A 55,005-nucleotide genomic window follows, 5' to 3' on the forward strand; every position below is an offset into this window, starting at 1 on the left:
GTCGCGCGTCCAGCTCCCCTCTCGCCGTATCCGTCGCCTCCGGTCACGTCAACCCTTATCACGACCAGGCCCCTAGTTGAGGTATGAGCTTCTTCCGCTGGCTCGGCCGGACGGTCGGCCGACTCACCACCGGCGGGTCGTCCGACGGCGTGGCCGAACGCGGCGGCCTCTCCAGCGCGCTCAAGACCGGCGTCGTCGCCGCCGTCCTCGTCGGACTCGCCCTCCTCGTGGTCCCCATCACGCCCGTGACAGTCGTCGGTCTCGCGGTGCTGGCGCTCGCCATCTCGGCGGTGTACAGCGCCGTCGAAATCGTCGAGGCGTACGAGACGCGTGCGCTCACCGTCTTCGGCGAGTACCGCGGCCTCCTCGGCCCCGGTCTGAACTTCGTCCCGCCGTTCGTCTCGCGGACGTACGCGTTCGACATGCGGACCCAGACGTTCGACGTGCCCTCCCAGGAGGCCATCACGGAGGACAACTCGCCCGTCACGGCCGACGCCGTCGTCTACATCAGGGTGATGGACGCCGAGCGCGCCTTCCTCGAAGTCGACGACTACCGGCGGGCCGTCTCGCTGCTCGCACAGACGACGCTCCGCGCGGCGCTCGGCGACATGGAACTCGACCAGACGCTGTCGCGGCGCGACCAGATCAACGACCGCATCCGGCGGGAGCTGGACGAACCGACCGACCGGTGGGGTATCCGCGTCGAGTCGGTGGAGGTGCGCGAGGTGACGCCGAGCGCCGACGTCGTCAACGCGATGGAGGAACAGACCTCCGCCGAGCGGCACCGCCGCGCCATGATCCTGGAGGCGCAGGGCGAACGCCGGAGCGCCATCGAACGCGCGCAGGGTGAGAAGCAGGCGGCCATCGTCGAAGCGCAGGGTGAGAAGCAGGCGGCCGTCCTCGAAGCGCAGGGCGACGCCATCGCCACCGTTCTCCGGGCGCGGGCGGCCGAGTCGATGGGCGAGCGCGCCATCGTCGACAAGGGGATGGAGACGCTGGCGCGAATCGGCCAGTCGCCGTCGACGACGTACGTCCTCCCGCAGGAACTCACCTCGCTCCTAGGCCGGTACGGGCGGCAGTTGACCGGCAGCGACGTCCAAGCGTCGGCGGGGCTCGACAGTCTGGAGTTCGACGCCGAGACGCGCGAACTGCTGGACCTCGACAGCGTCGACGAACTCGTCGAGATGGCGTCGGACGTGACCAACGGGGAACCGGCCGACGCCGAGGTCGAGTTCGAGTACGACACCGGCGAGGGTGACGAGGCGGAGATGGAGTTCGAGTACGACGCGGCGAACGACTGACACTGTCGGCTGTGACCGTCCAGCGATATTCGGCATCCTCGGGTGTCGACACGCTTCGCAGATACACAGCCGACAGGAGGAGCGGAGGACGGCCGGGCACAAGGCATATTCCGGACACGATAGCACGGACCAGTAGCCATGCCCTCCACCCCCCGACGCGCGGTCCTCGGTCTCCTCGCGGGGGTCGTCAGCGGTGCAGGCTGTGCGGGTCGCGACCCGTCCGGACCAGCCACAGAGACCGAGCGCCGGACGTCAAGGCGGTCGACGCATTCGACGACCGGTGCACGGACGCCTGACGAGCCGACTCTCACCGCCCCCCGGCCGTCGACCGTCGACGCCGACTGGCCGTCGCACGCGTTCGACGCCGAAAACACCGCCCAGTCGCCGGAGACGGTCGGCCCGACTGTCCGGCCCCGTGTCCAGTGGGTGGGCCGGGCACCCGCCGGGGCCGCGTCACCGGTCGTCGCCGTCGCGCTCGGGCACCGGGGTACGGTCACGGCGTTCGACGCAGCCGACGGGAGCGAACGGTGGCAGGTCGACCTCGCGGAGAACCCACAGACGCCGGCGGTCGTCGACGGGACCCACTACGTCCTCACGTACAGTCTCGACCGGCTGAACGAACTGGTCGCGCTCGCGGCGGACTGACCGGGGCAGCCGTCGCGGCCCTCGCGGCGAGTCACCGGCTGACTGAAGTTTATATTGACTCGCCGACTAGTGGTGCACATGGAGGTGCGTGACGCCGTCGAAGCGGACGCCGAGGCCCTGGCGGCAATCGTCGACGCGCCGGCCGACGTGATGCGCAACGTTGTCCACGACCGGACGGTCCGCGTCGCGGTCCGACAGAGCGACCCCGGACCGAACGCCGACGTCGACGTCGGCGGTGCCGTGGACGTCGCCGCCGAGGGAGGCGAACCGGGAGACGACACAGGAGACGCGACGGCGGAGAACGTCCTCGGGTTCGTCAGTTTCGACGCGCGCGAGGACACCGTCTACGTGACACAGTTCGGGGGGACCTCCGAGGCCTGCGAGCGACTCATCGGCGAGCCGATTCGCTTCGCCACGAACGAACGGATGAGCGTCGAACTCCTCGTCGAGGCAACCGACGAGGAGCTCACGGCCGTCGCCGAGAGCGCCGGATTCGACGCGGAGGGACGCGGTCCGAGTTTCGGCGGACAGCGGACGATAAAGTACCGGCTCGACTCGAAACGGTCCGGGTGACGCCGTCGTTCGCCCGCCTCACGTGAACTTCCTGAGCGTCAGGTTCAGCGTGTCGAGGTCGACGATGGGGGCAAAACCGACGTCCGGGTCGATGTTGACCGACTTCTGGAACGCGGTCTGTGCCTGCCAGCAGCCCGAGTTGACGGCGAGGACGTTGTGGTACTTCCCGTACCCGAGTTTGTGGACGTGGCCCGTGTGGAAGATGTCGGGGACGGAGTCGATGGTGAGGTAGTCGCTCTTCTCGGGCGCGAGGCGCATCCGGCCACCGAACTGTGGGGCGACGTGGCGCTTCTTCAACAGCTGGTACATCGCCAGGTGAGGCTCGTCGTAGCTCGCCTTCTCCTCGGGGAGTTCGGCGATGACCTCGTCGAGCGAGACGCCGTGGTACATCAGGACGGAGACGCCCTCGATGGTGACGGTGGAGGGGTTGCCCGTGATGTGAGCGTCGTGAGCGGACATGATATCCCGGAGGTTCTCGTCGAACGCCGGCTGCGGTTCGGCGAGGCGGACGGCGTCGTGGTTGCCCGGAATCATCACAATCTCCACGTCGCCGGGCACCTCCTTGAGGTGCTCCGCGAACTGTTCGTACTGTTCGTAGATGTCGACGATGCTCAGTTCCTCGTCCTGGTTCGGGTAGACGCCGACCCCCTCGACCATGTCGCCGGCGATGAGGAGGTACTCGACGTGGTCGGCCTCCTCGGTGTGGAGCCAGTCGGCGAACGCGGACCACGCGTCGGCGACGAACTCCTGGCTCCCGACGTGGACGTCGGAGATGAGCGCTGCCTGGACGTGCCGGTCGGCCGTCGACGGGCGGTAGGTGCGCGGCACGTCGGGGAAGTAGAGTTCGTCGACGAACAGGATGCCGGCGTCGTCGGCGAGCGTCCCCGACACCGCGATACACTCGTCTTTGAGGAGTTCCTCCACCGAGGAGGCGATGTCCTTGTCCTTCATCACGAGGCACGGGAACACCCCGGTCGTGTCCTCGAGTTCGACGAGCCAGTGGCCCGACGCCGTCGACCGGATGTCGTTGACGAGTCCGATCATCTCCGCGTCGCTCCGCCCCGGCATGTCCTGAATCGCCGTCGCCGGGCGGTGGTTGACCCGCCCGCGGAGCTGTTTCGAGAGTTTCTCGTACCGGTCTCTGAAGACGGCGACGAAGTCGTCGTACTCGCCGGTTCCGGTCGACCGGCCCGTGATGTCGCCGTCGACGGTGACGGACTGCCGCGTGGTGTCTCTCGACCCCCGTCCAGTCGACCCCTCTGTTTCGACTGGAGTCTCGCTCGTAGACTGGATGACGGCATCGGGTTCTCCACCCGAAACAGAGGGGTCTGCGGCGACCGCTTCGGTGGCACGGACGTCGTCGACACCCGGGGGGTCGGGTGCGGGCGTCGTCTCGGCGTCGAGGGTAGCACGGACGTGGTCGGTCGTGATCCGGAGTGCGCCGTCGGGCGCCCCCTCGACGGCCCGTTCGAGTGCCCGCACAGGGTCGTCCGCGCTCGCGATGAGCGTGACCGCTTCCCGTTCGGCGTTGTAGCCGTGTCGGGCGAGTTCGCGGACGATGCGTGTCGTCGTCTCCAGCGGCACACCTGCAGGTAGTGAGGCCGCGAGAAAAGGGTGCCGGACCACGTGAGTCCCCGGGGCGGCGTCGGAGTGACGGCGACGGCGCTCGACGGCCCCACGTCGGAGCCACCTCCCGGGGCGAAGACGGGACACACTGTCGACCCAGAAGGTTGAAATCCGGGGCGGAGGTAGGGGAGGTGATGACCGCCGATGAGGGCCGCCGGTCCTCGCGAGACGACGAACCTCCGGTGGACGACGCGGTCGCCACCAGCCCCTCCACCCCGTCTCCCGACGCCTCCGACGAGTCCACGACACGGTCCGGGAGTCGGGACAGTCAGGACGGCGTCGGCGACGGGAACGGTCCGGACGGCGCGACCGACACACGCGACAGTCGCCCCCCGGACCCGGTCCCCGACTCTGGAAGCGACGAGTCGTTCGCCCGTCGGTTGTGGTCGGCACAGTCCGGGCCGCTGTTCTTCCTCCGCGAGGTGGGAACCAGCGTCGGCGCCGTGGTCCTCGTCGGCCTGATTCTGTTCGGTGTCAGCGGGGTATGGCCGCCGATGGTCGCCGTCGAGTCGGGGAGCATGGAGCCACACATGCACAAGGGTGACCTCGTGTTCATCACCGAACCGGGGCGCTTCACGCCCGACGCGGCGTACGAACGGACGGGCGTCGTGACGGCGGAGACGGGGACCGACGTCGGCTACCGGACGTTCGGCGGGCCGGGGTCGGTCGTCGTCTACGACGACCCAGGGCGGGGCGGTCCCCCCATCATCCATCGCGCGGAGTTCTACGTCGAAGAGGGCGAGAACTGGTACGACCGCGCAGACCCCGAGTACGTCTCCGCCGACAGCTGTTCCGAACTCCGCAACTGCCCCGCGCCGCACGCCGGATTCATCACGAAAGGCGACGCGAACGGCCGGTACGACCAGGTGTCGGGCATCGCTGAACCGGTGAAACCGTCGTGGATCACCGGTATCGCGCGGGTCCGCATCCCGTATCTCGGCTGGGTCCGACTGGGCCTCTCGGACGTCGTCCAGACGGGACCGTACGGGACGCTGTCGGAGGTCCGTCTCGTCGACGAGACACAGCGACCAACGAGAGGATGGACGGACGAGAGCGGGACGCGAGCCACGACCGATGCCGTTCGTCCCTATCCCGAAGCGGACACGGTGACGGTTCGGGCGGGCCTGACTGGCGTCCACCTCCCGACGCCGGTTGCGACCTGAGACGAGTCGTCTGCGGAGCCACGCGGTCCGGTTCCAACGAGGGCCAGCAGACTGGACGGGTGGTCGTTCCGGCTCTCGTCCGAGGACGCCCGTCGGTTCGAGTGGAACGACTGCGTCGGGTGTATCTCCTGCGTCGGGTGTATCTACTGTATCCAGTGAAGGCGGTGTTTCGTGTGGAGCGACTCCGTCGGGCACACCACCGTTTCACCTGGAGCCGGTCGGTGGCCCGGGGCGGGTAGGGACGAGGAGAGACGAGAGCGCCCTGCGGTCAGTTGTCGAACCGGGCCTGGACGAACGGCTGAGCGTTCTCGATGTCGCTGAGGCGGGAGTCCGAGAGCAGGACGGCCTCGGTCTCCTCGATGGGGACGGAGATGGAGATTTCCTTCGTGCGGCCGTACCGTCCCTTCGAGACGACGACGGCGTTCGCGATGCCGAGCATGTCGAGTTCGGAGATGAGGTCGGTGACGCGTCGCTGAGTGAGGACGTCGGCGTCGATCTCCTCGCAGAGGCGTTTGTAGATGTTGAACACCTCGCCGGTGTTGATGTTGCGGACGCCGTTCTTCTCCAGGAGAATGGTGGCGAAGAGGACGATTTTCGACTGCGTCGGGAGGGTCCGGACGACTTCGACGACGCGGTCGAGTTCGATCTTGTCCTGCGCCTGGCGGACGTGGCGCTCCTCGACCGTGTCCGCCTGGCCGCGCTCGGCGAGTTCGCCGGCCGTCCGGAGGAGGTCGAGCGCGCGTCGGGCATCGCCGTGTTCCTGGGCCGCGAACGCGGCACAGAGCGGGATGACGTCGTCGGTCAGCGCACCGGACTTGAACGCGACGTCGGCGCGATGCTGGAGGATGTCCCGTAACTGGGTGGCGTCGTACGGCGGGAAGACGATCTCTTCCTCCCCGAGCGACGACTTCACGCGCGGGTCGAGGAAGTCGGTGAACTTCAGGTCGTTCGAGATGCCCATGATGGAGATACGGGAGTTGGTGAGTTCGGAGTTCATCCGCGAGAGGTTGTAGAGGGTGTCGTCACCCGACTTCTCGACGAGTTTGTCGATTTCGTCGAGCATGATGACGACGACCCGTTCGTGGTAGTCGACGGCGTCGAAGAACGTCGAGTAGACGCGGTCGGTCGGCCACCCGGTCATGGGGACCGTCTCCATCTCCTCGCGGTCGGCTTCGAGGCTCTCGATGCGCGCTTCGACCGCGTCGAGCGAGTCGAACTCCGTCCCCGCGAGCGCGTCGACGCTGTCGGCCGCGCGCGTCTCGAGGTCACGTAGGTGTTCGAGTCGGCTCTCGATGACGGCCTCGTTCTTCTCGATGAACTTGTTCGCGAGCTGGGCGAGCACGCGGTACTGGGTGTCGGTCACCTCGCAGTTGATGTACTCGACCTCGCAGGGGACGTCGTACTTCTGTGACGTGGACTCGAGTTCCTGCGAGACGTACTTCGCACTGGCAGTCTTCCCCGTCCCGGTCTTCCCGTAGATGAGGATGTTCGACGGCGTCTCCCCGCGGAGCGCGGAGACGAGGATGGTCGCCATCTGGTTGATCTGTTCGGTCCGGTGGGGGAGTTCGTGCGGAGTGTACGACGGTCGGAGGACCTCCTTGTTCTCGAATATCGGCTCGCCGGAGAGCAGGTCGTCGAACAGGCCCGTACTCTCGGTCGACTCCTCGAGGACCACCTCGTCGAAGTCGAGGCCCGCCGTCGACCGGGACGCGGCTTCGGACGTCTCTGTCAGGTCGTCGACGGAGTCCGGAATGGTCTCGTTCGTCTCGCCGACGTTCCCGTCGGTGTCTGTTCCCGCAGGTCGAGCCTGATCGTTCCTCCCGTGTGTGTCATCCTCGTTGTCACCCATTTCGAACCCCACCATTTCAACTGGAGAACCGGCCTCACGCCAGCGTATCGCGTGATACACGGCGCGTACGGGCGTGTCCCGTCGTACCGGCTGTGAGAGGCGTCCAGATGATGCAGACGAAACAGATGAAGAGGAGGTATAAAAAGATTGTCTCTCGCCAGCCACGTTTCACCTCGAATCGACACCGGTTGCGGCGTGAAACGCCGAATTTCGCGTCGCTCCGGCTGTCTCGCTGTCGACCTGAAACGAGGGGTCGAGGTGGGAGTAGAGTCGGCGACGGACGGGGACGCCGCGCCTGGAGTACGTGGTCTCGAGGGTGGCGACAGGGCGGGAACCCCCTCCCGTCGAACTCGAGAGCGAGTGTTCCCTGTCGCGACGAGACTACCGTCACTCATCTGGACCCGAAACGGTGGGTGCCGTGGAACGATACGAGTCGGAGCGGGGTGCGGGGGTGAAGCGAAGGGGAGGTTCGGTGGGCAGTGACTCGTCGACGCGAGCGTGACAGCTGGGAGAGCCCCGAACGACGCCGGTCCGGTTCCGTCCTCGTCGTGTCTAGAAACTACCACGAACCCCCCCACCCCTTCGTTTCGGGTGGAACGGTACAGCGGAGGGGGTGGGGGGAGGGGGTCTCTCTAGTCAGAAAGAACTAAGTCCTAGACGCTTAAACTATGTCCGCACTGCAGCATAATCGCATATTTTCATACCGTTCGTCTAGGTATCTAGTAAGGAACGACGACGACTGGCACCCTCACCTCCCACCGTCGGGGACAGTTCCAGTCGAAACGAAGGGGTGGGGGGCGTATTCGCCCGTCGCGACGCCCGGTAACTCCCCCCTCCCCTCAGCCGTCGTCCGCCGAGAGCATCGTCCGGTCCACCTGGGCTCTTCCGTCGCCTCCGCTGTCGACGCTCTCCCGTCGTCCGCTCAGAGAGCGCCGACGGTCGGTTCCACCGGAAGTGAAGGGGTCGAGTACGACGGCGGCCGGAGCACAGTTTCCCGGAACGGCGGCCGCTGGATGCCCCGGGGAGAGCTCTGTACCCCGTCGACGACCGATTGGCGTTCCCCCGACGTCCAGTCGACGTTCCCCCGCCGACCGGTCGATGCTCCGCCGACGACCGGTCGGCGTTTCTCTCACTGGTCGGCGACGCTCCTCCCATCGGTCGGTCGGCGTTCGCTCCCTCGGCTGACCCCGACGACCGTCTGTCGGGCGCTGACGCCCCTCGAATCGTGGGAATCGATGACGTGCGTCTGACGCAGACTTAAGTGGAGTCGAATGTGTTGTAACCGCATACGCCCCTCTGCGGGAACGGAGAGGGTGCTGGAGGCCAGGATGGGACTGTTCACAGACCTCAGAGACAGCATATCGCGAGTCGTCGACCGACTGTTCGTCGACGCCGAACCCAAGCGAATCGGTATCTACGGCCCGCCGAACGCCGGGAAGACGACTCTCGCGAATCGAATCGCCCGCGACTGGACCGGTGACGCCGTCGGCCCCGAGAGCCACATCCCCCACGAGACGCGACGTGCCAGACGGAAGGAGAACGTCGAAATCGAGCGGAACGGGAAGACGGTCACCATCGACATCGTCGACACGCCGGGGGTGACGACCAAAGTCGACTACAAGGAGTTCATCGAACACGACATGGAGAAGGAAGACGCCGTCCGTCGCTCCCGAGAGGCGACCGAGGGCGTCGCCGAGGCCATGCACTGGCTCCGGGAGGACGTCGACGGCGTCATCTACGTGCTCGACTCGACGCAGGACCCGTTCACGCAGGTGAACACGATGCTCATCGGCATCATCGAGAGCCAGAACCTCCCGGTCCTCATCTTCGCGAACAAGATCGACCTCGAGGAGTCGAACGTCCAGCGCATCGCGAACGCCTACCCACAGCACGAGACGGTGCCCCTGTCGGCACTCGAAGGAGACAACATGGACGAAGTGTACGAGAAGATTGCGGAGTACTTCGGGTGAGCCACCATGGTTGAAGCAACCCCCGAACCGGAATCGCCCGATGGTGTCCAGATCGACCTCATCAGCGGCGCCCGGATGGAGAAGCTCCGGTCGATGGAGAAGATCCGGCTCATCCTCGACGGCGTCCGCGAGGGAAACATCGTCATCCTCGAAGAGGGACTCTCGCCCGACGAGGAGTCGAAGCTCATCGAGGTGACGATGACGGAGATCAGCCCCGACGAGTTCAACGGCATCGAAATCGAGACCTACCCCACCACGGGCGGAAGCAGTGGTGGCCTCTTCGGGAAGCTCATCGGTCGCGACTCGCCGAAGAAACTCACCGTCATCGGACCGGCCAACCAGATCAAGACGCTCCACAAGGACGAGGACTTCATCAGCGCGCTCGTCTCGCGGAAGTAACTCTCGATGCCCCACCAGTGTACCACCTGCGGGCGGACGTTCGCCGACGGCTCGAAGGAGATGCTCTCGGGCTGTCCCGACTGCGGCGGCAACAAGTTCCAGTTCAAACCCGCCTCGCCCCGCGCCCGCGACGCCGGGTCGGCCGAGTCGACCGAGTCGACCGAGTCGACGCCGAACGCTGACGGCGTCCCCGACTCCGAGTCGCCAGCCGACGCCGGACAGCCGACTGCGACGGACGTGCCCTCGACCGACGCTGGTGACAGCTCGGACCATACCTCTCCGTCGCCGACGGCGACGGACCCGCCCCGTTCGACGTCGACGCCCGGAACCGAGGCGTCCTCCCCGGACCCGTCTTCGTCGACGGCCGACACGTCTCCGGAGTCGGCCACCCCGACTGCGTCTCCCGCGGCCGAAACCGACGACGAGGACGACGCGGAGGTCGAACGTCGGACGGACGATTCCCGGCCCGGGGCCGAAGACCACGCGCAGGCGAGCGCCCGGACGGACATGGTCACCCCCGACGAACTCGCCGACGCCGCCTCCGACTCCCGCCCGGCGCCCGAGACGGCGGAGGGCCGCGTCATCGAACCGCAGAGCCAGGAACGTCCCGGACTCGAAGAACTCCGCGAGGAACTCAACAGCCAGTTCGAGAGTATCAAAATCGTCAGCCCGGGCCAGTACGAACTCAATCTGATGGAACTGTACGACCGCCAGGAGTACATCATCTCCCTGCAAGAGGACGGCCGGTACGTCATCGAGGTCCCCGGGTCGTGGGGCGACCGCGACGGCGACTGAACGTCCGACCCACTTCTCTCCGTCCGTCTGTCGGTAGTCGCCGTGTCCCGTTCGTCCCGTGGTGCCGTGACCGCTCGCACCCCTCTCGGCGGACCGACCGCACCCCTTCCGGTGGGCCGCTCGCACCCCTCTCGGCGGACCGACCGCACCCCTTCCGGTGGGCCGCTCGCACCCCTTCCGGTGGAACCGCCGAACCCCTTCGCTTCGACTGGAACCCCTTCGACGCACGCTCGCAGCGACCGCCCACGACCGCCACACGGTACTCCGTCGTTCGCGTCGGTTCAGCTGTCGCGTGGGGGTGATAGACGTTCACGTTCCACTGGAAACGAAGGGGTCTCCAGGGTCGGTTTCCGTCTCGCCCGTGTGCGGGCAGTCGGCACGAGTGCAGCGCCGCAGAGAGGCCGACACGCCCACGCAGTCGCGGCCGGAATTGAAGCCTTTAAGCGAACGGGCCCAGACCGTGAGACCATGAGCCAAGCGACGAAGATCGTACTCGGGACAGTCGGCCTCGCGGTCGTGTTGGTGCTGCTTCTCATCGGCGTCGCCGCCTTCGGATAAGCCGATGGCTACGTTCGAGCGCCGGTCGCTCACAGGAGAGGTCGCGGCCGTCCGCGAGGCGTACGCGCCCGACTCGCTCGTCCTCGACGTCGGCCGTGACTTCGAGACGCTCCCGCCCGCTGTCGCCGAAGACCTGGGACTGCTCGCCGACTCGCTCGCCCCGGCGAGCTATCCGTCCGAGTGGCTCCCCGACGACGTGCCCGAGACGCTCGCGCACTACGCCAGTTCGGACTTCACTATCGGGCTACCCAGCGACGGGACGGTCGTGTGGACGCGACAGACTGTCCCGCCGACGGTCCTCGTGAAGTTCCGCGCCCGGGGGACGCCCGACGAGTTCCTCCAGTTCCTCCTCGCGGAGGCGTTCGTCGAACTCTCCCTCGACGTCCCGGAGAGCTTCCTCCCCTTCTTCGGCGAGCGGTACGTCGCGCTGGACGCGGCCGTCGGGTCGGGGCCGGCGGACGTCTTCCAGGTCGCTGCGGCGCTGTACGACGCGTGGGTCGGCCTGCAGACCCGCGAGGTCTTCGCCGGGTGGGGCGACGACTACCCCGACCTGTACGACTCGTGGCGTGACGCCGGCGACCGACTGGCCGGCAGACTCGACGACCTCCCGGCCGAAGTCGCGCGTGGGAAGACATCCTTCGCGGCCGCGACGGAGTACGCCTGTTCGGCGGTGAAACACGACCTGGACCCCCCGGCCCCGTTCGCCGCGCTCGACACGCAGGCGTATCGCGACCACGAGGCGGAGTACGCGGTTCGGTGGGCCGAGAAGACGTTCGCGCAGTTGCGCGACGACGCCTGAGTCCCGTCTGCTACTCGTAGCTAACGTCTCCGTCGACGTTGAGGTCGATGACGCCGTAGAACAGCTCGCGGAACCGGTCCAGCGTCTCATCGTCGTGGACCTCTTTCGAGAGGTGGAAGAGGCCGACCGCGTCGTGTTCTTTCAGCAGGTCGAGCAACTCCTCCGTCGCCGCGTACGCCTCGTCGACGTCGGCGTAGTACGCCATCTCCGTGACGGAGTCGACGCTCACGCGGAGTTTCCCGTCGTGGGTCTCCAGGAAGTTGCGGACCTGTTCGACGATGCCCGCGAGGTCGTCCGGCGAGCGGACGTAGTGGATGTTCTCGGTCCGGCGCCGCGAGTAGCCGCGCTCGACCGAGATGGAGTCGAGGATGACCGCCCGCGACTCGTCGACGTCGTAGTACTCCAGTTTCTGCTCGACCTCTCTGGCCGTCGTCCGCGTCGAGACGACGAGGAAGTGGTCGGTGTCGGTCTTGAGGAAGTCGGTGTCGATGCGGTCGGTCTCGCCGATGCTCGGATGGAGGAGGAGCAGTCCCGTCCCGCCCGGGATACTGTCGGGCGTGTTCTCGATGGCGAGGGTGTAATCCATACGCGATTGACCGACTGAACCGACTTAAGACTGCGGGATGGCGAGGGGATGTCGGACGGCTACGATATCTCGGAGGGACGTCAGAACAGCGTGTCGGCCGTCGCCGCTCCGATGACGCTGAAGACGGCGCCGACGCTCGTCGCCTTCAGCGTGACACCGAGGACGGCCGTGCTCAGCGTCATCCCCAGGACGTCGACTGCGCCCGGGTCGCCCTGTGCGATGTCGGCGAGGAACGTCCCCGGGGCGTCGAACGCGAGCGCGAGGATGAACACAGAGAAGTACGACACGAGGATGAGCGAGACGAACCGTGCGGGAACCCCGGCGATGTCCACCTCCCGGTCGGGGTCGCGGTTGTCGGCCTTGTACAGCGTCCCGTACCCGATGGCGAGGACGATGACGAACGTCAACAGCCCCTGCACCGTGGACATGCTCCGCGCGAGTACCCACACCTCCTCGGTGACGACGAACGGCCCCGCGAGGAGGAACCCGCCGACGACCTGCTGGGCCGTGTCCGCGAGCGCGAAGCGCCGGTTCTTCCCGACCATACGACTCCATGAGCGTCAGCGGGTAAAGCCGACACGGAAGGGGGACCTGCCCCACGAGTCGTGCTCGTCGGTGACGTGACCGACTCCGGCGGGGACGGCGTGTGTGCTCGTCGTCGGAGACCGGGGAGAGCGTCGTGACGCCACCGGGAACGTCGTCGTGGACGCCCGGCGAGCACGTCGAACGCCACCGACTCCGAACCGGTTTTGCCTCCCCGGCGTCTGCACCCGACATGAGCGTTCGCGACGAGTTCGACGCCTGGGCCACGGACGGCCGGGACCGCGGGATGGAACAGCGCCACTGGCACACCGCGAAGCACGTCCTCTCGCGGATGCCGGTCGAATCGGGCGACGCCGTCCTCGACCTCGGCTCCGGCAGCGGGTACGCCGCCCGCGCGCTCCGCGAGGCCGGCGGCGCGGGCCGGGCGGTCGGACTCGACGGGGCGCCCGCGATGGTCGAGAACGCCCGGTCGTACACCGACGACCCGATGGTCGAGTTCGTCGTCGGCGACTTCGACGCCCTCCCCTTCGCCGACGACAGCTTCGACCACTGCTTCTCGATGGAGGCGTTCTACTACGCGCCGGACCCGCAGCACACCCTCGAGGAACTGCGCCGGGTGCTCCGCCCGGGCGGGACGTTCTACTGTGCGGTCAACTACTACGAGGAGAACGTTCACTCCCACGAGTGGCAGGAGCGCATCTCGGTTCCCATGACGCGCTGGTCCGCCCCCGAGTACAGGCTGGCGTTCCGCGAGGCCGGTCTGTACGTCGCCGAACAGGACAACGTCCCTGACCGGGAGACGGAGATCCCGGCCGCCGACGAGTTCCCCACCGAGGGGTTCGAGACGCGCGAGGCGATGGTCGAACGCTACCGCGAACTCGGGACGCTCCTCACCGTAGGCGTCGTCCCCTGACGGCTTCTTTTCGGTAGGCGTCGTCCCCTGACGGTCTCTTCTCGAGGGGCATCCCCCCTGGGCACTCCTCACCGTTCGCTTCGCTCGCTGCGTTCCCCGTCGACGCTCACCAGGTGTGCGTCCGCGGCCGCGAACGCCAGCGTGACGCGCCCGTCGAGGGCCTCGTCCGTCCGCGCGGTCAGTTCCGTCCCCTCCCAGTCGAGCCACACTCGCGTCGTCTCGCCGAGGAACTCCGACCGGACTACCTCCGTGCGGAGGCGGTTCGGTTCGTCGGCTCCCTCGGCGGCTCCGTCGGTGAGGGTGCGTAACCGCTCCGGACGGACGGCGAACGTGACTCCCACTCCGGCCGTCGGCCGGTCGGCGTGGGCGCCGTCGACGGCGACGTCGAGTACCGTCCCGCCCACGTCGACGGCGAGTCGGTCCCCATCGCGGCCGACGACTCGGCCCTCGAAGAGGTTGTTGTCGCCGACGAACGACGCGACGAACGCGCTCTGCGGACGGTCGTAGACCTCCCGTGGCGTCCCGACCTGTTCGACTCGCCCGCCGTTCATCACGGCCACCCGGTCGGAGACGGCGAGCGCCTCCTCCTGGTCGTGGGTGACGTACAGCGTCGTCACCCCGAGTTCGCGCTGGATGTCCTTCACCTGTCCGCGGAGTCGCTCGCGCAACCCCGCGTCGAGCGCGCTCATCGGTTCGTCGAGCAGGAGGACTCGCGGCCCCGGAGCGAGTGCCCGAGCGAGTGCGACCCGTTGCTGTTGTCCGCCGGACAGCGCCGCCGGGTCGCGCTCCTCGAAGCCGGCGAGGTCGACGAGCGAGAGCAACTCCTGCACTCGTTCGCGTCTCGAGACGCCTCCCGGTGGGTCGGAAAAGCGGAGGCCGTACGCGACGTTCTCGGCGACGCTCATGTGCGGGAAGAGCGCGTAGCTCTGGAAGACGACGCCAATCCCCCGCTCCTCGGGTGGGACCCCGCTCACGTCGCGGCCGTCGAACCGTATCTCCCCCTCGGTTGGCGACTCGAACCCCGCGACGAGGCGGAGGGTCGTGGTCTTCCCACAGCCGGAAGGGCCCACGAGCGTGAAGAACTCCCCGTCGGCGATGGCGAGTGAGACGTCGTCGAGCGCCGTCGCCTCGCCGTACCGCTTCGTGACGCCCGAGAGGTCGAGTTCGGTCATATCGGCGGCCTCACGTGTCGGTTCCGACGGGTTCGCGGCACCCGAAGCGTCGCTCCCGGCGATACCGAACGGGCCCCTCCCCGCTCGTCCGTGGGGCGTGTGCCCTCTCCCCGCTCCTCCGCGAAACCCCTTCGTTTCAGGTGGAACCCGTCGGTCACGAACCTGTCCTCCCCCACACGAACCCTGCACTCTCGCGTGCTCGCGTCACGGTTCCCATCTCGGTCCGGTGGGACTCGTTCGTCCGCCGGGAATAAAACGGCGGCTTCGTCACGATTCCCACCTCGGAGACGAGACTCGTCCGCCGCCGACAGAACGGCGTCGTCGTCACGATTCCCACCTCGGAGACGAGACTCGTTCGCTCTCGCGCGATAGAACGCGCTCGCGTCACGACTCCCATCTCCCCCCAAACCGGTCGATGACCACGAAACTCGCCGCGGTGACGAGGAGGAGGACCGACCCCATCGCCGTCGCCGGCCCCAGTCGCCGGCCGAGGTAGCGCTCGACGGCGACGGGCATCGTGTAGCTTCCCGACCCCGAGGCGAGGATGACCGTCGAGTCGAACTCGCCGACGCTGATGGCGAATGCGAACGCCGCGCCGGCGACGACACCCGTCGCGACCAGCGGGAGTTCGACGTCCCACAGCGCCCGCGCCCGGGAGGCTCCGAGGCTCCGCGCGGACTCGACGAGTCGGGGGTTCAACCGGGCCAGGAGCGGCGAGACGTTCCGGGTGACGAACGGGTAGGCGGCGACAGCGTGGGCCGCGACGATGGCGACGGTTCCGGTGACGACGAGTTCCCGCCCGAGGACGTCCACGCCGAACACCAGTCCCCGGAGGAGGCCCAGGCCGACCACGATGCCGGACACCGCCAGCGGACCCATCGCCAGCGTGTCGACGACGCGTCCCTTCCACCCCGACCGGGCCGAGAGCAGACTCACGACGATACCCATCGGGAGCGCGACGAGGACGGTGACGACCCCGAACAGGAGGGAGTTGCGGATGGCGGGGAGCGGTTTCACCTGGAACGACGCGCCCGTCGCCTGCCGTTCGGCGAGGAACTGGTAGTGGGCGAGCGTGAACCCCTCCGAGGTGGAGACGCTCGCGAGGAGCATGCTCGCGATGGGACCGACGAACACCACGACGACAACGAGGCCGTACGCGAGAAGTGCCAGCCTGTTCCCGAGCGTCCGCACGTCCGTCGAATCGGGGACCAGCGACTGCCGGGGGAGGGGGTTCGCGCCCTCGCCCTGTCCCGAGATTCCCCCCTCGTACCGGAGGTACGCGTAGGTGAGGCCGAGCGAGATGGCAGTCTCGACAGTCGCCAGCGCGGCCGCCTCGGCGTACTCGAGATCGGAGACGAGTTTGAATATCCACACCTCGACCGTCGCCAGTTGGAACCCTCCGAGCGCGAGGACGATGGGGAAGGAGGCGAAGGTGAAGACGAACGTCAGCGTCGCGCCAACGGCCACCGCCGGGAGGAGTTGCGGGAGGACGACGTCGCGGAACGCACGCGTGGGGGAGGCACCGAGGCTTCGCGCCGTCTCGACGGTCCGGGCGTCGACGCCCTCCCACGCGGCGGTGACCACTCGCGTCACGAGCGGTGCGTTGTAGAACGCGTGGGCGACGACGACGGCTTCGAGGGTGAAGAGCAGTTCGACGGGGCCGAGACCCACCGCCCCGAGGACGGCGTTGAGCGTCCCCTGCCGTCCGAACATCGCGACGAACCCGATGGCGACCATGATGGAGGGGAGGACGAACGGGAGGATGGTTACCGAGCGGAGCGTCCGTCGGCCGGGGAACTCGAACTGTGCGAGCACCCACGCGCCGGGGAGGCCGAGGGCGACGCTGGCGAGCGTCGAGAGGAACGCCTGGTAGGCGGTGAAGCCGATGATGTCCACCAGGTAGAAGTCGGAGGTCAGAACCTCGCGGAGCGGGTCGAACGTCACCGCCCCACCGACGACGACGCTCTCGACGAACACCGTCGCCACCGGGTAGTAGAAGACCACGAGGAGGACAGTGCCCGTCACCGCCGCGGCTGCCGGGAGGACGACCCGGTCCCACCCGAGGCGTCGAGCGAGTCGCCCGACTCGACGAGCGACCCGTCCGAGGGCCCGACGTGGCGTGTTCACTGCCCGGCCGTCGTCGTCGCCGTCACCGTCACTTGCTGGCGAACGCTCTGGCCCACGCGTCGGTCCACTCACCGAGCGAACCCTTCAGTTCGTCGTACGTGAAGGTGACGGCCTCCGGTGGCTCGTGGGCGTACTCCGCGAATTCCGCGGGGAGTTCCGCGGTAGTAGTTGCCGGGAACTGGACATTCCGCACTGCGATTTCCGCCTGAACCTCCGGCGTGAGCACGAAGTCCATGAACTCGTTCACCCGCTCCGTCCGGTCGCTTCCGGCGAACCGCGCCATCCCCTCGGGGTTCGCGTAGCCCTGGTCGTTCAGGAACCTGATCTGGTGTTCGGCCATCGGTTCGTCGTACCGGTTGGCGTACACCTGGTCCGTCGAGTACGACACCACCATCGGTGCCTCCCCGTTCGAGTAGGCGTTGTACGCGTCCTCCCAGTTGCCGAGGACCCGGACGTCGTTCTCCTTCAGACCCTCCCAGTAGTCGAGGTAGCCCTCTTCGCCCTTCGCCGCGACGGTGTGGAGGAGGAACGCCTGCCCCGTCGCGCTCGATGTGGGGTTCTGGACGATGAGTTCGCCCGCGTGCTCCGACTCTAAGAGCCCGTCGAACGTCTCCGGTGCGGTGGTCTCTTCCTCGTTCCAGACGAGACAGATGTAGCCGGTGTCGTACGGCACGGCCCGCCCCTTCGGGTCGAACTCCAGCGACGACTTCACCTCCTCCCGTCGCGAGAGCGCCCCCTCCTCGACGGGGGCGAAGAGCGGCTCGGAGAGCTTCTCGTCGATGCGGATGAGCATGTTCGTGTCGAGGCCGACGTAGGCGTCGGCGTCGATCACCGCCCCGCCCAGTTGCCGCTCGATGAAGTAGTTCAGCCCGTTCTCGGGCGTCTCCCAGGTGAGTGTGGCGTCGAACTCCGACTCGTACTGCTCTTTCAGCCACGGCCCCGGCGAGGAACTCGGCGCGTCGACGAACGAACTGTACGTCGCGACCACCAGTTCCGCGGGCGCCGACGAACCGACCGTCGTCCCGTTCGCCGCCGTCGGCGTGTCGGTCGAGGCGTCTGTCGACCCGCCGCTCTGGTCGGTCCCGCCACCGAGACAGCCCGCGACGAGTGCCGCCGTCCCGCTCGCGCCTGCGGTTCGCAGGAACGTTCGTCGTCTCATAACTGAGTAATCACACCGAGTAGTCTTAACCTCCGCGACACGGTCATCACGGGTACGGCTACTCCGAGAGCCGGGTGAGACGGATTTAACTCCGTCACGCGTGGAGGACGCACGTGGCGCTTCCACGACGGTACGTGCTCGGCGGTCTCCTGGTCGTCCTGGGTGTCGTCGCCGCCGCGCTGCTCTCCGACGTCATCGGGACGGTGTTCTTCGCTGTCACCGTCGCCTACCTGCTGGTCCCGGTGCGCGAGGAACTGGTCGGTCACGGCATCGACGACCGCCTGGCTACCGTCGTGGTCACGTTCGCCGCGCTCGTCGGCGTCCTCGCCGTCGTCGCGCCGCTCGTTCTCCTCACTGCGAGCCGACTCACCGAGACGCTCGCGCTGCTGTCGACGCTCCCCGCGACGTACGAAGTCGCGTTTCTCGGTCGTGCGTTCACCGTTCAGGTCGCCGACCTCCGCGCGTCGATGGTCGGTATCGTCCGCGACGTCGGTCGGCAACTCCTCGTCTCACTACCCGTCCTCCTGGTGAAGTTTACGCTGTTCGTCTTCCTCGTCTACTCGCTCCTCCAGCGGAGCGAGGCAGTCGCCCAGTCGCTGCTCGCCGTCGTCCCGCCGACATACCGCCGGGTGGCGAAGGCGCTCAACCGTCGTGCGCGGAACACCCTGTTCGGCATCTATATCCTCCAGGCCGCGACGGCTCTCGGGACGTTCTTCATCGCCCTGCCAGTGTTCTTCTTCCTCGGGTACGACTCGGTCGTCGCGCTGTCGACCGTCGCGGCTGTCCTCCAGTTCATCCCCATCGTCGGGCCGAGCGTCCTCCTCCTGGTCGTCGCGGTCATCCACGTCGCGGCCGGACAGCTCCCCCAGGCGCTCTTGCTCCTCGCTGTCGGCGGGTTCTTCATCGCCTGGCTCCCCGACATCCTCATCCGCCCGCGCCTCTCGAAGCGCGCGGCGGACCTCTCGGGCGGCGTCTACTTCATCGGCTTCGTCGGCGGCCTCCTCTCGATGGGTGCGATTGGTATCATCGCCGGGCCGCTCGTCGTCGCACTCGTCGTCGAGGCGGCGAGCATCCTCTCGGCCGAACTCAACGATGTGCCGGTCGAGGACGCGCAGGAGTGACCGGTCGACGAGCGCGAGCGCGACCGGTCGGGGACGCGCGGGAGCGACGCTCCGGACGACTCAGGCCGACTCCAGCGGCGCGCCCCGCGCCTCCCACTCCGTCAGCGACCCCTCGTAGAACATGACGTCCTCGTAGCCGAGGTGTCGGAGCACGACGTACGTGTGGCTGATGCGTCGAGCGGTGTTGCAGTACAGGAGGACTCGGCGTTCGGGGGTGACGCCGTGGTCGGCGAGGATGGCTTCCAGTTCCGCGTCGGGCTTCAGCCCTCGCGAGTCGTCGTCGACGAGTTCGCGCCAGTCGAGTTGGACCGCGCCGGGGAGGTGGCCCGCCTCCCACTCGTGCGGTTCGCGCGTGTCGAGCACCGCGACGTCGTCGTCCTTGAGCGCGGCCTGAACGGTCTCGAAGTCGACGAACGGCGAGTCGTCGGCTCCCCTCGCGACGTACTCGGTGGCCTCCCTCTCGCGCTCTCCGCGTTCGACCTCGTGGTCCCGGCTCCAGGCACTGAAGTCCCCGTCGAGGAGGTGGACGTCCTCGTGGCCGTAGGCGAGCGCGGTGACGAGAAAACGTGCCGCGAAGACGCCGTGGGTGTCGTCGTAGACGACGAGGATGTCGTCGGACGCGACGCCCGCCTCGCTCAGCACCTGTTCCCACGCGTCGACTCCGGGGAGCATCCCTTCCGTGGGGTCGCCACCGCGTTCGACGGCGTGTTCTTCGGCCCGAAAGGTGTCGAAGGGGACGTTCACCGCCCCGGGGACGTGGCCGATGCCGTCGAACTCCCAGGTGTCGCGGACGTCGACGACCCGCACCTCGTCCAGATGGTCGGCCAACCACTCGGTGGAGACCACGATGTCTGTCATGCGTGGGGCTAATCGGTCACGGCCCTTAGCAGTCGTGACTACGCCCGCCCCGCCCGGGTGTCAGAGATATCGGCAACTATCGCTGGTAGCGACGCCGGTCGCTCCGGCCGCTCTCCCGTCGTACTGTCGTGGTTCTGGTACAGCCCCGGGGGACGGCGGTGTCCGCCGAGAGAACCCGTCAGATTTGCCTCTTCGGCGGATGGCTGGCCGTCTCTGCCGTTGGTGTGGCAGTTATGGGGCTGGCTTTCGTACACGTACGCGATGTCAGACACAGAGTACGCGAAGGACGTCCTCGTCTCCGCCGACTGGGTAGCGAACCACCTCGAGGACTTCCAGAGCGACGACCCCGAGTACCGACTCGTCGAAGTCGACGTCGACACCGAAGCGTACGACGAGGCGCACGCCCCCGGCGCCATCGGCTTCAACTGGGAGACGCAACTGCAGGACCAGACGACCCGTGACATCCTCTCAAAGGAGGACTTCGCCGACCTCCTCGGCAGTCACGGCATCTCCGACGAGTCGACCGTGGTGCTGTACGGCGACAACTCCAACTGGTTCGCCGCCTACACCTACTGGCAGTTCAAGTACTACGGCCACGACGACGTCCGCCTGCTCGACGGCGGCCGCGACTACTGGCTCGACAACGACTACCCGACGACGGACGAAGTCCCTGACTTCCCGGCCGTCGAGTACACCGCCCGTGGCCCGTTCGAGGACATCCGCGCCTACCGCGACGACGTCGAGACGGCCATCGACCGCGGCATCCCGCTGGTCGACGTCCGCTCGCCCGAGGAGTTCTCCGGCGAGATTCTCGCCCCCCCGGGACTGCAGGAGACCGCCCAGCGCGGTGGCCACATCCCCGGCGCGAGGAACATCTCGTGGGCCGCCGTGACGAACGACGACGGGACGTTCAAGAGCCGCGACGAACTCGAAGCGCTCTACGAGGAGGAAGGCATCACGGGTGACAACTCGGTCGTCGCCTACTGCCGTATCGGCGAGCGGTCCTCGGTCGCCTGGTTCGCGCTCCACGAACTGCTCGGCTACGACTCGGCCGTCAACTACGACGGGTCGTGGACCGAGTGGGGTAACCTCGTCGGCGCGCCCATCGAGAAGGGCGACTGAGTCGCGCTCCGTCGCTCACTCGACCAATCTGCCCGCCACCGACCAACCTGGCCGTTACCGACTACCCCTCCGCAATCAATCGATTCTTCGCGACCAGTATCGTTCAGTTAATCCTGATTTTCCCTCGGTACTCCACGTCTGTCTGACTGTAATGAATACCATACTTAAATTTATACAAGATGTTCTTCTCGTCGGTAATGTACCGCACACGCTCCGTCCTACCACAGATTCCCACCGGTCGCTCTCTCGGGTGCGACCGATGAGCACCGGTCGCGGCCAGCTGTCGACGACCATCACCGCCGCGCTCGCGCTGAGTATCGTCCTCAGCGCCCTCCTCGCCGGGGTGGTCACACAGACCGGGACGACGACCGACTTCAACCTGAACGAGAACTCGAACGACGAGGTGCCGACCCCGGAGCCGGGTGACCAGCGGGCGATCAGTTTCGCCGCACTCTGCGTCGTCGATGGGGACGTCGACGAGAGCGACGTCGTGGACGTCACGTTCTCGAACCCCAAGCCGGGCGAACCGGGCGAGTTCCTGACCGCGTCGTTCAACACGACCGTCCCGGTCGACTACGTGGTCCTCAAATACTCGACGACCGCCGAGGAGTTCGTCTTCGCCTCCGGTGGCGTGACCAGCGGGTCGGTGACGGTCGGCGAGGGGACCGAGGTCACCCGGCCGGCCAACGACCCGTGCCGACCCGGTGACGCGGGTGTGAAGAAGGAGGTCGACGGCGGCGTGTTCGAGGAGGTCTGAGTCCGTCGCGTGAGACGTGCCGACGGACGCGCTACAGCACCGCGGCCGCCACCTGCGGGGTGACGAACGCCTCGACGAAGCCGGCGACGACGAACACGACGAGCAGGCCGACGACCAGCCGCCACGTCCGTTCCAGTTCGTCGGCGAGCGCCGCGTTCGGGCGCGTCCCCCGCCACACGTCCCACGCGACGTGGCCGAGTCGGAGGCCGACGCCGCCGGCGACGGCGATAGCCGGCAGTTCGACGACGCCGTGCGGACCGACGAACGCGGCGAACACCAGCGGGTCGACGACGCCCGCGACGGCCCCGACGAGCACCCCGTTGAACAGGAGCGTCCCGAGGGTGGGAAGCCCGCCGAACAGTCCGGAGAACCCGGCCGTGGTCGCCACGAACCAGTTGTTGACCGCGATGTTGACGAACGGACCGACCGGGACGAGTCCGAACACCGACCCGGGATCGGCTGGCGGGTCGATTCTGACCTCCGACCCGGCCGTCACCGTCCACCCGCCGGCGACTCCCGCGAGGAGCGTCACCGCCGAGACGACGACGTAGCCCCACCCCTCCCGAAGGAACGTTCCCAGTTCGCGCAGTCCGTCCGTCAGCGCCCCGCGGACGGCCGCCACGACGCCCCCGGTTCCCGCCGGTGACGCGCTCTCCGCCTCCGTTCCCGTCGTCTCCACGTCTGCCTCTCCTGCTCGGTCCGCTCGCTCCGCCCCCGTCTCGGACTCCATCGTCGTCCCCTCGCCGAACACGAACCCGGACTCGTCGGCCGTCCCGGCCGCGACCCGGTCGTCACTCGACCCGGTCTCCCGTCGCGTCGTCGACTCCGTCGCCGCGCCGCGCTGCTCGCCGGCCTCGCTCGTCTCGTCGGCGTCCGTCCAGTCGGCGTACAACGACACCGCGACGGCGTCGAGCAGCGGCGCCACGACGAAGGCGGAGGCGACGGTGACCAGACGACCGACGCCGGCGATTCCGAGGAGGCCCGCCGCGACGCCGAGGGCCACGTAGCTCCCCACGACCACGACGCCGTACACGAGGAACCCGACGGGGTGGGCGAACGGCACGCCGACGCTCCGCCGCACGGCGCTCGCGAGGCCGCGGCCGTCGACGACGACGGCCGGACCGGCGAACGCCAGCAGCACGACGACGGCGACGACGGCGAGGAGGGTGACGAGCGCTCCGACGAGCGTCGCCAGCACGGCGACGGCGGCCCCCTGGTCGAGTGCCGCGGGGTCGGAGACCGACCCGAGGGTCGCCACGCCACCGACGACGGCTGCCAGGAAAGGAACCCCGGCGACGAGGAAGAGCACCCACCGGAGGAGAACGAGTCCCGCGAACGTCTTCCACCGGCGCATTCCCGCGACGCCCGCGGCGAGTGGGTCGTCCTCTCGGAGTGCCGCGTCGACGGCCGACAGCGCCGCCGCTCGCGTCACCCCGCTGGCGAGGACGCTCACGACGACGGCGAGGACCACGGCGAGACCGAGCGGGACGACCACCGACGGCGAGAAGAGCACGTCTGCGAGGCGCTGACCGGCCGCCGCGGGGAGGCCGGTTGGACTGTCCGGCCGGAGCAGTTCGGGGTTCACCGCCGCGAGTTCGTCGAGGAGCGGACCGAGACGGCCCGTCGACGCCAGAGCGACGAACGCGACGGCTAGCCCGACCAGCAGCGGGAGACGCGTCACGTCGGCCGTCGCGGCGGCGAGCGCGTAGTACGGGAGGACGGAACTGGTCCGTCGCCGCAGGATGCGACCGGCGGACCGGAGGGCATCGTCGACTGACACGTCGTCACCGTTCTGGTGCCACCGGCGTATCTCTTCCCCCGCCCGCCCGTCGTCGGACGGGGAGTCTCCCGCCGCCGTCGTTAGGACGTGCTTCATCTCTCCGCAGGCTATCGGTTCCGGCGGCAGGAGCCACGGTCGCTCGGTGGCTGGTCGCCCCGAGCGCGAGCCCCGGTCGTCCCTCGCCGAAGTCCAGCGTTAACGTTCAGGGATCCGTGAGACTGTTGTGTGTAACTATACTGAATCGTGGACAATTCTCCCGCGGAGATGACTATCAGTCCACCCAATCCGCCCCGAGGTGCGTTCGCGTGAGCGACCGCCGCGGGCAGGTCAGTGCGCTCCTCGCGTCGACGCTCCTCGTGAGCGCCTTCGTGGGCGTCGGCGTCGTCGCCGCGTTCACCGACGCGGGCGTGCTCATCGACACGAACCTGAACAGTACCGGGAACGAGGGCGACGCCGTCGCCGGACCGGACTTCCTCGCGGTCTGTCCCGTCTCACTCGACGTCGACCCCGACGAATTCGACCCCGAGTCCGTGCTCCCGCCGGGTGAGCAGCCGCTCGACCGACCGCTCGAACGCTACCTGTTCCCGACCGACCCGCGGGTACTCCCGACCGGCACCGTCCAGTGGGTGACCACGTTCCCCGGTGAGTACTTCGTCGTCCTCGGCTCCGGCGACACGCTCGAACAGTTCGCCCTGTTCGACGGTCCCGGTGCCGAGCGTATCGAGGCCGGTGAGGGGACCATCCTCACGGGACTCTCCGCCGAGCAGGCCTGTGGTCCCAACGGTTTCGGCGTGACGTACGACTTCGACTCCGAGACGTACGGTGTGCTCCTCCCGGAGACGCTCCCGCCCGAAATCGTCGAACAACTCCCTGACGGCGTCGACCTCGAAGACCTCGAACTCGACGACTTCGATTCCGTCGAGGAGTTCCTCGAGTACGTCGAGGAACTCGGAATCGTCGCCTGAGCCCCGATACGGCACCGAACGCTCCCCTCTCGACTCCCTCTCTCGCCCCCGACCAGCACTCGCGCCGACTCCCGGTTCGACCGTGCCTGGATTCAGTTCTCTCCGCCCATCCCCGGTTCGCCCGCCGTCCGGTCTCACCGGCGCTGACTGCCAGGCACTCGATTCGGTCCCGTTCCGACACGTCGACGCAGGGTAAGCACTCCCTATCGCGTCGCTGTCGACGTTAGTGACTGACGACTTATTCCCCACCGGGGGGTGTATCCGAGTGATGCAGGACACGTCCGCTTCGATTCCCTCCGGCGCACGCGGACGGGTCGGAGTCGCGCTCTCGCACGTCCGTGCCCGCCCGGTCGTGGTGAGCCTCGCGGCCGTCCTCCTGGTCGCCCTGCTGGCGCGGTCGTACATCTACGGTGCCGTCTTCCGTGACGACGCAGTCGTCCTCCTCGCCAACGACCCGTACTACTACCGCTTCGTCGTCGAACGACACGTCGCGAGCGCCGGCGGCGACGTCGGTTCGCTCCTCCGGTACGAAGAGCGCGACCCGTTCCTCGTCGTCGCGCTCGCGCTGTGTGTCGCCCTCCTCGGCGGTGTCGAGCGCGCCCCGGTCGTCCTCGCGTGGTATCCGGTCGTCGTCGGCGTCGCCACCGTCGCGCTCGTCTACGTGCTCGCCCGCCTCGTCTCGTCGTCGCGGCTCGTCGGGGTGGTCGCCGCCGTCGCGCTGGCACTCACGCCCGCACACGTCGTCAGAACGGCGCTCGGGTTCTCCGACCACCACGCCGCGGACTTCCTCTGGCTCGTCGTCGGCGCGACGCTCCTCCTCCTGCTCTGGCGGACCGCCTCGTCGCGACGACGGTTCGGCCTCGCCGCGGCGCTCGCCGTCGTCCTCGCCGTCCAGGTGTCGTCGTGGGAGGCAGGCGTCATGCTCGTCCTCCCCGCGGCGCTGGCCGTCGTGTTCGGCTCGGCGCTCGACGTCACCGCCGGCCGACACCCCCGGGCGGGACTCGTCGCCGCGGGGTCGTTCGTCGGCGCGGCGCTCCTCGTCGCGGCCGCCTCCGCGCTCCTCGGCTGGCAGACCGCCGGCGTCGTCCTCGCGCTCTCCCTGCTGGCAGTCTGCGTCGCGCTGAGCGTCGTCGCTCTCGCCGCCCTCGCCGCTGTCGACGGCGTCGGCCGCTCCACACGACTGTCGCTCGGTGTGGGTGCAGTCCCCGTCGTCGTCGGACTCGTCGTCGCCGTCGCGGCCGTCGACGAACGGTTCGCCCCCGTCCGGTCGCTCTTCGCCGCTGGAGCCGCCTTCCTCGACGGAACCCGAGGGACCGGAATCGCCGAGACCGTCTCGCTCGTCGGCGGGCCGCTCGGTCCTCTCACGGGTCCGCTCTCGCTGTTCGGCCTGCTGTTGTTCGTCGCGCTCCCGTCGCTCGTGGCCACCTCGGTCGGGGCGCTCCGGCGTCGCCACGTCGAGAGCGCCGTCGTCGTCACGTACGCGTGGTACTTCCTCGCGTCGGCGCTCGTCCAGCGCCGGTTCGCCGGCGAACTCTCGCCGTTCGTCGCTGTCTTCGTGGGGGTGGCGCTCGTCGCACTCGCCCGCCGCGCGGGCGTCCTTCCGACGTCGGGCACCGTCGCCACCACTGATGCCGACGCCGACACTGACACCGACATCGCCGCCACCACTGCCACTGACACTGACGCCAGCGCCGGCGCTCTCGCGGCAGTCTCCCGTGCGGCCCGCCGCTACGGCCCGACGGCCTTCTCGGTCCTCGTGGCTCTCCTCGTCGTCACGAGTTCCGGCGTGCTCGCGGTCAAACTCAACCAGTCGGTCGTCACCGACGCCGAGTACGACGCGGCCACGGCCATCCGCACGTACGCCGTCGACCACGACCTCTCGTACCCCCGGAGCTACGTCCTCAGTCCGCTCGGGACCAATCGGCTGCTCAACTACGAGGTGAACGCCGACAGCGTCCCCGAACTCTCCTACCGCTACGCCGAGGCGCACTACGCGACGTTCGCACACAGCGACTCACCGGAACGACAGTACTGGCGGCACCACGACCGGGTGGGGTTCGTCGTCACGACGGCCGACGGCGGCGCCGCTTCGTCCGCCTCGACCTGGGTTCGGCTCCACCAGCGCCTCGGGAGTCGCGGCGGCGGGGTCGAGGGGACCGGTCACTACCGACTCGTCTACGCCAGCGCGGACGGCTCGGTCCGGGCGTTCGCGCTCGTCCCCGGCGCCGTCGTCGTCGGCCGGGCCGACCCGGGCGCGCGCGTCTCGCTCTCCCTGCCCGTCACCGTCGGCGAGCAGTCGTTCGTCTACGCCCGCGAGACGACGACCACCGACGTGGGCTGGTACGCCATCACCGTCCCGTACCCCGGCACCTACGTCGTCGACGGCCGAGCGGTCACCGTCTCCGAGCGGGACGTCCTCGACGGCCGGTTCGTCCCGTCCGCGGGTCGCTCCTCGGCGAACGCCCACTGGTCGTTCGACGCGGGTCGGGGCGACGTCGCGTTCGACCCCGTCGGCGGCTTCCACGGCCGCGTCCTCGGCCCGGCGTGGACCGACGACGGCCTCTCGTTCGGCGGGACCGGGCGCGTCGTCGTCCCCGCGGGACCGACACCGACCACGGAGACGGGGCTGGCGCTCACAGTCCGCTTCGCGGGCGTCGAGGACCTCGGCCGGGAGTCACCCGAACCCGCCCGGTTCCAGCGCGTCGTCTCCACCGCGCCCGCCAGTCGGTACACGACGACCGCGGGCTACCAGGTCGGCCTCGTCGACGGCCGCATCGTCGGCGCCATCGGCGACGGCGACGGAGCGGCCGACGTCCGCGGACCCGCAGTCGACGACGGCGCGGCCCACACGGTGAGTCTCCTGTGGGACGGCCGGACGGTCCGACTCGTCGTCGACGGCATGGTCGTCGACGAAGCGCCCTACACGGGTGACGTCACTCCGACGGAGACGCTCGTCGTCGGCGGCACCACCGACGACCGGTACCCCTTCCGTGGCGTCGTCACGGACGTCCGGCTCGACCTGGTCCGCGCGAGCACACCGCCCGAGGGCCACGCGCCGTGAGCACCGGAGGCACGACCCGTGTGTCTCGAGAGCCACGACCCGTGTGTCCCGAGAGTCACGAGAGCCGACCCGAACGACCGGGACGCTCGCCCGCTGTCGACGCTTTCTAACGCCACGGCGTCGTACCCCCGCGCATGGACGCACAGGAGTTCACCGAGGCCGTTCGGGACGCCCACGAGACGCCGCTGTCGCGACTGGGTTCCTCGAAGTGGGTGTACGCGCTCACCGGCGGCGAGATGGAAGGCGACGCCGTCGAGGCCGCGTGGGCCGCCGAGGTGAGCGCCGCGCGCGAGACGTTCGAGGCGTGGGTCGACAGCGAGGCGAACGAGACGGCCGCGGACGCGTTCGCCGACGCCGCCGCGTTCGCCGCGGCCCACGGCGGTGACGGCGAGTCGGAGCCGTCGCCCGCGTACGAGGCGCTCGACTCGCTCGACGGGACGGCCGCCCGCGCAGGCGGCTTCCTCGCGTGGACGCTCGTCGCGGAGAAGACGCTCGCACAGATGGTCGGCTTCTTCGTCGGCGACGCGGACCCGTCGACGGCGAACACCTTCCGCGAGCGCAAGAGCGAGGTGCAGGAGCGACAGGAGACGGCCCGGTCCGTCCTCGACGAGGTCTGTACGGACGACGACGCGTGGGCGGACGCCCGCACCGGCGCCGACGACGTCGTCGAGGCGGCGTACGCCGACTACGTGGAGACGCTGGAGTCGATGGGTATCAAGCCGAAGAACGTCTGCTGACCCGGGCGGCACCGCACGCCGACCCCCTTCGTTTCTACTGGAACCGTCGCGGACACACGGGTCCGGTTCCTCGCGGCTCTCGCGAGCCGCCGTCCGTCACTCTCTGCGAGAAATCACCGACGAGAACGGACGAAGCGCGCATTTGATCGCTCCGCTCCCGCTCCGACGGGGTGGGAGTGCATCAGACGTTCCACACGAAATAAAGGGGTTTCCCCGCCGCGGGCGAACACGCAAACCGACGGCCGCCCGGGGCGCCGGGGGCGGCACGCGGGAGGCGACGTCCGTCTCCGACGACCGGCCGACGCCTCAGACGCCCGCGACGCCTTCCCGGTACTCTTTGAGCTTGTCCCGGGCCGCGACGACGTGGTCGTGGAGGGCCCCGTCGGTCTCGCCGGCGATTTCGTACAGCGTGTTCATGTGCCGGTCCAGGCGGCCGTGGTCGGGTCCCTCCTCTCGCGAGGCGAGCGTCGCGACCTGGTTCGAGTGGTCGTACAGTCGCTGCTGTAAGTCGCCCTCGGCCAGTTCGCTCGCCTTCCGTAACTCCTCGCTCGCGGCCTCGAGTGCTGGACGTGACATGGCTGGTCGTACTCCATCGGGGAGCAAAACCGTTGGCCCCGCGGGACGGGTCGCCGGCACCTGTGACGCCGCGGCGACGGCCGAGCGAGCCAAGTGCGTCCGTCCCCTACCGCTCGACGTGACAGACAGCCCGCTCTCCGTGGACCGCCCCGAGGCCGACGTGCCGTTCCGCGTCGACGCGCCGTTCGAGCCTGCGGGCGACCAGCCGGACGCCATCGAGACGCTCGCTCGCGGGTTCGAAGCGGGGATGCAGCGACAGACCCTGCTCGGCGTCACCGGCTCCGGCAAGACCAACACCGTCTCGTGGGTGGTCGAGGAGATACAGAAACCCACGCTCGTCATCGCCCACAACAAGACGCTCGCCGCCCAGCTGTACGAGGAGTTTCGGAACCTGTTCCCGGACAACGCCGTCGAGTACTTCGTCTCGTACTACGACTACTACCAGCCCGAGGCGTACATCGAGCAGACGGACACGTACATCGACAAGGACATGTCGATAAACGAGGAGATAGACCGCCTGCGCCACTCGGCGACGCGGTCACTCCTCACCCGCGACGACGTCATCGTCGTCGCCTCGGTGTCGGCCATCTACGGCCTCGGTGACCCCCGCACGTACGAGGACATGGCGCTCCGACTGGAAGTGGGGGACGAACTCGACCGTGACGACCTGCTCCGACGGCTGGTGGACCTCAACTACGAGCGCAACGACGTCGACTTCCAGCAGGGCACCTTTCGAGTAAGAGGCGACACCGTCGAGGTGTTCCCGATGTACGGCCGTCACGCGGTCCGCGTCGAGTTCTGGGGCGACGAGGTAGACCGCATGGCGAAACTCGACCCCCTCACCGGCGAGGTGGTCTCCGCGGAACCGGCGGTGCTAGTCCACCCCGCAGAGCACTACTCCATCCCCGAACAGACGCTGGAGCAGGCCATCGACGAGATCGAACAACTGATGGACGAACGAGTGCGGTACTTCGAGCGACAGGGTGACCTCGTCGCCGCCCAGCGCATCGAGGAACGGACCACGTTCGACATCGAGATGCTCCAGGAGACGGGCTACTGCTCCGGCATCGAGAACTACTCCGTCCACCTCTCGGACCGCGAGTCGGGCGACCCGCCGTACACCCTGCTGGACTACTTCCCCGACGACTTTCTCACCGTCGTCGACGAGTCCCACCAGACCCTCCCGCAGATCAAGGGGCAGTTCGCGGGCGACAAGTCGCGGAAGGACTCGCTCGTCGAGAACGGCTTCAGGCTCCCGACGGCGTACGACAACCGCCCGCTGACGTTCGAGGAGTTCGAGGAGAAGACGGCCAAGACGCTGTACGTCTCCGCGACGCCCGGCGACTACGAACGCGAGCACTCAGAACAGGTCGCCGAACAGATCGTCCGTCCCACCCACCTGGTCGACCCCGCGGTCGAAATCGCGCCCGCGACGGGACAGGTCGACGACCTCCTGGAGCGGGTGTCGGCGCTCCCGGACGACGAACGGGCGCTCGTCACCACGCTCACGAAACGGATGGCCGAGGACCTCACCGAGTACCTCGAGGAGTCGGGCGTCGACGTCGAGTACATGCACGACGAGACCGACACCCTGGAGCGTCACGAGATCATCCGCTCGCTCAGACTGGGCGAAATCGACGTCCTCGTCGGCATCAACCTCCTCCGCGAGGGCCTGGACATCCCCGAAGTCTCACTGGTTGCCATCCTCGACGCCGACCAGGAGGGCTTCCTCCGCTCGGAGGCGACGCTGATCCAGACGATGGGCCGCGCGGCGAGGAACGTCAACGGGACCGTCGTCCTCTACGCCGACTCCCCGTCGAACGCGATGGAGTCGGCCATCGAGGAGACGCGGCGTCGCCGCGAGATACAACAGGCGTTCAACGAGGAACACGGCTACACGCCCGAGACGATCCAGAAGGCGGTCGGCGAGACGAACCTGCCCGGCTCGAAGACGGACACTGGCGGCGTCTCCCGGGAGACGCCGGCCGACTCCGACGAGGCCCGGGCACAGATCGAGGAGCTCGAAGAACGCATGGACGAGGCCGCGAGCAACCTCGAGTTCGAACTCGCCGCGGACATCCGCGACCGGATCCGGGAGTTGCGACGTGAGTACGACCTGGACCGCGAGGACGACGGCGTCGCACCCGAACTCGACCCGGAGTTCTGACCCGTGCCCGGACGCGACGAGTCACCGCCAGCGTCGTCCTCGTCCTCGTCTCAGTCCTCCTCGACGGCGACACCGATGGTCTTCGCGGCGGGCGGGTTGCTGTGGCGTACCGACGCGGCGGGACGAGACGAGCCCCGACTCGCGGTCGTCCACCGTCCCCGGTACGACGACTGGAGCCTCCCGAAGGGGAAACTCGAACCGGGCGAACTCCTCCCCGAGACTGCGGTGCGAGAGGTCGAAGAGGAGACCGGCTTCGCGGTGCGGCGCGAGGGGTTCGCCGGACGCTACCAGTACGAGGTGGCCGCCGGACCGAAGTCGGTGTTCGTCTGGCGGATGCACGCGGTCGCCGACCGGGGCCGACCGGACGACGAGGTGGACGAACTCGCGTGGCTCCGAGTCGACGAGGCCCTCGACCGCCTGACGTACGCGCTCGAACGGGACCTGCTCCGCCGGGCGACGACCGGGAGTCGCCACTGAGACGCGGACCCTGTGGACCGGGAGCGACCCGCCGTCTTCGGTAGACCTCCCATCCCCTTTCGTGGTTCTAGTTCGCACGCCGTCGGGGAATCTCAAGCTTTTCAAACACCGACTCCATACGAGGCGCCACGATGATTCGAGCTGCCACGAGCGGAGGCACTAGCGCTCACCGTCACTTCACGCCGGCGACGGGAGGGATCACCTGAACATGTTCCGGGCCCCGTCCGTACCGACCACCCCGAGCACCCACCGTTCTCACGCGTCTGCATCCGCGGTCCCCACTCCAGTCGCTTCCGTCGTCGCGTCGTCACTGCGTCTCACGACTGTCACTCTCGCCGACAACTGACCGTACACAACGCCAATGTCTGACACCTCGTACACCCGTGTCCAGAAGTCGTTCCTGAAGTACCAGCACGTGTTCGTCCTCATCGCGCCCGTGCTGTTCGTCACCTCCGTCTACTTCGCGGCGCCGACGCCCGCGGACGCCGGCCTCGACTACTGGCTCGAGTTCTGGTGGCTCCTCCCGGTGTTCATGCTGGGAGCGACCATCGTCAACACCGTCGGCATCAGCGGTTCGGCGCTGTTCGTCCCGTTCCTCATCTTCATCTTCCCGCTGTTCGCCCAGCCACTGACGCCACAGACCATCGTCAAGGTGGGGCTCATCAGCGAAGCGTTCGGGCTGTCGAGTTCGGCGGTGGCGTTCGTCCAGTACGGCCTCGTCGACCGTCGACTCGCGCTGTCGCTCGTCGCCGGCGCGGTGCCGTTCGTCGTCGGCGGTGCCCTGCTCTCGTTCGTCATCCCCGAGGTGCTGTTCCACTCGCTGCTCGGCGTCGCACTCCTCGCGGCGTCGTACCTGCTGTTCACGGCCGACCTGGGACACGGCGACCACGACGAGTCGGCCGCCGACTCGACGACGGCCGCCGACGGTGGCACGGTCGACCTCCCGGACGACCCCGGCAAACTCGGCCCGGCGGGCGTCCGCACCGACGACGACGGGACCGTCACGCGGGTCGACCGCAGCGGCGACGACTACTCGTACACCCGCTCGGGCTACCTGCGGCGGTTCGGCAACTACAGCATCGGCGGCACGTTCCAGGGACTGGCCGGCTTCGGCGTCGGTGAACTCGGCATCGTCTCGATGCTCGGGACGAAGGTCCCCGTCAGAGTCGCCATCGGTACGAACCACATCGTCGTCGCGCTCACCGCCATCCTGGCGTCGCTCGTCCACGTCTTCGGCGGCGGTCTCGTCGGCGGGCACTCGCTCAGCCTCGCGACGACGCCGTGGAACATGGTCGTCTTCACCGTCCCCGCCACCGTCGTCGGCGGGCAGATCGCACCCTACGTGTCGAACGCGCTGGAGACGGACACGATCAAGAACTTCGTCGGCGGCCTCTTCGCCGTCATCTCCGTCGCGCTGTTCCTCATGGCGCTGGGAGGTGTCCTCTGAGATGTCCGGGGACGGCTACGACCGAATCCTCCTCCCGACCGACGGGAGCGAGGCGACGCTGGCCGCCGTCGAGGAGGCCGGTCGGGTCGCGGCGCTCTCCGACGCGACGGTCTACGTCCTCTCCGTCGCCGACACGCGGAACCGGTTCGAGAGCCCCACCGCCGGCCTCGCGGCCGACGCCTGGGAGCAGGCGGAACACGAGCGTGCGGAGGCCGCCATCGACGCCGCCGTCGACGCGCTCCCGGACGACGTTCCGACCGAACGGGCCATCCGCGAGGGGATTCCGAAGACGGAGGTCCTCGCGGCCGTCGAGGAGGCCGACGCCGACCTGGTCGTGATGGGGACGCACGGACGGACGGGGCTCGACCACTACCTCATCGGGAGCGTCACCGAACGCGTCGTCCGGAACTCGCCGGTGCCGGTGCTCACGGTTCGCGCCGAGGAGTGAGGTGCAACCGCGCGCTGCGTCGCCTCCGAACGGTGTTCTCCGAGCGATTCGGTCGGTTCGACGAACTCGATCAGGGCCGCCCGTCACCGACGCGCATCTCGACGTAGCGCCGCGGCCACGTCGTGAAGTGGTCGCGCAGGCGACCAAGAAGCCGGGACAGCGGTGCGACGTCTGACTCTCGACCACCTTTCGGTGCCGGGACTGAACCGCGTTCGTGACTCATCGGTCTGGTACTAGTTCGCTGACGGTCTTTCATAAACGTTGGTGGTGGAATACGAACCGGGACACACCGCGACCGGTTCGGGGTCGTTCGCCCGGCCGCAGCCACCGATTTGGACACAGTTATACCGAACCCTGTGTTAGTCGCCGCCATGTTTGACCAGCGTCTTCCCGACCGTCCGCCGCAGCGACCGATGGAGGCCCGACCGTGCGCGTAGTCGCGAAGTTCGGGGGTACCTCCCTCGGGAGCGGCGACCGGATCAACCGGGCCGCGGACTCCGTCGCGGCGGCCGTCGAACAGGGACACGAGATCGCCGTCGTGGCCAGCGCCATGGGGTCGACGACCGACGACCTCCTCGACGAGATCAGGTTCGACGCCGACGACCGCGACCGCGCGGAAATCGTCTCGATGGGCGAGCGCACCTCTGTCCGGATGCTGAAGGCGGCCCTCTCCGCCCGCGGCGTCGAGGCGAAGTTCCTCGAACCCGGCAGCGACGAGTGGCCGGTCATCACCGACGAGTACGGCGAAGTCGACGTCGCGGAGACGACGGAGCGCGCTGCGAAACTCGCCGCCGAACTCGACGACGTCGTGCCCGTCATCACCGGCTTCCTCGCACAGACCATCGACGGCACCGTCACCACCCTCGGACGGGGTGGCTCCGACACGACTGCCGTCATGATGGGCAAGTACATGGACGCCGACGAGGTGGTCATCGTCACCGACGTCGAGGGCGTCATGACGGGCGACCCCCACGTCGTCGAAGGGGCGCGGAACGTCGGGCGCATCACCGTCGACGAACTCCGGAACCTCTCGTTCCGCGGGGCCGAAGTGGTCGCGCCCTCGGCGCTGTCGTACAAGGACGCCGACCTCAACGTCCGCGTCGTTCACTACCAGCACGGCGACCTGTTGACGGGCGGGACGCTCATCGAGGGCGAGTTCCAGAACCTCATCGACATGGAGGACGACCCGCTGGCGTGCATCACCATCGCCGGGCGGGCTATCCGTAACCGTCCGGGCATCCTCGCCGAACTCGCACAGGCGCTCCGCGAGGCCGACGTCAACATCGACTCCGTCGCCAGCGGGATGGACTCAATCACGTTCTACGTGGGCGAGGACGACGCCGAACTCGCCGAGACGGTCCTCCACGAACGGGTCGTCTCCGACGAGACGCTCTCTTCTGTGACTGTGGAGGACGACATCGCCGTCGTCCGCGTCACGGGCGGCGAACTCCCGAACCGACCGGGCATCATCCTCGACATCGTCCAGCCCATCTCCGACGGCGGCATCAACATCCACGACCTCATCACCAGTGCGACGTCCGTCGCCATCTTCGTCGCCTGGGACGACCGCGAGGACACCCTCCGCATCATCCAAGAAGAGTTCCAGGGCTGACCGCTCTCCTCGTTCCCGACTCTACTTCGCGACTCGACCGTTCCACTTCGCGACTCGACCGTTCCAGCTACCGCCCCTCGTACAGGCGCTGTCCCAGCCGCGCCGGGAGCCCCGCCTCCTCGATGGCGGCCACGACCCGGTCGACGTCGTACGTCACCCGGTGTTCTTCGACCGTCCTGTCGTCTAGGTCGACCACGGCGTAGGCGGCGTCGGGGTCGCCGTCGCGTGGCTGGCCGACGCTCCCCGGGTTGACGAGCACCCCCTCCTCGAAGACGGCGTGGTGCTGGACGTGCGTGTGCCCTAACACGAGCAGGTCCTCGCCGCCGAGCATCCCCGGCGCGAAGTCGGCGGGGTAGGTGTACCGGTCGGGGTCGCCGGGGTGGCCGTGGACGACCTTCACCCGGTCGTCGAAGAGCGTCCGCTCGTCGGGAAGCGACGCTAGCCACGCGAGGGCGTCGTCGTCGAGGTGTTCGCGGGCGTACTCGACGCCCGCCTGTGCCATGCTGTTGAACGCGAAGGGGGTCGACGAGGCGACTGCCCGGTCGTGGTTCCCCATCACCGTCGGGACGTCCCGGTCGCGAACCGCCGCGACACACTCGGCGGGCCAGGGATTGTAGCCGACGACGTCGCCGGCACAGAGCAGGTGGTCGACGGCTGGCATGTCGTCGAGGACGGCGTCCAGTGCGACCCGATTCCCGTGGACGTCCGAGATTAGTCCGAGGCGCATGCCCGAGACGTGGCCCGCCGGCCGTTTATACTGTCGGCCGTCGAATCAGTCGTCGCCGTTCTCGACGGCGGTCTGGACTCCCGCCTCGGTCACCCGCGCGGCCGCCGCACACACCGGATGCTCGAAGTCGAGGTCGTACACCTCGTGGGCGGCCTCCGCGGCCGTCTCCGCGTCGAACGTGAACGTCTCGGGGGTGTTCTTCTCGTACGTCGCGACGAGCGTCGGTTCGTCGACCTCCCGGACGAGGAGCGCGTCGCGCCGGACGGTGCCGACGACTGCCGTCTCGGCGCCGACCACGCCGGCGACGCGGGGGGTGTCGTAGTCGTCCTTCTCGAAGTCGAGCGCCAGGAGCGAGAGCGCCAGCGCGTCGCGCGCGGGGTAGCCCATCTCGACCTTCTCGGCGACGGGGTCGACGTGCGACCCGTTGCCGAGGACGACGCCGTCCCCGGCCTCGCGGAGGCAGTTGTACGAGACGTACGGGTTGTCGGTCGCCTCCGCGTCAGCGGTCGGACCGACGGTCAGCGTCCCGTCGCGCTCGACGACGTGCCGGTTCGGGAACGACCGCGACGAGACACGGTACGCACCCAGGCCGGGACCGACGACGACGAATCGCCCGATGTACATGCACGACAGTGGTCATCTCGGGCTGAAGTAGGTGACGGTGTATGCACGTTCTTCTGACGTTCGCCCGTCCAGCCGTCGCCAGCGTGGGAGACGATTCCACCCCCGAAATGAAGCGACAGCGTTTTGTTCCGGCCTTTCGTTCTTCCGAGTGCAGTCCCATGGGGTAGTGGCCAATCCTGTTGCCTTCTGGGGGCAACGACCCAGGTTCGAATCCTGGTGGGACTACTTCTCTCGACGTGTTCTCGCGTCCCGGAGTCACTCGGCCAGTTCGAACCCTTCCGCCTCGACGATTTCGCGCATCGTTCGAGTGACGTTCCCCTCCTCGGACGCGTGTGCGGTACGGACGTCGTCGACCTGTGCCGTCACCTCCAGTAACCCGTCGTCGTTCTCACGGAAGAACGTGATGCGGTGTATCCCCGCCGGTCCCCAGACGTCGAGGCGGTAACAGTCGAACCCCGTCTCCTCGCCGGGAATCTTTCGCCAGTCGTGTCCCATGTCCCGTGGACGACGACCGGCCGACTAAACGCTGTTCCCCTCACGGACGTGCGGCGCTCTCGGCCGCCACCTCCGCTCTCTCCCCTCGTTTCCCCTCCATCTCACCGCCGCGTTCGTCTCCCCTCCGACCGTCGACGCCCTCTCCCCCGTTCCGTGAGAGTCGCGTGGAAGAGAAAAACACTCGCCGTACCGAATTACTGTACGCTATCCAACCACTTCGCGGAGCGACGGGGAGGTTCACGCGTGTTCGACCGACAGCACGTCGAGAGCGGCGTCGAGTTCGACGACGATTGCCTCCCCGTCGACCGGGATACGCACCTCGAACCTGTACGGGTCGGTGTCGACCACATCCTGAGTGATGTCGCGAACGAACCGGGCGTTCTCGCCTGTGAGTTTGCGGAACGGGATGGTCTCGTCGAGGCCGTGTTCGTGGTAGAACGCGATGACGGCCGGGTGGTTGAGCGCGGCGAACCACATCGCGGAGGCGCGCCGGTACTTGCAGTGGTCACACTCGTAGACGGCCCACACCTCGTAGCGGGTGTCGCACTGCGGACACAACGTTCTCTCCCCAGCGTGGTGGTCCGCGCAGACGTCGTACGACAGGTGCACCTGTCCCGCACACTCGGGACAGACGCCTTTCATCATCGGCGATATCTTCGAGTCGTAGAGGACGTGAGCGGCGTCGACCGCTTCCTCGCGAGTCCGGCCGGCCAGTCCCGCCGGCGGGAACCCGTAGTGCATGTACGTCCCCGGCGGGAACTCCCGCCCGACGACTCCCTCACACGCGGCGCACCGGACGGAGATGTGTTCGTCTTCGTAGGCCATCTCCACGGCCCCGCCACAGTACACGCAGTGTTCGTCGAGTTCGTCCGTGGGGAGCGAGCGCCGTTCGGTGATGGTCCCGGCGAGCACCGCCCGGACGACCTGTTCGCCGGCGAACCGCAGGACGTACCCGTCGTCTGTCTTCTCGACGAAGTGGTCGGCGAGTTTGCCGAGGTGGTAGCTGAAGTTCCCCGTGTCGTCGGGGGCGGCGTCCCGTCTGAGGGTGGCGAACGGGACGGGGTCGCTCGCGCGCCACAGCGCTACCAGCGTCTCGACTCGCGTCTCGTTCCCGAGGACGGCGAACGCGTCGGCCGCGGAGGCCCCGCCGTCGTCTCTCGGGTCGGACTGTTCCATACAGACGACAGTGTCACGAGGGACAAGTAACCCCCGTGCGAATCGCAGCCATCCGCGCGGCGACTCAGACGACCGACGGCTCCGTCTCGTCGTCGTCGAACCCCGCCTCGTCGATGACGGCGTGGAGGTTCGAGTAGGGGATGAACGCGACGGTTTCGTCGTCCTCGTCGTAGAGGTCGATACCGTACTCGGTCCGCTCGTAGTGGGCGCACTCCAGTTGTCCTTCGGGGAACAGGACCCGGTACATACCTCCGACTTGGCCCGTCAACGAGTTGAATGTTCCGTGGCACGCCCCTCGCTCAGGCCAGTCGCCGCCGGAGCGCCCACGTGTACTCCGTCCGGACGAGGTAGTCGTCGACGCGCTCTTCGCGCATCTCGCCGCTCGAGTACACCCGGTCGCGGTCGTACGCGATGGCGTGTCTCGGCACCGGGAGCCACGAGGTGAAGCAGACGGCCAGTCCGACGGGCGTCCGCCCGCGGGCGAGCGCCCACGACGCCGCGACGAGCGCGTAGTCCTCGCAGTCGCCGGTCTCCGTGGTTCTCGTCTGCGCCGGGGACTGCGCGACGTCGAACCAGCCGTTCCACTCGTCCTCCCGCCACTCGTACCGGTCGGTCCACGCCTCGAAGTCGAACGCTCCCCACCCCGCCCCCCGCCCCACGTACCGCCGTGGTGCGACCACTACCCACGGGGTCCACCGCCGGGCGGCCGACCACAGCCTTCGAAGACACATCCTTACCGAGAGGCGCTCCAGCGACCAGAACGTGTCGGTTCGGAGAACACCTCCTCGCGCGGATGTGTCGGAATCTGCAGACGAAACGAAGGGGGTCAGCTCACTTCTCGACGTCGAGGAGCGCGACTCGCTCGAGGACGACGTCCTCGACGGTGCCCGCGACGGCGGCGAGTTCCCGGTCACCGACGTCGAAGTACGCGCGGACCCGTTCCTCGTCGAACGCCCCGAGCGTCTCCTCGGGTGCCAGTTCCGCCCTGACGGCGGCGGCGGCCTCCCGCTCCGCTGCCGCGTCCCCCCCCTCCGCGTCGACGAGGACGACGACCGGGTGGGTGCCGACGGAGACGCCGAGGGTGAGCGCCTGGTCGATCTGTCGCCGCCCGGCCGCGTAGAGGAGTATCTCGACGCCCCGGTCGCGGGCGACGTTCTCGCCCCGCTCGAGCGCGCGGTCGGCGAGTTCGACGGCCCGTTCGAGGTGTGCGCGCGAGACGACGTACCGCGCGTCGAACGCCTGGACCGTCACGCCGTGCGCCGCTCCGACCTCGCCCAGTCGGCTCACGAACGCGTCGACGTCGGCGATGTCGGCGATGCCCTCGACGAGTCTCATCCGAAATCACCCAGACTCGCCTGGTCGCTCTCCGCGTCGCGGCGGTCGTCGCTCACGGACTCCGCCACCGACGCCTCCTCGTCTTCGGCCGCCGCCCGCGCCGACTCGTCGACCGAGACGACGTCCATCGACGGGTCCTGCCGCCCGACGTTCTCGAGGATGGACTCGGCGGTCTTCCGCCGTCCGCGGAGTGCGCCCAGCACCACCGACTTGTCCGCCTCGCGCAGGTCCGCACGGGTCTCGATACCGGCCTCGTACAGCCGTCGCGCGCGCTTCCGGCCGACGTTCCGCACTCCCGCGAGGTCGAGCAGTTCGTCGCGGACGCCGTACTCGACGCGCTTCTTCGCCTCGCGCACCGCGACGGCGTCGAAGCCGCTGTCGCCGGCGATTCGCTCGGCCGCCCCGAGGAGCCACGTCGCCGTCTCGACCTTCCCCCTGACGTCGCCCGGGCCGACGCCGTACCGCTCGGTGATGCGGTCCTCGTCCACCTCGTTCGCCCAGTCTTCGAGCAGGCGAGCCGTCTTCAGCGCCGACAGCCACGACTCGAACTGCGTGTCGCTGTACTCCGAGGGGGTCCGTCCCAGCAGTTCGGCCTCCCGCTCGTAACACTCCTCGGTGTAGCGCTCTCTGTCGCCCGACTTCAGGTAGAGTTCGTACATGTCGGGGGTACGCGAGACGAGGTGGTAGAGGCCCAGCGGCGTGGGGTAGGTCCGGTCGCGTTTCGCCGTCTCGCCGTCGCCGTCCTCGCTCTCACCCTCGCCCCTGTCGGCGTCGGCGACCAACTCGCTGGCCGTCTGGAAGCCACCGGTCCCGTCTCGGGGCTCCGACGGCGACGTCGCCGTGCCGTCGAGTTTCCGACGCATCTCGGCCTCGTGCTCGTCCCCCCACGCGAGACCGTCGACGATTTCGGCGGCGCTCATCGGGTCGAGGTAGAGACGGGAGACGGTGTGGCCCAGCCCCGTCGCCTTCAGCCGGACGTCGTCGCTCTCGTCGTCACGCTCGCGCGTGAGGAAGTCGTTCCGCTCCAGATAGTCGAGGACGGTGTCGGCCTTCCCGGCGAGGTAGTCGGGGTCGTCGGTCTGTGTCGCGTACAGCGTCCGGTCGAGGAAATCCAGGAGACCCGACCGGGTGTGTGCGAAGCCCGACGCGACGGTGGCGAGGAGGTGAGTTCGAAGCGCCGGTTCGGCGGCGAGTTTCGACTGCACGGCCTCGGGTTCGGCCCAGAGGTACCGCTCGAACAGTTCGTCGCGCGTATCGTAGTCCTTCGCGAGCAGGACCGCCTCGCCGTAGGGGTCGAGGCCGGGCCGGCCCGCGCGGCCCATCATCTGGTGGACTTCCAGGACGTCGAGCGGCTTCATCCCGCCGAACTCCCCGTCGTACCGCTGCCAGTCGCGGACGACGACCCGCCGAGAGGGGGTGTTGACGCCCGCTGCGAGCGTCGGGGTGGCACAGACGCACTTGACGAGTCGCGCGCGGAAGGCGTCCTCGACCAGCGAGCGGTGCTCGGCCGCCAGCCCTGCGTGGTGGAAGGCGGCGCCCTTCCGCACCGCCCGGGCGAGGTCCGTCGACGTCTCCGTGTCGGACACGCTCTCGACCTCGTCGGCGAGGTCGCGGAGGTCGCGTTCCTCCTCGCCGGTGAGGTGTTTCGACGTCACGTCGCCCAGTCGTTTCGCCGCCGCCTCGGCGTTCCGCCGCGAGTTGACGAAGACGAGCGACGACCCCTGCCCGTGGTCGTCGTCCCCCGCGAGCGCGTCGTCGACGAGCGCCGGCGTCTGCCGCTTCCCCTCGACCGGTACCTCGCGCTGGGAGCCGTCCGCGAACGTGATGGCGTTGCCGTAGTGGACTCCCGTGCGGAGGTCGATGGGTCGCCAGTCGGAGTCGACGAGCGCCGCGTCGAGCCACGTGGCGATTTCGCCGGCGTTCCCCACCGTCGCCGAGAGCGCGACGACCTGGAGGCCGGGGTTGATTCGCCGGAGTTTCGCGAGCGTCACCTCCAGCGTGGGGCCGCGGTTCCGGTCGTCGACGAGGTGGACCTCGTCGGCGACGACGCAGGTCAGCTGGTCGATCCACGGCGCGTCGTTCCGAATCAGTGAGTCGACCTTCTCGGACGTGGCGACGATGACGTCGCGGGAGGCCAGCCACTCGCCGCTCGACTCGTAGTTCCCGGTGGAGACACCGACGGTGACGCCCAGTTCCTCCCACCGCTCGAACTCGTCTTTCTTCTCGGAGGCGAGCGCGCGCAGGGGGACGATGTAGAGCGCCTTCCCGCCGCGCTGGACCGCAGCGAGCATCGCGAGTTCGGCGACGAGCGTCTTCCCCGACGCTGTGGGCACCGAGGCGACGACGCTCTCGCCCGTCGTGACGCCCTTCTCCACCGCCTCTGCCTGCGGCGGATACAGCTCCTCGATACCCTCCCGCTGGAGTCGGTCGGCGACCCCCTCGGGCAGGCCGGGGACGTCGTCGGGGTTCATCTGTCGCTCGCTTGGGTCCGTCTCCGGTTTTAGGTTTCGGGTCGCGTGCCGACGTGGCGTCGTCGCTCGTCCCGTCCGTCGCTACCCTTTTGTCCGCCCACCGGTGACCGCAAGCAGAGATGACCGACGGTGACGCCGACGCGCCCGACACCTACCGGACCGTCGCCGGCCCCGGCCAGGCCGACTTCGAGGTACGCGGCTCGGAGTTCGTCGGCTACGTCTCCCCCGCCGAGACTGTCGCCGACGCCGAAGCGTTCATCGGGGACGTCGAGTCGGAACACCCCGACGCGACGCACAACGTCCCCGCGTACCGGGTGCCGGCGGACCCCTCGAAGGCCGACGTCCTGTTGCGGGAGTGGTGTTCCGACGACGGCGAACCGACCGGGTCGTCGGGCAAGCCGGCGCTGAACGTCCTCGTCCAGCGGGACGTTCGAAACGTCGTGGCCGTCGTCACCCGCTACTACGGCGGGACGAACCTGGGGGTCGGTGGACTGGCACGGGCGTACTCACGGGCGGTGAAGGAGGCCGTCGACGACGCCGGCGTCGTCGAGAAGCGGCCACACGAACGGTTCCGTGCCGTCGTCGCCTACGACGACTCCGGCACGGTCCGCGGCATCCTCGAGTCGACGGGCGTCGAGTTCGAGGCCGACTACGACGAACAGGTCGCCTTCGCGGTCCGAGTCCCCGTCGCGGACGCGGCCGCCCTCAGAGACCGCCTGCGAAGTGCGACGAGCGGCCGCGTCGACCTCTCGTGAGCGGGGCGCGGGCGTCGGGGCTCAGTCGGTCGCTTCGGCCCGGCCGGTGGGCTGCGGTGGCTGCTTCTCGCTCGCCGCACGGTTCTTCAGCGTGAGCGCGCCGAACAGCACCGCGCCGGCGGCACGGAGGCCGAGGTCGACGACGAGCGGTTCGCCCACGTTCCGGACGATGCCGACGAACGAGAGGAGGTCGGTCGCGGCGTTGAGCACCAGCAGCGGGGCCATGAGGAGGAAGGCGCTGACGACGAACAGCGCGCGCTCGGTCTGCCCGACCGGGGAGTAGAAGTACCCGATGACGGTCGCACCGAGGGCGACGACGCCGACGAACACGCCGACGATGGGGATGACGACTTCGGGGAGGAAGTACGTCAGTTCGGCCACGTCGGAGCCGTTCAGCACCCGGAACGCCTCGTTCTGCCCGCGGAGCAGGAGGATGCCCGGCGTGAGCGCGAACGCGAAGGGGACGATGGCCTTGTTGAGCGACAGCGAGAACGCCTTCGTCCCCGTCCGGAACGGGTCGGACTTGGCGACCCCGGACGCCGCGTACGCCGCCACCGCCACCGGTGGGGTGATGTCGGCGATGACGCCGAAGTAGAGGATGAACAGGTGTGCCGCCAGCAGGGGAATGTTCGACGACTGCGCGATGGCCGGCCCGAGGAGGGAGACGAGGATGATGTACGTCACCGTCGTCGGCATGCCCATCCCGAGGATGATGGAGGCGATGGCCGTGAAGAGCAGCAAGAGGACGATAGAGCCGCCCGCGACGGCCTTGATGAGTGCCGTCAGGTTCGGACCCAGGCCGGTGGCGCTCACGACGCCGGGGATGATGCCGGCGGCGGCGACGGCCACGACGACTTCGGTCGAGGTGCGCGCCCCCGCGTCCATCGACTTCCCGATGAAGGTGACGTACCGGAAGGGGCGGGTCTCGGCGAGGCGCGGCCGTGAGACCCCGGCGGCGAGACGTTCGCTGGCGGTGTCGACGGCGTCGTCGAAGTCTAAGAGCGGTGCGTCGCCCCGCGGCCGGAGGAGCATGAAGGCGAGGCTGACGAGGACGATGATGGTTCCCAGCGTCCCCCCGGCGGCGAAGAGCGCCTCGACGAACGTCCGCGTCTCGCCGCTCGCGCCCGTGACGAGGCCGACGATGCCGACGCCGCTCGTGAGGAACGCGCCGAGTTCGGCGAGGAACAGCACGGCGATGGTCCCGACGAGCGGCACCCTCGTGTTCTCGTTGTACGCGGCGACGAACGCGATGAGTGCCATGATGGCGACGAGCGTGAACCACGCCGACCGCGCGACGGTGAGGCGCTCGACGAGGAGGTAGTACAGCAGAAGGATGAGGGGCACGAGGTAGAACCACCCGCGCGAGAGGTGACTCTTGATGTCGACGACGTCGTCGCGCGAGAGGCCGCCGATGCCCGCTCTGGACGCCTCTAGGTGGACCATCACCCAGACGCCGAAGAAGAAGACGATGGCCGGGATGGTCGCGGCGATGATGATGTCCGAGAAGGGGACGCCGATGAACTCGATCATCAGGAACGCGGCGGCACCCATCACGGGTGGGAGGATCTGTCCGCCCGACGACGCCGACGCCTCGACCGCACCCGCGAACTCCGGTCGGTAGCCGGAGCGCTTCATCAGCGGGATGGTGAACGCGCCCGTCGTCACCGTGTTCGCGATGGACGACCCGGAGATGGTGCCCATGAAGCCCGACGCGAGGATGCTCGCCTTCGCAGGGCCGCCTTTCCGCGTCCCCGTGGCGGAGTACGCCAGTTCGATGAACCACTGGCCCGCGCCGGACATCTCGAGGAACGCGCCGAAGAGGATGAAGATGTAGATGAACTGCACCGACACCGTAACCGGAATCCCGAACACACCGTTCTCGGTGTTGTACCAGAGGTTCTGGACGATGTTCGCCCAACTGCCCTGTGGGATGGAGAGCACGCCGATGAGGGGCGTTTCGGGCGTGATGATGAAGCCCCAGCGGGCGTAGACGATGAACGACGCGACGATGAGCATGAGGTAGACACCGAGCGCGCGCCGCGTCGCCTCGAGGACCAGCAGCGTCCCCATCGCGCCGAGGAAGAAGGCGTACGACACCTCGTTCAGCGGGATGCCGGTCACGCTGACGACGTCGAGCGGAATCTGGAGGAAGGGGTACACCTCGCCGATGGTCCGTCCCGAGTCGAGTCCCAGCACCCGGAGTTGCTGGATTTCGCTGAAGTCGTTGACCATGTAGATGGCGGTGAGCGCCGCCAGGACGATGCACACGAGGTCGACGGGCGTCACGCGCTCGCGTTCGTCGTCGACGACGAGCCAGCGCACGCCGCGCCGGACCGCCCTCGCGGCTGACGTCACCGGGTTCGAGGTCCCGAGCCGTTCCTCCAGCGCCGGGACGACCCGTGCGAGCCGGGTGGCGACGACCCCGCCACCGTCCGTGGGCGGGAAGAGCAGGAACGCCAGCACGAGCGCGAACGCGACGTGGATGGCGTTCACCTGTAGCAGCTGGAGCGCGGCGAGTCTCACCTCGCCCACCACGGGCAGGCTGAACTCGAAGATGAAGCCGCGGGCGGCGAGCCAGATCTGGAACAGCGAGAAGACGATGCCGATGGCTGAGACGGTGATGGCGACCCCGCCAGAGAGGGTCCGTTTCCGCTCGATCCCCTCGAGAATCTCCTCCGCCTCCGCGTCGCTCAACTCGTCATCCTCGCCCTCACCGTCGGCGTCGGCGCTCGGGTCGGGGCCGTCGTCCGGTCGTTCCGGGTCGGTCCGGTCGTCGGTGCCTCCGTCGGCCCTGGCGGGGTCGTCGCCGGGGCCGTCCTGCGCGGGTCGTTCCGGGTCTGAATCTGTCATGGTCGTGTCATCGAGCGTGCAACGTCAAGCACAGTCCGCTCCGTGATATATATGCGCACGGACTCCGCGTCCGAGAGCGCGACGAGGTCGAACGTCTCCTCGCCGACGTGGAGTTCGTGTCCGGCGATTCGGCCGGGTTTCACGTACAGTTCCTCGTAGGAGCCCTGTGGGTCGAAGACGAACGACCCGTTCTCCTGGCTCACGTTCACTCGCGCCGGGAGGCCCCAGCCGTACGACTGGAACTCCATGCGCGTCATCACGAGTTCGCCGTCGCGGACGGCGTACGCGTCGAGTATGCGCGTCTTCTCGACGCTGTGGGTGTACTCGAGCGCGACGGTCGTGTTCTCCTCGACGGGCACGCGGAGCAGTTCCTCGCCCCCGTCGGCCGTCTCGACGACGAGCGCCTGCCCGGCCGGGAGCGACGCGGCCGCGGCGCCGCTGACTGCGAGCAGCGCCGCTACCAGCACGGCGGCCAGAGTGAGCAGTCGGCGTCGGTCGTCCATCGCGTCGAAGAATGTCGAGTGGTGGTAAGTGCGCTACGGGTTCGGTCTCAGCCGAAGTACGCCTGCGCGCCGGGGTGCAGGTCGATGGACATGCCGTCCTGTGCGGAGTCGGCCGTGATGAAGTCCGTCTTGATGGTGAGCGAGTCCGTGTTGTCGAAGATGGCCGCCGTGACCGTCTCGACGACGTCCTCGGACTGTTCGGCGTTCGTCGCAATCATCGCCTGCACGGCGACGGTCGGCGCGGCCGACTCGAGCCCGTACGTGCCGGAGGGGACCTCGTCGTCCGCGTAGAACGGCGCGGCGTCCTTGACGGCCTGGCGGTTGTCGCCCTCGATGGGGACGATGCGGACGTCCTCCGTCGCGGCGAGTTCCTCGATGGCACCGACCGGATAGCCGCCGACGACGAACGCGGCGTCGATGTCGCCGTTCTTCAGCTGGTCGGAAGCCTGCGAGAAGCCGGTGTTCTGCTCGGTGTAGTCGCTGATGCCGAGCGCCTCGAGAATCTGATTCGCGTTGACCTGCGTCCCCGACCCGAGGTCACCGGTGTTGATGGTCGCACCCGAGAGGTCGCCGGGCGTCTCGATGCCCGTGTCGGCGAGCGTCACGATGTGGATGGTCTCGGGGTAGAGGGTGGCGACACCGCGGAGGTTCTCCACGGCGTTGCCCTGGAACGCCTCGATGCCGGAGCCGTTCGCCGCGAAGTACGCGACGTCGTTCTGGATGAGCGCGAAGTCGGCGTCGCCGCTCGCGAGCGACCCGACGTTCTCGACGGACGCACCGGTCGACTGGACCTGGACCGTGATGCCGTCGGTGTTGGACTCGATGACGTCCTTGAACTCGTTCGAGAGCGGGAAGTAGGTCCCACCGGTCCCGCCCGCGTGCCACGAGAGGCGCGTGCTGCCCGAACTGGACCCGCCGTCGCCGCCGGACTCGGTCGACTCGCCGTCGCCGCCGGACTCGGTCGACCCGCCATCGCCGCCGGACTCGGTCGACTCGCCGTCGCCGCCGTCGCCGCCGGACTCACCGCCACCGCCACCGCCGCCGGAACAGCCAGCGAGGCCGGCGAGGGCCGCGGTCCCTGTCACTGCGAGGAAACTCCGTCGGTCGAACTTCTTCTGGACCATACCCGACTGGGTGCACTGGAGATATATATGGTTACCCATGTCCCCGTTCGGAATTGGCTATATACATATGGTACTATTATCGAGTTAGGGGCAACGATTCGTCATCTCTCGGCAAATATCCGGACGGTTATCCAGTCCGTCCGGCACCGGAACCCTCTTTCGTCCGTGTTCCGAGGCCGCTCGCATGCACCTCACGGCTCCCGACCACGCCGACCTCACCCGGGTGGGCTCGCCGGCCCACTCCCCCGACGGGTCGACCGTCGCGTACGTCGCACGTCGGCCACGCGACGACGAGACGACCGATTCCAGCGTCTTCGTCGTCGACCGGACGGGGGGCGAGCCGCGTCGGTTCACCGCCCGCGAGGGAGTCGACACCGACCCGGCCTTCTCGCCGTCGGGGGACCGCCTCGCGTTCACCAGTACGCGCGGCGACGACGGCGCACAACTCTGGGTCATCCCCACGGACGGCGGCGAGGCCCGGCGGGTCACGGACGTCCCCGGCGGCGTCCAGGCGGCGACCTGGTCGCCCGACGGCACCCGTCTCGCATTCGTGAGCGAGTCGACCGCCGCGGAGCGCGAACGAGGAGTCGACTGTGACGCCGCCGACTACGAGCGTCCCACGCCCGACCCGCGCGTCGTCGACCGACTCGTCTACCGCCGGGCGGCCGCGTACCTCGACGGGACGCGCCGTCACGTCCACCTCGTCGACGTCGGCGACGGGCTCGCGGACGGCTTCGACACCGTCACTCGCCTCACCGGCGGTGACCGCGACCACGTCTCCCCGACCTGGGGGGACGCCGGGACGCTCTACTACGCCGTCTCCCGCCGACGCGACGGCGGCGACCCCGACGACGCCATCGAGTTCGAACTGGTCGCACACGACGTCGACCGCGGGGCGGACGACGCCGATGCCGATTCCGCTGCCGGTGCTGACGCCGATGTCGGTGCCGATGCCGGGGTCGAACGTACGGACGAGGACGACGGGACGGGCGGCCCGGTCCGGCACGTGACCTGGGGCGAGTCGTGGACGCCGGCGCTCGCAGCGACCGACGACGGCCGCGTGGCGTACCTCCACACCCCGACCGACGACGGGCCACCCGTCCACGCCGACGTCGTCGTCGTCGACTGCGCGACCGGTTCCGAAACCGTGCTCACCGCGTCTCTCGACCGGACCGTCCTCCCCGACCGGGGGTTCTCGTGGAACCACGACTTCGACGCGTTCTACGCCGTGACACCGGACGCGGGCGACTTCGTCGTCCGGCGGTTCGTCCCGGACAGCGAGGGGGTCGCACACGACGTCGTCGTCGACGAGGGTGCGGTCGACGGCCTCGCCGTCGGCGCTGACTCGCTGGCCGTCACGAAGAGCGCCGCCGACCACCCGGGCGACGTCTTCCTGGTCGACGCCGACGGCGAGCGTCGACTCACGACGGTGAACGACGCGTTCCTCGCCGAGCAGACGCTCGCCACGCCCGAGACGGTGTGGTTCGACTCCGACGGCGAGGGGATTCAGGGGTGGCTCCTGCTCCCGCCCGAGGGCGTCGCAGAGGGTCAGGAGCGGTTCCCGCTCGTCGTCGAAATCCACGGTGGCCCGCACGCGATGTGGACCACGAGCGGGACGATGTGGCACGAGTTCCAGACGCTCGCCGCCCGGGGGTACGCGGTGTTCTGGTGCAACCCACGCGGGTCCATCGGCTACGGCCGCGACTTCGCGACGGCCGCTCAGCGCGACTGGGGGGCCACCACGGCACGCGACGTCCTCGCCGGCGTCGACACCGTGTGCGCCCGGGCGGAGGTCGACGAGTCGCACCTGTTCCTCACCGGCGGGAGCTTCGGCGGCTACATGACCGCGTGGCTGGTCGGTCACGACGACCGGTTCCGCGCCGCTGTCGCCCAGCGCGGCGTCTACGACCTCACCTCCTTCTACGGGAGTTCGGACGCGTTCAAACTCGTCGAGTGGGACTTCGAGACCACGCCGTCGGCGGATGCGGCGTTCCTCTGGGAGCAGTCGCCCGTCGCGACGGCACACGAGGTGACGACGCCGACGCTCCTCCTCCACGCCACCGAGGACTTCCGGGTGCCGGTGAACAACGCCGAACTGCTCTACCTCCTCCTGAAGAAGAGCGGGGTCGACACCCGCCTCGTGCGGTACCCCCGCGAGGGCCACGAACTCTCCCGGTCGGGCGAACCCGGCCACGTCGCCGACCGTCTCGAACGCATCGCCCGCTGGTTCGACGGCTACTCGGACCGCCACGACGTCCCCCGCGCACTGGAGCGTGGCGACGCGGGACTCTCCGGGGGGTTGACGGACGAGGACGGGGCCGGCGGGACGGAGCCTCCCTGACCGCGACGCTCAGTCGACGATTATCTCGGAGTCTCCGCCGCCTCCCCGCCCGGTCGACATCCGCTGGTCGTACCGGTCGACCCACGCGGCGAAGCAGTCCGGGCAGAGCCGGTGGCTGTGAATCTCGCTCCCGTCGACGCTCACCCGGACGGTGCGCGTGAGCGCGTCGGCGACGGGTTCCCCGCAGTCGTCACACGGTTCCCCCGGACGGCCCCCGTCCGGGCGGTGGCGGTCGGTTCCGCCGGGCGCGTCTTCCATGGATTCGTCTCGCGTGGGACGCTATTAGGTGTGGTGTCGCCGAGCGCCGTCACCGGACGTGTTTCCCCCTCGGAAACGGACGGACGACGGTCAGAACACTCTCGCCGGTCAGGTCGTCCGGAACGCGCGGTCACCGGCGTCTCCCAGTCCGGGGACGATGTAGCCGTCGTCGTCGAGGTAGTCGTCGATGGCGACGGTGAGCAGGTCGGCGTCGGGGTACTCCTCGCCCACGCGGAGCAGTCCGTCCGGGGCTGACACCGCCGAGAGGACGAACAGGTCCGTCGGTTGTTCCGTGGCGCTCTCGAGGACGTGGTCGAGGACGGCACACATCGTGCTCCCGGTGGCCAGCATCGGGTCGGCGACGATGACGGTGTCCTTCGCGCGGATTTCGGGGAGCTTCACGTAGTCGATGGTGATGGGGAACTCGCCCGCCTCGTTCATGCCGGCCTCCTCGTCGCGGCCGGCGGAGATGACGCCCTGCTTCGCGCGGGGGAACGCCTTCAGCAGCCCCTCGACGAACGGCGTCGCCGCGCGCAGCACGTTGATGATGACGATGTCGTCGAGCCCCTTCACGCGCTCGCCCGTAGTCTCCTGCAGCGGTGTCTCCAGCGAGACGTACTCGGTCTCCATCGCCCCGTCGATGATCTCGTAACCGCAGATGCGGCCGAGTTTCACCAGCCCCTTCCTGAAGGCGACCTGTTCCGTCTCGACGTCTCGCAGGCGGGAGAGAGTGTCCTTCGCCAGCGCGTGCGTGATGAGGTACGCGTTGTCGCGGTCTTCGATGGGCATGTGTGACGTGCTGTCGGGCACTGATATAAAACGCGGGCATCGACCTCTCAGGGTCGCCTCGCGGCTCAGAGTAGCCGTATCACGATGCCGGTTAGAGCCATGAGCACGAGGGTCGCGACGGCGGCGTTCCGCACCGAGAACGCCGCGAGTCCGATGAAGTCGAGTCCCCAGAGGATGGCTGTCCCGAAGACGGCCGAGAGGACGAGGTTCATCACGAACAGGACGCGCGGGTCTCCCTCCGAGGCCATACGCTCTCCATCCGAAGTCGGACTTATCTTCTTTGCGTTCCCGCTCCATCCACGGCGTGTGTTCCGGAACCGCGACGGCACGCCGGTCGACCCCGTCCCCTTCCTGGTAGTGGCGGCACTGGCCTTCCTGGTGGCGTTCTCCTTCGGCCCGGTCTACGCCGGTGCGGTCGGGCTGTCGCTCCCGGTCGGTCTCGCGCTCTCCGCCGGACTGTTCGTCGCCGCCACCGTCGGCGCCTACGTCCGACTGGTCTGGAACGCCCGCCCCGCGCTCCGTGCGGAGATTCCGCCGGAGACGCGCCTCGCGCGCCTCGTCTACGGCGCGCTCTGTCTCGCCCTCGTCATGCTGCTGCTCGCGCTCCCGCTCCTGTGATAGCACGCCCGCGCGGGAGCCGAGCGTTTAACCGTCGCTCCGGTCCACCTACCCGCATGCGCGAAGTGGAAGTGTCGCGGTTCGTCCGGGCGACGCCGCGAGAACTGCGCCGCCACCTGTCGCCGGCGGCCGTCGTCGAAGCCGAGGACAGTTTCGCGGTCCGGGAGGTCCACGACGTCGACGAGGGGACGCTCGTCACGGCGGGCGGCGGCGGGTTACAGCTCTCGCTCCGCTTCGAGCCCCGCGACGACGGGTTCTACTACACCCAGGAGGGACAGGAGGGGCCGTTCGAGGCGATGGAGACGTGGCTCACGCTCGCCTCGGAGGACGAGGGGACCCGACTGACGGCCCGCTCCCGCGTGAGCCTCGGCCTCCCGCTCGCCGCGCTCACCGACTGGGTCGCCGCGTGGAAACGGCGCGGAGAACTCGACCGGGCGCTCGACAACCTTGCCGCCGCCGTCGAGTGAGGAGTGCCGGACGACGGCTCCTCCTCGCACGGCCGACCCGGACGCTCGTGCGCCGCCGGCGTCACAGCGCCGGTCGCTTTTTTGACTCGATTCTGAAAGCCGGGTATGGGGCTGTTCAGCACGATTTCCGAGACGCTCAGGGCGTCGACGCAGTCGACCGACCGCGGCGGGAGCGGCGAGCAGTCGGCGGGCGCGTACTGGTGTCACGACTGTTCGGAGCGCGTCCTCGACCTCGACGTCGAGGGAGAAGAGCCGCCGACGTGTCCCGACTGCGGCGAGGAGATGACGTTCGAGCGCTCGCCAGGGTCGACCGGGTGCGCCTGCTGACCCGCGGTCACGCCGTCGCCCGCGTCGTCTCGACGAACTCGACGGAGACGGACACGTCGCCCCCGGTCGTCGCCGTGATTCGCTCGTCGAGTCGCACCGGGAGTCGCGGGTAGGGCTCGTCGACCGGCCGACTGATCCGAACCGTCACCGCTCGCGACGTCGGCGTGACGCCGAACCCGGTGAACTCGACGTCGACGGCGAGGAGAGTGAGTTCCTCGTACGCGTCCCGGTCCAGGACGTCCTCGACGGCGTCGTTCGTCGTGTTCTCGAACGCGCTCTGACTCGCGACGGTCGTCCCGACGCCACCCGTCACCATCGCCGCGACGACCACCGCGGCGAGCGTGGCGTTCAGTCCCCCCGCCCGGAGCGCCGCCAGGGGTCCGTCGTCGAGCCACGCCGCCGGACGGTAGCCGAGGTACCAGAGCGCGGCCGCGCCGCTCGTCGTGATGGTGAGGAGGTTCACCACCAGGAGGACGGCGGCCCCGGCCGCGACGACCGGGTAGCCCCACGCGAGACCGATTCCGGTCGCGGCGGCCGCGGGGATGAGCGCCGCCGCGACGGCGACACCGACTAGCGACACCGGGAGGTCGGTCGAGAGACCGAACGCTCCCGCGGCCCCGGCGCAGACTCCGATGAGCAGCGAGAGCACGCCGGGCGACGTCCGGGTACTGAGCTGGGAGATGGTCGTCACGTCGACCGCTCCCGAGACGAACTGGGTCGTGCGCAAGAGCCACCCGAACCCCGTCGCGAACCCGATGGCGACGACTAGGCCGAGCACCAGTGCGACGACCCCGTCGCGGACCATCCGACCGTCGCTGAACGCGACGCCGACGCTCGCCGTCAGCGCCGCACCGACCTGCGGGGCGATGACCATCGACCCGACGACGACGGACGGCGCGTCCAGGAGGAGTCCGACCGTCGCGACGAGTACGCTCAACAGCGTCATCGCGTAGTACGTCCGCGTGCTCGGCTTCAGGTTCCGTGCCTTCGAGCCGATTTCCTCGCGCGTCAGGGCGTCGGTCTCCTCTTCGCCCTCGACGAACCGGGCCTCCAGTTCGGCGAAGTGCGGGGTCGACGCCGTCTCGGCCGTCGCGATGACAGTGAACGAGTCGTCGAGGCCGGCCTCCCTGAGGTCCGTGAGCACGGCGTCGACGGCCTGTGCCGGGAGCGGGAACTGGACCAGGAGGTCGTCGTCCGACTCGGCAGTCTCGGTCACGACGTAGTCGATCTGTTCGTTCGCGAGGACTTCGAACACCTCGTCGCTGCGGGCTCGCGGGACCTGGACGTGGATGAACCGCATCCGTCTCGGTCGCGGTTCGCGACCCGGTTATACCTGGTCGTTGCGTCTGCGTTCCGGGGGCTCCGCTCTCGCTCGTCCGCTGTGACGCCCGACGCTCGTCACAGCCCCACTCACTCCACGTCGGGCGCCGCCAGCACGACGCGCTCGCCCTGTGCTGTCGGGAGCGGGTCGTCCCCCGCCTCCCACGTCTCGGGGTCGAACGCCGCGAACCCGTCGTCGTCGAGGAGACAGTCGTCGAGTCGGGCGACGAGCGACGCCTCGTCGAATTCGGTTCCGATGAACACCAGTTCGGTCCGCCGGTCGCCCCACCGCTCGTCCCACGTCAGGTCCGACCGGTTCCGACGGTACGCGTCCTGCTCGAACTCGGGTCGGGTCGCGACCCACGGCCCCGCGGCCTCGACGTGGACGGATGGGCCCGCCTGCCCGAGCGTGAGGTGCTGTTCGCTCCCGGCGACCCACAGCGTCCCCTTCGAGCGGACCACGTTCGGCGGGAGGTCCGCGAGGACACTCGCGACGCGGTCGGCGTAGAACGGCCGTCGCCGCCGATAGACGAAGGAGGTGACGCCGTACGCCTCCTCCGGGTGACTGTGGCCGCCGTGGTCGTGGTCAGAGTGGTCGTGTCCGTCCTCGTGGGTGTGGCCGCTGTGGTCGTGGTCGTCGTCCTCCGCTTCGGCCGACGCCGCGAGCGCCTGCCGCCACCCGGCCGCCTCCGCGGCGCGTGCCGGGTCGTACAGCCGCCGGCCGAGGAGACGGTCCGGGTCGGCCCGCGAGTACTCCGTCCGGACGATTTCGGCGTCCGGCCGGAGGCCGTGGACGAGCTCCTCGACCGTCTCGAGCTCCGCCGACGAGACGAGGTCGGTCTTGTTCAGGACGACGACGTTCGCGAGTTCGACCTGTTCGACGAGGAGGTCCGAGAGCGGTCTCGTGTCGTCGTTGGCCGCTCCTCGGCGCGTCACCTCCCCAGCACCGCCGAAGGCGTCGTAGAACTGCCGGGCGTCGACGACGGTCACGAGCGCGTCGACGACGTACCGCGCCGAGGCGTTCCCCCGGGTGAACAGTTTCGCGACCGGACCGGGCTCGGAGATCCCCGACGCCTCGACGACGAGGTGGTCGAAGTCGCGCTCGCGCGCGAGCCGCATCACGGCCCGGTCGAGGTCACCGCGGAGTTCACAGCAGATACAGCCGTTCGACAGCTCCGTCACGTTCCCCGCGGCGCCTCCGGAGCGACCGCTCACGAGTTCCGCGTCGACGTTTATTTCGCCCATGTCGTTGACGAGGACGGCGACGTCGCGGTCGCCGGCGGTGTCGAGGAGGTGGTTCAGGAGCGTCGTCTTCCCCGCACCCAGACTGCCGGAGAGTATCGTCACCGGGATGTCGTCGGCGCCTGCCATGTGCAGGTCTCACACGGGCCCCGTCTTCAAATGCGGGGATGTTCACCGGGTAGTGTTTAGTTTGGAGCATTGAACCAGGCGGCAAATGCTTGGAGCCAATTTTCGGCGGTTTTGGGTTCAACGTGGCTGAAACAGTTTGAGAACGAAG

51 protein-coding genes, 1 tRNA gene and 1 pseudogene are annotated in these 55,005 nt (G+C 68.6%); 26 read left to right on the forward strand and 27 right to left on the reverse strand.

Annotated features, from left to right (window positions below; all coding sequences use genetic code 11):
* Positions 1–83 precede the first annotated feature (83 nt).
* The 3 genes from ACESK5_RS04905 to ACESK5_RS04915 all read left to right on the forward strand — a co-directional run bounded on the left by ACESK5_RS04905 (position 84) and on the right by ACESK5_RS04915 (position 2,519).
* Positions 84–1,301, forward strand: a complete 1,218-nt coding sequence (locus ACESK5_RS04905) for an SPFH domain-containing protein (protein WP_372910431.1) — start codon at positions 84–86, stop codon at positions 1,299–1,301.
* Positions 1,302–1,439: 138 nt separating this feature from the next.
* Complete coding sequence (locus ACESK5_RS04910; protein ID WP_372910432.1) at positions 1,440–1,946, forward strand: hypothetical protein; 507 nt, start codon at positions 1,440–1,442, stop codon at positions 1,944–1,946.
* A 78-nt stretch (positions 1,947–2,024) separates the two neighbouring features.
* Positions 2,025–2,519 carry a hypothetical protein gene (locus tag ACESK5_RS04915; protein ID WP_372910433.1) on the forward strand — a complete coding sequence of 165 codons (495 nt, stop codon included), beginning with the start codon at positions 2,025–2,027 and terminating at the stop codon, positions 2,517–2,519.
* 18 nt (positions 2,520–2,537) lie between these two features.
* Here the strand turns inward: ACESK5_RS04915 and ACESK5_RS04920 are convergent, their stop codons facing one another.
* Positions 2,538–4,103, reverse strand: a complete 1,566-nt coding sequence (locus ACESK5_RS04920) for a DNA-directed DNA polymerase II small subunit (RefSeq protein WP_372910434.1) — start codon at positions 4,101–4,103, stop codon at positions 2,538–2,540.
* Positions 4,104–4,279: 176 nt separating this feature from the next.
* On the opposite strand from ACESK5_RS04920, the gene ACESK5_RS04925 reads away from it, so the two are divergent.
* Positions 4,280–5,308, forward strand: coding sequence for a S26 family signal peptidase (locus ACESK5_RS04925; protein WP_372910435.1), 1,029 nt, complete (start codon positions 4,280–4,282; stop codon positions 5,306–5,308).
* A gap of 268 nt (positions 5,309–5,576) precedes the next feature.
* On the opposite strand, the gene ACESK5_RS04930 is transcribed toward ACESK5_RS04925, so the two are convergent.
* Positions 5,577–7,172, reverse strand: coding sequence for a Cdc6/Cdc18 family protein (locus tag ACESK5_RS04930; RefSeq protein ID WP_372910436.1), 1,596 nt, complete (start codon positions 7,170–7,172; stop codon positions 5,577–5,579).
* Between the two features lie 1,313 nt (positions 7,173–8,485).
* Here ACESK5_RS04930 and ACESK5_RS04935 point away from each other — a divergent pair.
* The 4 genes from ACESK5_RS04935 to ACESK5_RS04950 all read left to right on the forward strand — a co-directional run bounded on the left by ACESK5_RS04935 (position 8,486) and on the right by ACESK5_RS04950 (position 11,678).
* On the forward strand, positions 8,486–9,127 hold the full coding sequence (locus ACESK5_RS04935) for an Era-like GTP-binding protein (protein ID WP_372910437.1): 642 nt from the start codon (positions 8,486–8,488) through the stop codon (positions 9,125–9,127).
* 6 nt (positions 9,128–9,133) lie between these two features.
* Entirely contained in the window at positions 9,134–9,526 is a 393-nt protein-coding gene (locus tag ACESK5_RS04940) for a DUF2073 domain-containing protein (RefSeq protein ID WP_372910438.1), read from the forward strand.
* A 6-nt stretch (positions 9,527–9,532) separates the two neighbouring features.
* Positions 9,533–10,321: a Zn-ribbon containing protein gene (locus tag ACESK5_RS04945; protein WP_372910439.1), complete on the forward strand. Its 789-nt coding sequence runs from the start codon at positions 9,533–9,535 to the stop codon at positions 10,319–10,321.
* A 562-nt stretch (positions 10,322–10,883) separates the two neighbouring features.
* Positions 10,884–11,678, forward strand: a complete 795-nt coding sequence (locus ACESK5_RS04950; RefSeq protein WP_372910440.1) for a hypothetical protein — start codon at positions 10,884–10,886, stop codon at positions 11,676–11,678.
* A 10-nt stretch (positions 11,679–11,688) separates the two neighbouring features.
* Here ACESK5_RS04950 and ACESK5_RS04955 read toward each other — a convergent pair whose 3' ends face one another.
* Together ACESK5_RS04955 and ACESK5_RS04960 are read right to left on the reverse strand one after the other, a co-directional pair.
* Complete coding sequence (locus tag ACESK5_RS04955) at positions 11,689–12,264, reverse strand: hypothetical protein (RefSeq protein WP_372910441.1); 576 nt, start codon at positions 12,262–12,264, stop codon at positions 11,689–11,691.
* An 80-nt stretch (positions 12,265–12,344) separates the two neighbouring features.
* The gene (locus ACESK5_RS04960) at positions 12,345–12,809 is read right to left on the reverse strand and encodes a DUF2391 family protein (RefSeq protein ID WP_372910442.1); all 465 of its coding nucleotides are present in this window, start codon (positions 12,807–12,809) and stop codon (positions 12,345–12,347) included.
* Positions 12,810–13,039: 230 nt separating this feature from the next.
* On the opposite strand from ACESK5_RS04960, the gene ACESK5_RS04965 reads away from it, so the two are divergent.
* A complete protein-coding gene (locus ACESK5_RS04965) occupies positions 13,040–13,720 on the forward strand; it encodes a class I SAM-dependent methyltransferase (protein ID WP_372910443.1) in 681 nt (226 codons plus the stop codon).
* 68 nt (positions 13,721–13,788) lie between these two features.
* Here the strand turns inward: ACESK5_RS04965 and ACESK5_RS04970 are convergent, their stop codons facing one another.
* From ACESK5_RS04970 to ACESK5_RS04980, 3 genes are all read right to left on the reverse strand, one after another.
* On the reverse strand, positions 13,789–14,892 hold the full coding sequence (locus ACESK5_RS04970; protein ID WP_372910444.1) for an ABC transporter ATP-binding protein: 1,104 nt from the start codon (positions 14,890–14,892) through the stop codon (positions 13,789–13,791).
* Positions 14,893–15,276: 384 nt separating this feature from the next.
* Positions 15,277–17,019 (reverse strand): ABC transporter permease, encoded by a 1,743-nt coding sequence (locus tag ACESK5_RS04975; RefSeq protein WP_372910445.1) that lies wholly within the window; start codon positions 17,017–17,019, stop codon positions 15,277–15,279.
* A 28-nt stretch (positions 17,020–17,047) separates the two neighbouring features.
* Positions 17,048–18,178 carry a thiamine ABC transporter substrate binding subunit gene (locus tag ACESK5_RS04980; protein WP_372910446.1) on the reverse strand — a complete coding sequence of 377 codons (1,131 nt, stop codon included), beginning with the start codon at positions 18,176–18,178 and terminating at the stop codon, positions 17,048–17,050.
* A gap of 113 nt (positions 18,179–18,291) precedes the next feature.
* Here ACESK5_RS04980 and ACESK5_RS04985 point away from each other — a divergent pair, with 113 nt between their 5' ends.
* Positions 18,292–19,299: an AI-2E family transporter gene (locus ACESK5_RS04985; protein ID WP_372910447.1), complete on the forward strand. Its 1,008-nt coding sequence runs from the start codon at positions 18,292–18,294 to the stop codon at positions 19,297–19,299.
* Between the two features lie 60 nt (positions 19,300–19,359).
* On the opposite strand, the gene ACESK5_RS04990 is transcribed toward ACESK5_RS04985, so the two are convergent.
* Positions 19,360–20,157 carry a sulfurtransferase gene (locus ACESK5_RS04990; RefSeq protein WP_372910448.1) on the reverse strand — a complete coding sequence of 266 codons (798 nt, stop codon included), beginning with the start codon at positions 20,155–20,157 and terminating at the stop codon, positions 19,360–19,362.
* Between the two features lie 261 nt (positions 20,158–20,418).
* Here ACESK5_RS04990 and ACESK5_RS04995 point away from each other — a divergent pair, with 261 nt between their 5' ends.
* The gene (locus tag ACESK5_RS04995) at positions 20,419–21,279 is read left to right on the forward strand and encodes a sulfurtransferase (protein WP_372910449.1); all 861 of its coding nucleotides are present in this window, start codon (positions 20,419–20,421) and stop codon (positions 21,277–21,279) included.
* Positions 21,280–21,538: 259 nt separating this feature from the next.
* The gene (locus ACESK5_RS05000) at positions 21,539–22,036 is read left to right on the forward strand and encodes a hypothetical protein (protein ID WP_372910450.1); all 498 of its coding nucleotides are present in this window, start codon (positions 21,539–21,541) and stop codon (positions 22,034–22,036) included.
* Positions 22,037–22,067: 31 nt separating this feature from the next.
* Here ACESK5_RS05000 and ACESK5_RS05005 read toward each other — a convergent pair whose 3' ends face one another.
* The gene (locus tag ACESK5_RS05005; protein WP_372910451.1) at positions 22,068–23,816 is read right to left on the reverse strand and encodes a stage II sporulation protein M; all 1,749 of its coding nucleotides are present in this window, start codon (positions 23,814–23,816) and stop codon (positions 22,068–22,070) included.
* 305 nt (positions 23,817–24,121) lie between these two features.
* Between ACESK5_RS05005 and ACESK5_RS05010 the strand changes: the two genes are divergently transcribed.
* The 3 genes from ACESK5_RS05010 (at position 24,122) to ACESK5_RS05020 (ending at position 28,579) form a co-directional block, all read left to right on the forward strand.
* Positions 24,122–24,781: a hypothetical protein gene (locus ACESK5_RS05010; RefSeq protein ID WP_372910452.1), complete on the forward strand. Its 660-nt coding sequence runs from the start codon at positions 24,122–24,124 to the stop codon at positions 24,779–24,781.
* Positions 24,782–25,049: 268 nt separating this feature from the next.
* The gene (locus tag ACESK5_RS05015; RefSeq protein WP_372910453.1) at positions 25,050–27,842 is read left to right on the forward strand and encodes an STT3 domain-containing protein; all 2,793 of its coding nucleotides are present in this window, start codon (positions 25,050–25,052) and stop codon (positions 27,840–27,842) included.
* Between the two features lie 134 nt (positions 27,843–27,976).
* Positions 27,977–28,579 carry a transcription antitermination protein gene (locus ACESK5_RS05020; protein ID WP_372910454.1) on the forward strand — a complete coding sequence of 201 codons (603 nt, stop codon included), beginning with the start codon at positions 27,977–27,979 and terminating at the stop codon, positions 28,577–28,579.
* 306 nt (positions 28,580–28,885) lie between these two features.
* Here the strand turns inward: ACESK5_RS05020 and ACESK5_RS05025 are convergent, their stop codons facing one another.
* A complete protein-coding gene (locus tag ACESK5_RS05025; RefSeq protein WP_372910455.1) occupies positions 28,886–29,155 on the reverse strand; it encodes a hypothetical protein in 270 nt (89 codons plus the stop codon).
* Between the two features lie 118 nt (positions 29,156–29,273).
* Between ACESK5_RS05025 and uvrB the strand changes: the two genes are divergently transcribed.
* The 5 genes from uvrB to ACESK5_RS05050 all read left to right on the forward strand — a co-directional run bounded on the left by uvrB (position 29,274) and on the right by ACESK5_RS05050 (position 35,306).
* Positions 29,274–31,322 carry an excinuclease ABC subunit UvrB gene (gene uvrB / locus ACESK5_RS05030; protein WP_372910456.1) on the forward strand — a complete coding sequence of 683 codons (2,049 nt, stop codon included), beginning with the start codon at positions 29,274–29,276 and terminating at the stop codon, positions 31,320–31,322.
* 75 nt (positions 31,323–31,397) lie between these two features.
* Positions 31,398–31,799, forward strand: coding sequence for an NUDIX hydrolase (locus tag ACESK5_RS05035; protein WP_372910457.1), 402 nt, complete (start codon positions 31,398–31,400; stop codon positions 31,797–31,799).
* 361 nt (positions 31,800–32,160) lie between these two features.
* Positions 32,161–33,246, forward strand: coding sequence for a sulfite exporter TauE/SafE family protein (locus ACESK5_RS05040; RefSeq protein ID WP_372910458.1), 1,086 nt, complete (start codon positions 32,161–32,163; stop codon positions 33,244–33,246).
* A gap of 1 nt (position 33,247) precedes the next feature.
* Positions 33,248–33,694: a universal stress protein gene (locus ACESK5_RS05045; protein ID WP_372910459.1), complete on the forward strand. Its 447-nt coding sequence runs from the start codon at positions 33,248–33,250 to the stop codon at positions 33,692–33,694.
* Between the two features lie 427 nt (positions 33,695–34,121).
* Positions 34,122–35,306 (forward strand): aspartate kinase, encoded by a 1,185-nt coding sequence (locus tag ACESK5_RS05050; RefSeq protein ID WP_372910460.1) that lies wholly within the window; start codon positions 34,122–34,124, stop codon positions 35,304–35,306.
* 67 nt (positions 35,307–35,373) lie between these two features.
* On the opposite strand, the gene ACESK5_RS05055 is transcribed toward ACESK5_RS05050, so the two are convergent.
* The gene (locus tag ACESK5_RS05055) at positions 35,374–36,033 is read right to left on the reverse strand and encodes a metallophosphoesterase (protein WP_372910461.1); all 660 of its coding nucleotides are present in this window, start codon (positions 36,031–36,033) and stop codon (positions 35,374–35,376) included.
* Positions 36,034–36,078: 45 nt separating this feature from the next.
* Positions 36,079–36,657, reverse strand: coding sequence for an IMP cyclohydrolase (locus ACESK5_RS05060; RefSeq protein ID WP_372910462.1), 579 nt, complete (start codon positions 36,655–36,657; stop codon positions 36,079–36,081).
* A gap of 152 nt (positions 36,658–36,809) precedes the next feature.
* Between ACESK5_RS05060 and ACESK5_RS05065 the strand changes: the two genes are divergently transcribed.
* Positions 36,810–36,882: transfer RNA gene (locus tag ACESK5_RS05065), tRNA-Gln, on the forward strand.
* A 30-nt stretch (positions 36,883–36,912) separates the two neighbouring features.
* Here ACESK5_RS05065 and ACESK5_RS05070 read toward each other — a convergent pair.
* From ACESK5_RS05070 to ACESK5_RS05095, 6 genes are all read right to left on the reverse strand, one after another.
* Positions 36,913–37,152: a hypothetical protein gene (locus ACESK5_RS05070; RefSeq protein ID WP_372910463.1), complete on the reverse strand. Its 240-nt coding sequence runs from the start codon at positions 37,150–37,152 to the stop codon at positions 36,913–36,915.
* A gap of 237 nt (positions 37,153–37,389) precedes the next feature.
* Positions 37,390–38,328: an ArsR family transcriptional regulator gene (locus tag ACESK5_RS05075; protein WP_372910464.1), complete on the reverse strand. Its 939-nt coding sequence runs from the start codon at positions 38,326–38,328 to the stop codon at positions 37,390–37,392.
* Positions 38,329–38,392: 64 nt separating this feature from the next.
* A complete protein-coding gene (locus ACESK5_RS05080; protein ID WP_372910465.1) occupies positions 38,393–38,575 on the reverse strand; it encodes a hypothetical protein in 183 nt (60 codons plus the stop codon).
* A gap of 52 nt (positions 38,576–38,627) precedes the next feature.
* Positions 38,628–39,008 carry a hypothetical protein gene (locus ACESK5_RS05085; RefSeq protein WP_372910466.1) on the reverse strand — a complete coding sequence of 127 codons (381 nt, stop codon included), beginning with the start codon at positions 39,006–39,008 and terminating at the stop codon, positions 38,628–38,630.
* A gap of 151 nt (positions 39,009–39,159) precedes the next feature.
* Complete coding sequence (gene cgi121 / locus ACESK5_RS05090; RefSeq protein ID WP_372910467.1) at positions 39,160–39,663, reverse strand: KEOPS complex subunit Cgi121; 504 nt, start codon at positions 39,661–39,663, stop codon at positions 39,160–39,162.
* Positions 39,660–42,134 carry an ATP-dependent DNA helicase gene (locus ACESK5_RS05095; RefSeq protein ID WP_372910468.1) on the reverse strand — a complete coding sequence of 825 codons (2,475 nt, stop codon included), beginning with the start codon at positions 42,132–42,134 and terminating at the stop codon, positions 39,660–39,662. The genes cgi121 and ACESK5_RS05095 overlap by 4 nt, the downstream gene beginning before the upstream one ends.
* Positions 42,135–42,253: 119 nt before the next feature.
* Between ACESK5_RS05095 and ACESK5_RS05100 the strand changes: the two genes are divergently transcribed.
* Positions 42,254–42,889: a YigZ family protein gene (locus tag ACESK5_RS05100; RefSeq protein WP_372910469.1), complete on the forward strand. Its 636-nt coding sequence runs from the start codon at positions 42,254–42,256 to the stop codon at positions 42,887–42,889.
* Between the two features lie 21 nt (positions 42,890–42,910).
* Here ACESK5_RS05100 and ACESK5_RS05105 read toward each other — a convergent pair whose 3' ends face one another.
* From ACESK5_RS05105 to ACESK5_RS05115, 3 genes are read right to left on the reverse strand one after another with little or no spacing between them, the layout of a single operon-like run.
* Positions 42,911–45,739 carry a TRAP transporter permease gene (locus ACESK5_RS05105; RefSeq protein WP_372910470.1) on the reverse strand — a complete coding sequence of 943 codons (2,829 nt, stop codon included), beginning with the start codon at positions 45,737–45,739 and terminating at the stop codon, positions 42,911–42,913.
* Entirely contained in the window at positions 45,736–46,242 is a 507-nt protein-coding gene (locus tag ACESK5_RS05110; RefSeq protein ID WP_372910471.1) for a DUF1850 domain-containing protein, read from the reverse strand. Before ACESK5_RS05110 ends, ACESK5_RS05105 begins: the two co-directional genes overlap by 4 nt.
* Positions 46,243–46,289: 47 nt before the next feature.
* Positions 46,290–47,366: a TAXI family TRAP transporter solute-binding subunit gene (locus ACESK5_RS05115; RefSeq protein WP_372910472.1), complete on the reverse strand. Its 1,077-nt coding sequence runs from the start codon at positions 47,364–47,366 to the stop codon at positions 46,290–46,292.
* Between the two features lie 184 nt (positions 47,367–47,550).
* On the opposite strand from ACESK5_RS05115, the gene ACESK5_RS05120 reads away from it, so the two are divergent.
* Positions 47,551–49,707: a prolyl oligopeptidase family serine peptidase gene (locus ACESK5_RS05120; protein ID WP_372910473.1), complete on the forward strand. Its 2,157-nt coding sequence runs from the start codon at positions 47,551–47,553 to the stop codon at positions 49,705–49,707.
* A 9-nt stretch (positions 49,708–49,716) separates the two neighbouring features.
* On the opposite strand, the gene ACESK5_RS05125 is transcribed toward ACESK5_RS05120, so the two are convergent.
* The 3 genes from ACESK5_RS05125 to ACESK5_RS05135 all read right to left on the reverse strand — a co-directional run bounded on the left by ACESK5_RS05125 (position 49,717) and on the right by ACESK5_RS05135 (position 51,002).
* Positions 49,717–49,965, reverse strand: a complete 249-nt coding sequence (locus ACESK5_RS05125) for a hypothetical protein (protein ID WP_372910474.1) — start codon at positions 49,963–49,965, stop codon at positions 49,717–49,719.
* A gap of 108 nt (positions 49,966–50,073) precedes the next feature.
* Positions 50,074–50,754, reverse strand: coding sequence for a uracil phosphoribosyltransferase (gene upp, locus ACESK5_RS05130; protein WP_372910475.1), 681 nt, complete (start codon positions 50,752–50,754; stop codon positions 50,074–50,076).
* Between the two features lie 65 nt (positions 50,755–50,819).
* A complete protein-coding gene (locus ACESK5_RS05135; protein WP_372910476.1) occupies positions 50,820–51,002 on the reverse strand; it encodes a hypothetical protein in 183 nt (60 codons plus the stop codon).
* Positions 51,003–51,060: 58 nt separating this feature from the next.
* On the opposite strand from ACESK5_RS05135, the gene ACESK5_RS05140 reads away from it, so the two are divergent.
* From ACESK5_RS05140 to ACESK5_RS05150, 3 genes are all read left to right on the forward strand, one after another.
* A complete protein-coding gene (locus ACESK5_RS05140) occupies positions 51,061–51,372 on the forward strand; it encodes a hypothetical protein (protein WP_372910477.1) in 312 nt (103 codons plus the stop codon).
* Positions 51,373–51,428: 56 nt separating this feature from the next.
* Positions 51,429–51,839 carry an SRPBCC family protein gene (locus ACESK5_RS05145; protein ID WP_372910478.1) on the forward strand — a complete coding sequence of 137 codons (411 nt, stop codon included), beginning with the start codon at positions 51,429–51,431 and terminating at the stop codon, positions 51,837–51,839.
* A 105-nt stretch (positions 51,840–51,944) separates the two neighbouring features.
* Positions 51,945–52,166 carry a hypothetical protein gene (locus ACESK5_RS05150; RefSeq protein WP_372910479.1) on the forward strand — a complete coding sequence of 74 codons (222 nt, stop codon included), beginning with the start codon at positions 51,945–51,947 and terminating at the stop codon, positions 52,164–52,166.
* Between the two features lie 7 nt (positions 52,167–52,173).
* Here ACESK5_RS05150 and ACESK5_RS05155 read toward each other — a convergent pair whose 3' ends face one another.
* The 3 genes and pseudogenes from ACESK5_RS05155 to ACESK5_RS05165 form a co-directional block, all read right to left on the reverse strand.
* Positions 52,174–53,466, reverse strand: coding sequence for a DUF389 domain-containing protein (locus ACESK5_RS05155; RefSeq protein ID WP_372910480.1), 1,293 nt, complete (start codon positions 53,464–53,466; stop codon positions 52,174–52,176).
* 110 nt (positions 53,467–53,576) lie between these two features.
* Positions 53,577–54,857 (reverse strand): GTP-binding protein, encoded by a 1,281-nt coding sequence (locus tag ACESK5_RS05160; protein WP_372910481.1) that lies wholly within the window; start codon positions 54,855–54,857, stop codon positions 53,577–53,579.
* A gap of 56 nt (positions 54,858–54,913) precedes the next feature.
* Positions 54,914–55,005 (reverse strand): annotated as a pseudogene (locus tag ACESK5_RS05165) (IS6 family transposase); the annotation flags it as partial.

The organism is Salinigranum sp., assembly GCF_041641895.1.
GTDB lineage: Archaea > Halobacteriota > Halobacteria > Halobacteriales > Haloferacaceae > Salinigranum.

Bases quoted from the DNA above. Each gene is read 5' to 3' on its own strand.
- upp (WP_372910475.1), bottom strand. From the start codon at position 50,754: ATGCCCATCGAAGACCGCGACAACGCGTACCTCATCACGCACGCGCTG.
- ACESK5_RS05120 (WP_372910473.1), top strand. From the start codon at position 47,551: ATGCACCTCACGGCTCCCGACCACGCCGACCTCACCCGGGTGGGCTCG.
- ACESK5_RS05125 (WP_372910474.1), bottom strand. From the start codon at position 49,965: ATGGAAGACGCGCCCGGCGGAACCGACCGCCACCGCCCGGACGGGGGC.
- ACESK5_RS05115 (WP_372910472.1), bottom strand. From the start codon at position 47,366: ATGGTCCAGAAGAAGTTCGACCGACGGAGTTTCCTCGCAGTGACAGGG.
- ACESK5_RS04905 (WP_372910431.1), top strand. From the start codon at position 84: ATGAGCTTCTTCCGCTGGCTCGGCCGGACGGTCGGCCGACTCACCACC.
- ACESK5_RS04950 (WP_372910440.1), top strand. From the start codon at position 10,884: ATGGCTACGTTCGAGCGCCGGTCGCTCACAGGAGAGGTCGCGGCCGTC.
- ACESK5_RS05060 (WP_372910462.1), bottom strand. From the start codon at position 36,657: ATGTACATCGGGCGATTCGTCGTCGTCGGTCCCGGCCTGGGTGCGTAC.
- ACESK5_RS05145 (WP_372910478.1), top strand. From the start codon at position 51,429: ATGCGCGAAGTGGAAGTGTCGCGGTTCGTCCGGGCGACGCCGCGAGAA.
- ACESK5_RS04955 (WP_372910441.1), bottom strand. From the start codon at position 12,264: ATGGATTACACCCTCGCCATCGAGAACACGCCCGACAGTATCCCGGGC.
- ACESK5_RS05070 (WP_372910463.1), bottom strand. From the start codon at position 37,152: ATGGGACACGACTGGCGAAAGATTCCCGGCGAGGAGACGGGGTTCGAC.
- ACESK5_RS05020 (WP_372910454.1), top strand. From the start codon at position 27,977: ATGGACGCACAGGAGTTCACCGAGGCCGTTCGGGACGCCCACGAGACG.
- ACESK5_RS05155 (WP_372910480.1), bottom strand. From the start codon at position 53,466: ATGCGGTTCATCCACGTCCAGGTCCCGCGAGCCCGCAGCGACGAGGTG.
- ACESK5_RS05055 (WP_372910461.1), bottom strand. From the start codon at position 36,033: ATGCGCCTCGGACTAATCTCGGACGTCCACGGGAATCGGGTCGCACTG.
- ACESK5_RS05150 (WP_372910479.1), top strand. From the start codon at position 51,945: ATGGGGCTGTTCAGCACGATTTCCGAGACGCTCAGGGCGTCGACGCAG.
- ACESK5_RS04995 (WP_372910449.1), top strand. From the start codon at position 20,419: ATGTCAGACACAGAGTACGCGAAGGACGTCCTCGTCTCCGCCGACTGG.
- ACESK5_RS04930 (WP_372910436.1), bottom strand. From the start codon at position 7,172: ATGGTGGGGTTCGAAATGGGTGACAACGAGGATGACACACACGGGAGG.
- ACESK5_RS04990 (WP_372910448.1), bottom strand. From the start codon at position 20,157: ATGACAGACATCGTGGTCTCCACCGAGTGGTTGGCCGACCATCTGGAC.
- ACESK5_RS04945 (WP_372910439.1), top strand. From the start codon at position 9,533: ATGCCCCACCAGTGTACCACCTGCGGGCGGACGTTCGCCGACGGCTCG.
- ACESK5_RS04935 (WP_372910437.1), top strand. From the start codon at position 8,486: ATGGGACTGTTCACAGACCTCAGAGACAGCATATCGCGAGTCGTCGAC.
- ACESK5_RS04910 (WP_372910432.1), top strand. From the start codon at position 1,440: ATGCCCTCCACCCCCCGACGCGCGGTCCTCGGTCTCCTCGCGGGGGTC.
- ACESK5_RS05080 (WP_372910465.1), bottom strand. From the start codon at position 38,575: ATGTACCGGGTCCTGTTCCCCGAAGGACAACTGGAGTGCGCCCACTAC.
- ACESK5_RS05135 (WP_372910476.1), bottom strand. From the start codon at position 51,002: ATGGCCTCGGAGGGAGACCCGCGCGTCCTGTTCGTGATGAACCTCGTC.
- ACESK5_RS04925 (WP_372910435.1), top strand. From the start codon at position 4,280: ATGACCGCCGATGAGGGCCGCCGGTCCTCGCGAGACGACGAACCTCCG.
- cgi121 (WP_372910467.1), bottom strand. From the start codon at position 39,663: ATGAGACTCGTCGAGGGCATCGCCGACATCGCCGACGTCGACGCGTTC.
- ACESK5_RS04960 (WP_372910442.1), bottom strand. From the start codon at position 12,809: ATGGTCGGGAAGAACCGGCGCTTCGCGCTCGCGGACACGGCCCAGCAG.
- ACESK5_RS05015 (WP_372910453.1), top strand. From the start codon at position 25,050: ATGCAGGACACGTCCGCTTCGATTCCCTCCGGCGCACGCGGACGGGTC.
- ACESK5_RS05025 (WP_372910455.1), bottom strand. From the start codon at position 29,155: ATGTCACGTCCAGCACTCGAGGCCGCGAGCGAGGAGTTACGGAAGGCG.
- ACESK5_RS05105 (WP_372910470.1), bottom strand. From the start codon at position 45,739: ATGACAGATTCAGACCCGGAACGACCCGCGCAGGACGGCCCCGGCGAC.
- ACESK5_RS04940 (WP_372910438.1), top strand. From the start codon at position 9,134: ATGGTTGAAGCAACCCCCGAACCGGAATCGCCCGATGGTGTCCAGATC.
- ACESK5_RS04915 (WP_372910433.1), top strand. From the start codon at position 2,025: ATGGAGGTGCGTGACGCCGTCGAAGCGGACGCCGAGGCCCTGGCGGCA.
- ACESK5_RS04980 (WP_372910446.1), bottom strand. From the start codon at position 18,178: ATGAGACGACGAACGTTCCTGCGAACCGCAGGCGCGAGCGGGACGGCG.
- ACESK5_RS05110 (WP_372910471.1), bottom strand. From the start codon at position 46,242: ATGGACGACCGACGCCGACTGCTCACTCTGGCCGCCGTGCTGGTAGCG.
- ACESK5_RS05000 (WP_372910450.1), top strand. From the start codon at position 21,539: ATGAGCACCGGTCGCGGCCAGCTGTCGACGACCATCACCGCCGCGCTC.
- ACESK5_RS05075 (WP_372910464.1), bottom strand. From the start codon at position 38,328: ATGGAACAGTCCGACCCGAGAGACGACGGCGGGGCCTCCGCGGCCGAC.
- ACESK5_RS05100 (WP_372910469.1), top strand. From the start codon at position 42,254: ATGACCGACGGTGACGCCGACGCGCCCGACACCTACCGGACCGTCGCC.
- ACESK5_RS05035 (WP_372910457.1), top strand. From the start codon at position 31,398: ATGGTCTTCGCGGCGGGCGGGTTGCTGTGGCGTACCGACGCGGCGGGA.
- ACESK5_RS04970 (WP_372910444.1), bottom strand. From the start codon at position 14,892: ATGACCGAACTCGACCTCTCGGGCGTCACGAAGCGGTACGGCGAGGCG.
- ACESK5_RS05040 (WP_372910458.1), top strand. From the start codon at position 32,161: ATGTCTGACACCTCGTACACCCGTGTCCAGAAGTCGTTCCTGAAGTAC.
- ACESK5_RS05045 (WP_372910459.1), top strand. From the start codon at position 33,248: ATGTCCGGGGACGGCTACGACCGAATCCTCCTCCCGACCGACGGGAGC.
- ACESK5_RS05095 (WP_372910468.1), bottom strand. From the start codon at position 42,134: ATGAACCCCGACGACGTCCCCGGCCTGCCCGAGGGGGTCGCCGACCGA.
- ACESK5_RS05160 (WP_372910481.1), bottom strand. From the start codon at position 54,857: ATGGCAGGCGCCGACGACATCCCGGTGACGATACTCTCCGGCAGTCTG.
- ACESK5_RS04965 (WP_372910443.1), top strand. From the start codon at position 13,040: ATGAGCGTTCGCGACGAGTTCGACGCCTGGGCCACGGACGGCCGGGAC.